41 protein-coding genes and 4 pseudogenes are annotated in these 57,158 nt (G+C 40.2%); 29 read left to right on the top strand and 16 right to left on the bottom strand.

Going from position 1 to position 57,158, the window contains the following annotated elements; genetic code table 11:
• Nucleotides 1-219 precede the first annotated feature (219 nt).
• The 4 genes and pseudogenes from H6G40_RS09785 to H6G40_RS09770 all read right to left on the bottom strand — a co-directional run.
• Nucleotides 220-372 (bottom strand): annotated as a pseudogene (locus H6G40_RS09785) (transposase); the annotation flags it as partial.
• A gap of 138 nt (nucleotides 373-510) precedes the next feature.
• Nucleotides 511-803 (bottom strand): annotated as a pseudogene (gene tnpA / locus H6G40_RS09780) (IS200/IS605 family transposase); the annotation flags it as partial.
• 542 nt (nucleotides 804-1,345) lie between these two features.
• Nucleotides 1,346-2,080, bottom strand: coding sequence for an SDR family oxidoreductase (locus tag H6G40_RS09775; protein ID WP_002738419.1), 735 nt, complete (start codon nucleotides 2,078-2,080; stop codon nucleotides 1,346-1,348).
• Nucleotides 2,081-2,237: 157 nt separating this feature from the next.
• Nucleotides 2,238-3,026: pseudogene (locus H6G40_RS09770) on the bottom strand (class I SAM-dependent methyltransferase).
• Between the two features lie 72 nt (nucleotides 3,027-3,098).
• On the opposite strand from H6G40_RS09770, the pseudogene H6G40_RS23950 reads away from it, so the two are divergent.
• Both H6G40_RS23950 and H6G40_RS09760 read left to right on the top strand, forming a co-directional pair.
• Nucleotides 3,099-3,290: pseudogene (locus tag H6G40_RS23950) on the top strand (MvdC/MvdD family ATP grasp protein); the annotation flags it as partial.
• Between the two features lie 230 nt (nucleotides 3,291-3,520).
• Nucleotides 3,521-3,679 carry a microviridin/marinostatin family tricyclic proteinase inhibitor gene (locus H6G40_RS09760; RefSeq protein WP_002739260.1) on the top strand — a complete coding sequence of 53 codons (159 nt, stop codon included), beginning with the start codon at nucleotides 3,521-3,523 and terminating at the stop codon, nucleotides 3,677-3,679.
• 303 nt (nucleotides 3,680-3,982) lie between these two features.
• Here H6G40_RS09760 and H6G40_RS09755 read toward each other — a convergent pair whose 3' ends face one another.
• Complete coding sequence (locus H6G40_RS09755) at nucleotides 3,983-4,462, bottom strand: hypothetical protein (RefSeq protein ID WP_002739088.1); 480 nt, start codon at nucleotides 4,460-4,462, stop codon at nucleotides 3,983-3,985.
• Between the two features lie 686 nt (nucleotides 4,463-5,148).
• On the opposite strand from H6G40_RS09755, the gene H6G40_RS09750 reads away from it, so the two are divergent.
• From H6G40_RS09750 to H6G40_RS09715, 8 genes are all read left to right on the top strand, one after another.
• Complete coding sequence (locus H6G40_RS09750) at nucleotides 5,149-5,862, top strand: sulfotransferase family 2 domain-containing protein (protein ID WP_002738617.1); 714 nt, start codon at nucleotides 5,149-5,151, stop codon at nucleotides 5,860-5,862.
• 102 nt (nucleotides 5,863-5,964) lie between these two features.
• Entirely contained in the window at nucleotides 5,965-7,731 is a 1,767-nt protein-coding gene (locus H6G40_RS09745; RefSeq protein WP_016515119.1) for a thiamine pyrophosphate-binding protein, read from the top strand.
• Nucleotides 7,732-7,742: 11 nt separating this feature from the next.
• Nucleotides 7,743-8,630, top strand: coding sequence for a sulfotransferase domain-containing protein (locus H6G40_RS09740; protein WP_002739049.1), 888 nt, complete (start codon nucleotides 7,743-7,745; stop codon nucleotides 8,628-8,630).
• 100 nt (nucleotides 8,631-8,730) lie between these two features.
• A complete protein-coding gene (locus H6G40_RS09735) occupies nucleotides 8,731-9,543 on the top strand; it encodes a hypothetical protein (protein ID WP_002738639.1) in 813 nt (270 codons plus the stop codon).
• A 61-nt stretch (nucleotides 9,544-9,604) separates the two neighbouring features.
• Nucleotides 9,605-10,426 (top strand): hypothetical protein, encoded by an 822-nt coding sequence (locus H6G40_RS09730; protein ID WP_042791032.1) that lies wholly within the window; start codon nucleotides 9,605-9,607, stop codon nucleotides 10,424-10,426.
• Nucleotides 10,427-10,503: 77 nt separating this feature from the next.
• Entirely contained in the window at nucleotides 10,504-11,307 is an 804-nt protein-coding gene (locus H6G40_RS09725) for a hypothetical protein (protein ID WP_190537592.1), read from the top strand.
• Nucleotides 11,308-11,369: 62 nt separating this feature from the next.
• Nucleotides 11,370-12,179 (top strand): hypothetical protein, encoded by an 810-nt coding sequence (locus H6G40_RS09720; RefSeq protein WP_069474149.1) that lies wholly within the window; start codon nucleotides 11,370-11,372, stop codon nucleotides 12,177-12,179.
• 7 nt (nucleotides 12,180-12,186) lie between these two features.
• Nucleotides 12,187-13,401, top strand: coding sequence for an SDR family oxidoreductase (locus H6G40_RS09715; RefSeq protein WP_069474150.1), 1,215 nt, complete (start codon nucleotides 12,187-12,189; stop codon nucleotides 13,399-13,401).
• A gap of 19 nt (nucleotides 13,402-13,420) precedes the next feature.
• On the opposite strand, the gene H6G40_RS09710 is transcribed toward H6G40_RS09715, so the two are convergent.
• The 5 genes from H6G40_RS09710 to H6G40_RS09690 all read right to left on the bottom strand — a co-directional run bounded on the left by H6G40_RS09710 (nucleotide 13,421) and on the right by H6G40_RS09690 (nucleotide 21,360).
• Nucleotides 13,421-16,699 carry a non-ribosomal peptide synthetase gene (locus tag H6G40_RS09710; RefSeq protein WP_069474151.1) on the bottom strand — a complete coding sequence of 1,093 codons (3,279 nt, stop codon included), beginning with the start codon at nucleotides 16,697-16,699 and terminating at the stop codon, nucleotides 13,421-13,423.
• A 141-nt stretch (nucleotides 16,700-16,840) separates the two neighbouring features.
• Nucleotides 16,841-18,163 (bottom strand): sulfotransferase family protein, encoded by a 1,323-nt coding sequence (locus tag H6G40_RS09705; protein WP_069474152.1) that lies wholly within the window; start codon nucleotides 18,161-18,163, stop codon nucleotides 16,841-16,843.
• Nucleotides 18,164-18,297: 134 nt separating this feature from the next.
• Entirely contained in the window at nucleotides 18,298-19,611 is a 1,314-nt protein-coding gene (locus H6G40_RS09700) for a coproporphyrinogen-III oxidase family protein (RefSeq protein ID WP_002738346.1), read from the bottom strand.
• A 45-nt stretch (nucleotides 19,612-19,656) separates the two neighbouring features.
• Complete coding sequence (locus tag H6G40_RS09695; RefSeq protein ID WP_002738446.1) at nucleotides 19,657-19,938, bottom strand: acyl carrier protein; 282 nt, start codon at nucleotides 19,936-19,938, stop codon at nucleotides 19,657-19,659.
• 3 nt (nucleotides 19,939-19,941) lie between these two features.
• Nucleotides 19,942-21,360, bottom strand: a complete 1,419-nt coding sequence (locus tag H6G40_RS09690; RefSeq protein WP_190537590.1) for an AMP-binding protein — start codon at nucleotides 21,358-21,360, stop codon at nucleotides 19,942-19,944.
• Between the two features lie 238 nt (nucleotides 21,361-21,598).
• On the opposite strand from H6G40_RS09690, the gene H6G40_RS09685 reads away from it, so the two are divergent.
• From H6G40_RS09685 to H6G40_RS09655, 7 genes are all read left to right on the top strand, one after another.
• Nucleotides 21,599-22,186 carry a hypothetical protein gene (locus H6G40_RS09685; protein WP_081330812.1) on the top strand — a complete coding sequence of 196 codons (588 nt, stop codon included), beginning with the start codon at nucleotides 21,599-21,601 and terminating at the stop codon, nucleotides 22,184-22,186.
• A 115-nt stretch (nucleotides 22,187-22,301) separates the two neighbouring features.
• Nucleotides 22,302-24,857, top strand: coding sequence for a sulfatase-like hydrolase/transferase (locus H6G40_RS09680; RefSeq protein ID WP_069474154.1), 2,556 nt, complete (start codon nucleotides 22,302-22,304; stop codon nucleotides 24,855-24,857).
• 471 nt (nucleotides 24,858-25,328) lie between these two features.
• Nucleotides 25,329-25,901 (top strand): chorismate--pyruvate lyase family protein, encoded by a 573-nt coding sequence (locus H6G40_RS09675; protein WP_008199669.1) that lies wholly within the window; start codon nucleotides 25,329-25,331, stop codon nucleotides 25,899-25,901.
• An 87-nt stretch (nucleotides 25,902-25,988) separates the two neighbouring features.
• Nucleotides 25,989-26,981 (top strand): acetylserotonin O-methyltransferase, encoded by a 993-nt coding sequence (locus tag H6G40_RS09670; RefSeq protein WP_242028736.1) that lies wholly within the window; start codon nucleotides 25,989-25,991, stop codon nucleotides 26,979-26,981.
• A gap of 65 nt (nucleotides 26,982-27,046) precedes the next feature.
• The gene (gene uppS, locus H6G40_RS09665; RefSeq protein ID WP_069474156.1) at nucleotides 27,047-27,739 is read left to right on the top strand and encodes a polyprenyl diphosphate synthase; all 693 of its coding nucleotides are present in this window, start codon (nucleotides 27,047-27,049) and stop codon (nucleotides 27,737-27,739) included.
• 58 nt (nucleotides 27,740-27,797) lie between these two features.
• A complete protein-coding gene (locus tag H6G40_RS09660; protein WP_242028735.1) occupies nucleotides 27,798-32,192 on the top strand; it encodes a non-ribosomal peptide synthetase in 4,395 nt (1,464 codons plus the stop codon).
• The gene (locus H6G40_RS09655; protein WP_081330813.1) at nucleotides 32,189-33,553 is read left to right on the top strand and encodes an aminotransferase family protein; all 1,365 of its coding nucleotides are present in this window, start codon (nucleotides 32,189-32,191) and stop codon (nucleotides 33,551-33,553) included. The genes H6G40_RS09660 and H6G40_RS09655 overlap by 4 nt, the downstream gene beginning before the upstream one ends.
• Nucleotides 33,554-33,634: 81 nt before the next feature.
• Here the strand turns inward: H6G40_RS09655 and H6G40_RS09650 are convergent, their stop codons facing one another.
• The gene (locus H6G40_RS09650; RefSeq protein WP_176721631.1) at nucleotides 33,635-33,835 is read right to left on the bottom strand and encodes a hypothetical protein; all 201 of its coding nucleotides are present in this window, start codon (nucleotides 33,833-33,835) and stop codon (nucleotides 33,635-33,637) included.
• Nucleotides 33,836-33,841: 6 nt separating this feature from the next.
• Between H6G40_RS09650 and H6G40_RS09645 the strand changes: the two genes are divergently transcribed.
• The 6 genes from H6G40_RS09645 to H6G40_RS09620 all read left to right on the top strand — a co-directional run bounded on the left by H6G40_RS09645 (nucleotide 33,842) and on the right by H6G40_RS09620 (nucleotide 42,799).
• Nucleotides 33,842-34,879, top strand: a complete 1,038-nt coding sequence (locus H6G40_RS09645) for a methyltransferase (RefSeq protein ID WP_069474159.1) — start codon at nucleotides 33,842-33,844, stop codon at nucleotides 34,877-34,879.
• Between the two features lie 17 nt (nucleotides 34,880-34,896).
• On the top strand, nucleotides 34,897-36,099 hold the full coding sequence (locus H6G40_RS09640; RefSeq protein WP_069474160.1) for an SDR family oxidoreductase: 1,203 nt from the start codon (nucleotides 34,897-34,899) through the stop codon (nucleotides 36,097-36,099).
• A 56-nt stretch (nucleotides 36,100-36,155) separates the two neighbouring features.
• Nucleotides 36,156-38,168 carry an ABC transporter ATP-binding protein/permease gene (locus H6G40_RS09635; protein WP_002738357.1) on the top strand — a complete coding sequence of 671 codons (2,013 nt, stop codon included), beginning with the start codon at nucleotides 36,156-36,158 and terminating at the stop codon, nucleotides 38,166-38,168.
• A 326-nt stretch (nucleotides 38,169-38,494) separates the two neighbouring features.
• Entirely contained in the window at nucleotides 38,495-40,507 is a 2,013-nt protein-coding gene (locus tag H6G40_RS09630) for a phospholipase effector Tle1 domain-containing protein (protein ID WP_002738669.1), read from the top strand.
• Nucleotides 40,508-40,558: 51 nt separating this feature from the next.
• Entirely contained in the window at nucleotides 40,559-41,026 is a 468-nt protein-coding gene (locus H6G40_RS09625; RefSeq protein WP_002738405.1) for a hypothetical protein, read from the top strand.
• Between the two features lie 111 nt (nucleotides 41,027-41,137).
• A complete protein-coding gene (locus H6G40_RS09620) occupies nucleotides 41,138-42,799 on the top strand; it encodes a GUN4 domain-containing protein (protein ID WP_081330814.1) in 1,662 nt (553 codons plus the stop codon).
• A gap of 137 nt (nucleotides 42,800-42,936) precedes the next feature.
• On the opposite strand, the gene gnd is transcribed toward H6G40_RS09620, so the two are convergent.
• Nucleotides 42,937-44,364: a decarboxylating NADP(+)-dependent phosphogluconate dehydrogenase gene (gnd, locus tag H6G40_RS09615; RefSeq protein ID WP_069474164.1), complete on the bottom strand. Its 1,428-nt coding sequence runs from the start codon at nucleotides 44,362-44,364 to the stop codon at nucleotides 42,937-42,939.
• 408 nt (nucleotides 44,365-44,772) lie between these two features.
• Between gnd and H6G40_RS09610 the strand changes: the two genes are divergently transcribed.
• On the top strand, nucleotides 44,773-45,555 hold the full coding sequence (locus H6G40_RS09610; protein ID WP_069474165.1) for an MBL fold metallo-hydrolase: 783 nt from the start codon (nucleotides 44,773-44,775) through the stop codon (nucleotides 45,553-45,555).
• A 236-nt stretch (nucleotides 45,556-45,791) separates the two neighbouring features.
• Nucleotides 45,792-46,745 carry a DNA-methyltransferase gene (locus H6G40_RS09605; protein ID WP_190537586.1) on the top strand — a complete coding sequence of 318 codons (954 nt, stop codon included), beginning with the start codon at nucleotides 45,792-45,794 and terminating at the stop codon, nucleotides 46,743-46,745.
• Nucleotides 46,746-46,864: 119 nt separating this feature from the next.
• Here the strand turns inward: H6G40_RS09605 and H6G40_RS09600 are convergent, their stop codons facing one another.
• The gene (locus tag H6G40_RS09600) at nucleotides 46,865-47,935 is read right to left on the bottom strand and encodes a glycosyltransferase family 4 protein (RefSeq protein WP_069474167.1); all 1,071 of its coding nucleotides are present in this window, start codon (nucleotides 47,933-47,935) and stop codon (nucleotides 46,865-46,867) included.
• A gap of 183 nt (nucleotides 47,936-48,118) precedes the next feature.
• The gene (locus H6G40_RS09595; RefSeq protein ID WP_069474168.1) at nucleotides 48,119-49,249 is read right to left on the bottom strand and encodes a glycosyltransferase family 4 protein; all 1,131 of its coding nucleotides are present in this window, start codon (nucleotides 49,247-49,249) and stop codon (nucleotides 48,119-48,121) included.
• Between the two features lie 419 nt (nucleotides 49,250-49,668).
• Between H6G40_RS09595 and H6G40_RS09590 the strand changes: the two genes are divergently transcribed.
• The gene (locus H6G40_RS09590) at nucleotides 49,669-50,763 is read left to right on the top strand and encodes a WD40 repeat domain-containing protein (protein ID WP_002750748.1); all 1,095 of its coding nucleotides are present in this window, start codon (nucleotides 49,669-49,671) and stop codon (nucleotides 50,761-50,763) included.
• A gap of 382 nt (nucleotides 50,764-51,145) precedes the next feature.
• Here H6G40_RS09590 and H6G40_RS09585 read toward each other — a convergent pair whose 3' ends face one another.
• Nucleotides 51,146-52,486, bottom strand: a complete 1,341-nt coding sequence (locus tag H6G40_RS09585) for an AAA-like domain-containing protein (RefSeq protein ID WP_069474169.1) — start codon at nucleotides 52,484-52,486, stop codon at nucleotides 51,146-51,148.
• A 144-nt stretch (nucleotides 52,487-52,630) separates the two neighbouring features.
• Here H6G40_RS09585 and H6G40_RS09580 point away from each other — a divergent pair, with 144 nt between their 5' ends.
• A complete protein-coding gene (locus tag H6G40_RS09580) occupies nucleotides 52,631-52,795 on the top strand; it encodes a hypothetical protein (protein WP_002791676.1) in 165 nt (54 codons plus the stop codon).
• Between the two features lie 71 nt (nucleotides 52,796-52,866).
• Here the strand turns inward: H6G40_RS09580 and H6G40_RS09575 are convergent, their stop codons facing one another.
• Nucleotides 52,867-53,409 (bottom strand): peroxiredoxin, encoded by a 543-nt coding sequence (locus H6G40_RS09575; protein WP_190537584.1) that lies wholly within the window; start codon nucleotides 53,407-53,409, stop codon nucleotides 52,867-52,869.
• 218 nt (nucleotides 53,410-53,627) lie between these two features.
• Here H6G40_RS09575 and aroA point away from each other — a divergent pair, with 218 nt between their 5' ends.
• Together aroA and H6G40_RS09565 are read left to right on the top strand one after the other, a co-directional pair.
• The gene (gene aroA, locus H6G40_RS09570) at nucleotides 53,628-54,968 is read left to right on the top strand and encodes a 3-phosphoshikimate 1-carboxyvinyltransferase (protein WP_130756970.1); all 1,341 of its coding nucleotides are present in this window, start codon (nucleotides 53,628-53,630) and stop codon (nucleotides 54,966-54,968) included.
• A 195-nt stretch (nucleotides 54,969-55,163) separates the two neighbouring features.
• The gene (locus H6G40_RS09565) at nucleotides 55,164-56,879 is read left to right on the top strand and encodes an ABC transporter ATP-binding protein (protein ID WP_190537582.1); all 1,716 of its coding nucleotides are present in this window, start codon (nucleotides 55,164-55,166) and stop codon (nucleotides 56,877-56,879) included.
• The last annotated feature ends 279 nt before the right edge of the window (nucleotides 56,880-57,158 follow it).

The following is a 57,158-nucleotide window of genomic DNA, read 5'->3' as shown; positions in this document are numbered from 1 at the left end:
CTCATCAAATTAGTCCCCCCATAGAACCCCCTTGAGCCATCTTGCACACTTTTCTCTTTTTGTCAAATTTTATGTTAAGAAAGATGTGACTAATGGATAGCTTGATAAGGGGGGTGTCTGACAACTTTTAACACCTACCTACTTAATTATTTTAAGGTGGTGATTCGGTAGTAGTGAAAAAAATGAACTACCCCGCCGCAAGCGGACGGGGTATCAGAATCAAAATAGACTCAATTGTAGATTTTGGTGTAGCTGCAGGTATTCTTTATCTTGTTCTTTTACATATCTCGCTATCATACCTTCATCCCCATGCTTTCCTACCGTACTTGCGTAATATCCATCACTCCAAAACTCTCCTCCCCACAACTGCTTTGGCTCTTCTCGGCTTTGTGTGATAAGTTTTGCTTATAGAATCGTGAAATGCTTACTGGACAAGACTTTTAAGACTATTTTGCAGAAGAAACTATCAGTATAGACCTCGTTTCCACACAGAAACCAGAAGAGCCCTGCTTTTTCACTTGAGGACACTTTTTGAAAATTTCTCTCGCCGTTATACTTTTAATCATTGTCACGATCCTTGTCACACTATAAGTCGGTACTGATTGCACCAGAAAATGCACATGATCTTTATCCACTCCAATTTCTACAAACTTGATCTCGTATCGTTTTTCCATCTCTAGACAGACTTCTTTCAACAAGCTATCTACCTGTTCGTCGAAAACGGCTTTACGATATTTGGCTGGGAACACTAAATGATATAGCAAAACACTTACATTATGGCTCTTATGGATGTATTCACTCATTTTTCTATTATACGCCGCGAGCGGCGGGGAATTAGACCCGAAGAGATTAAAAATTATCTCTCTAATATACCGTTTCTCTCTCTATCACTATGAATACGGTCTTATCCATTAGTCACATCTTTCTTAACATTTTAACCCTTTGTAGCACAGGGCTTTCAAGACTCGGTTAACAATCTATAATATTCCTTGTTGACACCCTTACTGACAAAGAAAAAACTGAAATCAAGTCAGGATAAGGGTTAGAATGCTTACTGACAAAATTGTTAAGAAATATCCCTATAAGGGATAGGGTACTTATTAATTTTCCTGCATTTTTCTGCTCACTTTGTTATTTTCGCTCTTCTGCTCGGCTCTTCTCGACTTTGTGTGATAATTTTTGCTTATGGAATCGTGAAATGCTTATCGGGTAACACTTTTAGGACTATTTTGTCGAAGAAACTATCAGTATAGACCTCGTTTCCACACAGAAACCAGAAGAGCCTCTGCTCTGACACCAGATTTTTTGTTCTCGAGGATTTGTCGGTCTTTTTTCACCATTTCTTTTAAAGAGTAACTCCACCGTCCACAGGTAAAACCACACCTGTCATATAGGGGTTGATAATCAAACTCAATACTGCTAGGGCGACTTCTTCGGGTTGCCCTAAATGTTCGACAGGTAGGGCAGAAACCGCCCATTTGCTCAAGTCCGAGCGTTCTGAATCACCTTGACTGCTCCAGATACTTGTATCTTCTATTAATCCGGGGGCAACAACGTTAACGCGAATAGGAGCGATTTCTAGGGCGAGGGCGCGTCCAAATACGGCTACAGCACTATTAGCGGCGGCTATGACGGAAATTCCGCCCATTTTGGAATATTTGAATATAGTGACGCTGGATGTCAGGGTAATAGAACCGTCCTTGGCCAAAGTTTTCAGGGAGCTACGCACGGCTAAAAAGGTTGCCCAGAATTTCTCCATACCTCCCCGGGCCGTTTCTGTGGTCATTTCAGTTAATAAGGCTCGCGGCATATTTCTGTCTCCCAGAGAGGTGACTACTAAATGGTCAAAGTTGCCAATTTCTGCAAAAAAGGTATTAACAGAATCTTCTTGTAAAAAATTAACAGTTTTAGCTTCAATCTCCCCGGAAATTAGGGCAACGGCGGCAGCTAATTTCTCTTGAGAAGCATGGGAAAGCACCACTTTTGCCACTAGGGAGAGCAATTTTTGAGCAATCGCTAGGTCAATCCCGGAGCTTGCGCCAATAATAACGACTTTTTTACCCGATAAGGAATCAAACATTTTTTTGTCTCCAAAAATTCAAGAAAAACTGACAACTAAATCGAAGATAGATGTTGGGTTCGATCTCCCCTTAATCCCCCCTTGGTAAGGGGGATGCCGATCCCCCCTGCTACCTTAATAAAGGGGTGTCTGACAATTTTTAACATCTACCTACTTATTACAGCATATTGACTGGTTTTTGAGCAGCAACTAACCAATAAGTTATGACCGAGGAACTTAGCAAATTATCCAGAGGCTTAATGTTTAAATTATAGATCTCTTCGTCTAATTTTCCTGATTGCAATTCCTCTGTTAACCAAGACTTAAGATGGCGAAAATGTCTGAACCAGCACTCCTCCGTCACCTCGACAAATTGAACATCTTTAAACCCTGCCTGTTGATAAAGATTTTGATACTCTGCCCTATCTTTGACCGTGTTTGCTTGGGGAACTGTCCAATCCCCTAAAAGTTCCGTTGTGGCAAAACTCAGATCTGAGAGAATTAAGGTTCCCCCCGGCTTTAATACTCGCCAAGCTTCTCGGAGGAATTGCTGTCTAGTATTAAAATAAAAAGCCGCTTCTACACAAATAATTTGCTCAAAAGAATGATCGGCAAAATCCATCTCTACCGCGTCCATTAACAGAAATTTACCCTCGGGAAAATTCAAGAGACTTCTGGCAATTTGTGTCGGAGAAATGTTAATCCCCACAATTGCTGTCAATGGATAATATTTGAGAAAATAATGGGTAGTTGCTCCTAAACCTCAGCCAACGTCAAGAATTGTTCCCTGTTTGTTGGGAATAAATTCTAAAAGTTTCTCCATCAGAGTAGAGGATGCTTCCTGTTGATCTTGGGTATGGGAGAGCCAATAACCGACATTAAAAAACTCTCTTTCACCATAAAACTCTCGAATCGAAGGACTACAAATTAAATCATCGAATCTACTAATCCATTCATTTTTATCCATTTTTAAACTCACTTAACTCTTTCGGCAAAAAACTACATTAGTCTAACACGATTGGGCTTAGTAGAGCGGGAAGTGGGTTATAGCAAGGCTTACCCAACTCCTGTTAAGGTGCTAGATATTGACCGCGTGGCTGAGGCGATAGAAAAAAAAGGAGCCGCACCTTTTACCTTAGATACCGATAAATTTCCCTGAGAGGTTCAACTAACAGCCCAATTTAATGGTAAAAAAAGTTTTTATCAATTAACCTATAACCATCAATCTATATTATCATGTCTGGTCAGGGACAGAAGTTATCGCTTTTGAATTAGGAATGGGGAGCGGAGAACAGGGAAGGAAACAGGCGTACCTGATGACTCTGAATACCGCTATAAGTGTCACCGATGGGAGTGCGGGTAAGGTGAGGATTTGACTTGAGTAAGACGGCAATATATGTTACTATCACAGGGTAATCGCAGCTATATTGAAAAAGCTGCTACTCAAAACTAGGAACGACCATGAATTATCCCAATAGCGAACAAAGTAAAGCAATCCCCTTCTTTGCTCGTTTTTTATCTGTAGACCAAGACGAGGCTCCGACTCCTGATTCCCCCCCCGATTCTGAACCCGCTCCCGTTTGGACTTGGAAATGGCCTTCTGACTGGGAAGATAGTTAATTAATTTAAAGATTGCTTTCAGTAATTCACACAGAAAACAACCGCCGCCATAAGTCAAGCAGGAGTAAGATTTATGGCGGTTTTTGTTGTATTTAGGGTTTGCTGAAAAAGTCAATTGGCTCTTCTGGTTTCTGTGTGGAAACGAGGTCTATACTGATAGTTTCTTCGACAAAATAGTCCTAAAAGTGTTACCCGATAAGCATTTCACGATTCCATAAGCAAAAATTATCACACAAAGTCGAGAAGAGCCGTCAATTTGCCGGTGAGGGCAGCGGGGGGAGAAAGTGCTTAGTCAAGTCACAACTACTCTTCAGCAATTTCGACTTCTTTGGGAGCAATGGGTTCTTCGGCAGTAATTTCTACTTCAATAGCCTTTTTCAGGTTAAGTTTTAGAACTTGAGAAATTGGTAAACCTTCCACCTCATTGATGAGATATTCTTGAGTTTCTGTTTCACGACGTTTGAGATAGACCGTTTTAAGCAGTGCCTCAATGCCATAACCCGTCACAATGTCGCCAATAATGGTAGAGAGGCCTAAGACCCCAAGTCCACCAATTAGTCCCAGCGGACCGCCTAACCCAAAAAGTGCGTAAATCATCGGATAGGCAGTACCACCGGATGCGGCAACAGCAATAATGAAAATAATGCCAGGGAGTCCCAGAGAAGCAAGTTTTTGAACAACTTCATCCAGAGAAATTCCCCAGGAGACAAGTTTTTTGTTGATTTCTGTGGGATTAATTCCGAGAAAATCATTGGGAATGGCCGTTTCAGTAGTTTCCGTCATTGATGAGACTCCTAAAATCACTAAGTTGGATTGGTTGGTGGGGATTTCAGTCATATAAAATCCATGGTAAGGCAAAAGAATACAAATCGGCTGTCTAGCAATCAGATGCCTGGCAGCATTCTAAGTAGTCGTGCAAAATTAATTTCCTAGTGAAGATAGGCAAAGGGCAAGAGGCAGGAGGCAAGAGGTGGTTAGATATGTGTAATTAATTTTGCTTAGGTACTTACATCAGTCTTACTGTTCACAGAACTTGTAGAAAATCCTCAGTTCTTAGGGAAATAGCCATTTCTGTGCATTTTCGGGTTAACCCCTAGTAGTCTGTCAAGTTTGAATTGAGGGATAGAGTTTTGGCTCTACCGAATCTGTCATGCAAAACTATTAACAACTCATGCTTGTAAAGCTTGTACAGCAAGGCTTTGAGTTTTTGTTAGATTGATATTTATCAACTTTAGAGCATTGCTGTACAGAGAGGGAGCTTGGGGAATTTTCTACAGTGTAAGTTCGGAAGAACCAGAGTTTTTTTAATTTAATACGAGCATCAGCAGTAGTAGAGCATCTCCCAGAGGGCAGCCAGAATGGACAAGCTGACATTTTAGATACTGTCTCTTTTGTCAAGTTCAATTTATACTAAAATTGATACGCCTACCGATCTCGGGCAGAGCTATTGTTATCACACCGCCAGATCAATGTTAATATCCTACAGTCATCAGTTCATTTTTTTTCATGTCACGAAAGCTGCGGGGACAAGCGTTAAAGCAGTCTTAGAACCTTATGCACAACAACCTGAAAAATTCAAAATTAATCGCCCTCCCAGAATGTTAGGAGAGCAAATCAATCCCCTGTATGAAATGTGGGAATCCTCTCTTTGGCACGCTAAAGCCAGAGATATGCAAAAAGAACTGTCAGAGGAAGTATATAATAATTTTTATAAATTTTCTTTTGTCAGAAATCCTTGGGATTGGCAGGTATCCTATTATCATTTTATTCTTAAGGAGAAAGATCATGTCAGACATGAATTGGTTAAATCTCTGGACGGTTTTGAAGAATACTTGGAATGGGTTATTAGTACCAAAAATCCCTTTCCCAAAGGAGCAACTAAACTACAAAAAGACCTTATTACTGACTTAGAAGGCAAAATAATAGTTGACTTTGTTGGTAGATATGAAACTTTAGAAGCTGATTTTGATCTGGTCTGTCAAAGGCTAAATATTAAAGCTTCTCTGCCCTGTTTAAACAAGTCAAAACATCGTGATTATCGAGAATATTACAACAACAGAACCAGAAAATTAGTAGAAAAACACTTTCAGGATGACATCGCCCTATTTGGCTACACATTTGATAGTTATCAATCCCAAATTGCATCGGAAAAATTTTTCCTCACAGCTGCCGGGGGTTATTGAGAGTTTACAAAAATTTAGCTAAACCAATTTTCTGCCCAGGGGTTTAAAAGCAGCGTCTATGTGAGATATTCTAACAATAGTCCATTGACAAGACAAAATCTAATGATTTCACAAGCCTCTTCTCCCATTACCTTGACAGAGCCAGAACAAATCCAGCCAAGAAATATGAGTGACCTAATTGTCGATTATTTAGAGCAATTAGGGGTAGAATACGTTTTTGGCATCCCGGGAGGACATAATAGTGCCTTCTACGAAGCCTTAGCACGCAGCGAAAGACGCGGGGGGGTTCGTGCCGTTTTGACTTGTCACGAAACCGGCGCCGCTTTTATGGCTGATGGTTATGCTCGTGAAACCGGAAAAATCGGGGTTTGCTGCGGCACAACTGGACCCGGTAGCACCAATTTCATTACAGGATTAGCCTCAGCTTATGCTGAAGGGATACCTCTACTTGTTATCACCGCACAAACTGCCCTACCTCATTTTAGCTGGAGTGCCTTTCAAGAATCATCGCCTGATACCATTGATACAGTGGCCATGTTTAAGCACTGTACCCGTTATAATACCCTCGTTACCCACCCTAATCAATTAGAAAGAAAATTGGCAGCGGCATTAACAACAGTTTTACATTCACCTTTTGGACCGGCTCATCTTAGTATTCCTGTGAATATTTTCCGGGTTGAGTCTCCCTCATCCCTTGCTTATCCCCAGGTAACGACTCAAGCTGCTGCATTAGTTGATTTAAAAGCCTTAGATGAGCTTGATAGTACCATAAACAATATCTTAGACCAAGGTCAAACCATCGCCATCTGGGTTGGTCAAGATTGTAGGGAAGCCACCCCAGAAATTATGGCATTAGCCGAATTAATTAACGCTTCTATTGTCACAACTCAAGGTGGTAAAACCTGTGTTAATCCTTATCATCCTTTAGTAAAAGGTGTCTTTGGTTTCGCTGGACATCAAACGGCTCGTCAAGCTTTAACCGATGATTCTGTTGCTTTAATTTTAGCGGCTGGGATGAACTTAGGGCAATGGGAAACCTCGGCTTGGGATCAGGCATTGTTAACTAAAAAAATAGTTCATATTCATCACGCAAGGGACTATTTTAAAAGTTCTCCGATGGCCAGTTTACACATTCAAGGTACAATCAAAACCACCTTGGCAGAATTACTAAAAAGATTACAGAAAACTCGGCAAAGGGGACAATTAAAACCAGAGTTATCAGCGAGCTTATTCCCTGAAATTTCCCCGCCTTATCAACCCGCTCAAATTACCGTTAAACAACCGGATAGCTATCGACTTTCAGAGGATAATTCCCCCGTTAAACCCCAGCAATTAATCGGTGAACTCCTACAACATTTGCCTCCAGAAACCCGCTATTTAGTGGATGTAGGTAATTGGTTAGCTTGGACAATTCACTATTTCTTCCCACCCCGTCCGGAAAATTTCCGTTTAGCTGTGGCCACTGCCCCCATGGGTTGGGGAATTGGCAGTGCGATTGGAACAGCTATGGGGGCAAAAAATACCCCGGTTGTTTGTCTGACGGGTGATGGATGTTTCCTAATGCACGGCAACGAACTTGCTGTTGCTGTTGCTGAAAAATTACCGATTATTTTTATCATTCTTAATGATCAATCTTTTGGTATGGTTAAACACCGACATCTTCAAACGGGAGTAGAACCCCTAGAGTTTGCTTTACCGTCAGTAGATTTTAGTCAAATTGCTCGAGGAATGGGAGCGAATGGTTATATTATTCGTAATAGTCAAGACTTGCAGGGATTAGATTATGAGGCAATTTATCGGGATGGCAAACCTACCGTCTTAGATGTGCGAATTGATTCGGAATATGTTCCCCCCATAGGAATGTTTTAAAGCCACGAACAATGATCAATACCTTTAACTCAAAAGCGATGTCCTATACCGAGTTACCCGCCAAGCGATTACTAATTAATTCTTTGCCTAAAAGTGGCACTCATTTGTTGGCTAAGTCCGTTGAAATTCTGGGCTATAGAGAGCATTTTGAGGATCAAGAAATTCAAGAAGTGCCTCTATTTTTTAACTATCGAGAAGTTAAAAAAAGAATCGAGCATCAAACTCAATTTAGCCAACAACAGATTAGCATAGGGGCCTTAACCCCCTACTATGTAGATTTGGCGATTGTTCGACATTGGTTAACTCTGATTGCCCAAAAGCAATACATTTTAGGTCATATTCCTTGGACACCTCTGTTAACCCCAATTCTTCAGGAATTGAATTATCAGCATATCTTCATTATTCGTGATCCTCGTGCTGTTATAGCTTCCTCAATTCCCTTTGTTTTAGATACGGGAAAAATGCCAGCAAGACACTTTCTAGAAGAGGATTTTAAGTCCATGTCTCCTAGCCAAAGATTAGATTTTATTTTAGTGGGAGGCTATGGGGCAAAAGCGGGAGTAGAAATCAGAAATTTTGCTGAAGTGTTCCGTTCTATGTTAGCTTGGTCTCAAGAGCAAAATTGTTTATTTATCCGTTTTGAGGATCTGGTGGGAGAACAGGGAGGTGGCAAGTCGGAAAAACAAAGGGAGACGATGGAAAAAATTTGCCACCATTTGGATATTCCTTTTAGTGAAACTATTGCTTCTCAGTTGGGGGAGATTTATAACCCTTCTGCTAGAACATTTAGAATGGGTAAAATAGACGGATGGAAAGACTCAATAGAGCCGGCAGATATCGAAAAATTAAACACCTATTGTCAACCATTATGTCAAGAGGCGGGTTATGAAATGTCTTGAGTTATACCTAGGATTAGTCTGATAAATTCCCAGTTTATTGGTGATTATTTTCCTAGATATGGTACGATCCTTCCACGACTTAAAATAAGGAAACACAAAAATGGACTTACAAGCAAATCTTGAGAGATTTAAAAGCAAACACCCCATCAGTCGCAATCATTATATTTCCTATCGTAGTATATACAAAGCTACTCCCATTCTCAAATTCATATTCAAGCATTATTGCCCGATTTATCATATTTCACTAGATGAGTTTTTTGAATATTATCCCCTTTTAGCATTTATTGAATACCTTGTCTATGAAACTGATGCGGAGATCGAAAGCAATCAAAAGGATAGCAACCCATCAAGTCAGTCTTCTCTGTGGGATTCTAAAAAAATCATCATTCGATCTCTTTTAAAAGAATTTGATTTAGAAGATCCTACAATCTTAAAGCACATAGAGAATTTGGGTCAGTATTTTGAATTAGAAAGTCAGCTAGTCACCTCTGAAAAAATCACATTAGAAGATGTAATTCGTGCTTCTGAATTGCGGTCTTCTGACGAGTTAATTCTCCACTGTACCTTGATTGCTATGTCAGGTAAACCTTATAGAGATGAAATTTTTGAGATTATGTCACCTATACATATTCTGCTAGAATTTCATGATGATTTTCGTTCCTATCAAGAGGATAGGGCAGCCGGTAATTATAATACCTACTGGATGTTTCAGAAATTGTATGGAGAGGAAGCACACCATTATTTAAAAGCAGAAATAGACCGTTACAGTAAGCTATTTGAAGCAACTCTTGAACAATTATCTGAACAAGAACAAGAAGTTTATTCAGCAAAATGGTCTCGTTTATGGCAAAATGTATTTCCCTATTTCTCTAGTGCTGAACTTCTTCGTCAAGCTGTTTTAGAAGGGGTTTAAACCTGATTATTTGACCGCATAAACTTATTTGCTTAAAAATTCAAAACAAGGAGAAAACCAAATGACCCCATTGATATCCATTGAGCGGCTTAAGAGCAAACAAACTATTAGTCGAATCCCTTACATTTCCTATCATAGTCTATTCAAAGCTATTTCTGTAATCCACGTTTCTTTAAGGCTATATTGTCCGATTTATAATATTTCTGATGATGAGTTTTTTGAATTTTCTCCACTCTTAGCACTTGTGGAATCTCTGATCTATGAAACTGATATGGAGTTAGAGAGCAATCCCAAGGATAGCACCCCATTAACTCAACGTTCTCTATGGAATTCCAAAAAAATAATCATTCAATCTTTTTTAAAAGAATTTGATTTAGAAAACCCTATGATTTTAAATCACATGGAGAATCTAGGTGAATACATTGAATTAGAAAGTCAGCTAGTAGCTTCTGAAAAAATAACATTAGAGGATGTAATCCGTGCTTCCGAATTGCGTTCATCTGATTTGAGGATTATCCACACTATTCTAGTTCAGATGTCAGGTAAATCCTACAGAGCGGAAATTTTTGAAATTCTCTCACCGACAGAAATCTTGAGTGAATTTCAGGATGATTTTTGTTCCTATAAAAGGGATGTGGCAGCAGGTAATTACAATACTTACTGGATGTTTCAGAAATTGTATGGAGAAGAAGCACACCATTATTTAAAAGCAGAAATAGACCGTTATAAAAATCTATTTGAAGAGAAACTCAAGCTATTTCCTGAAGAAGAACAAGAAAGATATACAAAAAAATGGTCTCGTTTCTGGAAAAGATATTCTTATCTCTCTAGTGCTGAACTTATTCGTCAAGTAGCTCTGGAAGGGGTCGAAAATAATGAATAATTAGCCATCCCATAGCCTGCTATTATTAAAATCTGCATCACTATTCATTGGAAAATTCAAAATTAGGAGCATCAAAAATGAATATACAGGACTTAGAGATTTTGTATGAGAGTCTTAAAAGCAAACAACCAAGCAGTCAAACCCGTTACATCTCTTATCATAGTCTATACAAAACTGCTTTTATGTTTAAATCTATTTTTAAGCAATATAATATGATTGATGACGTTTCTCTTGATGAGTTTCTTTTATGTTATCCAGTTTTAGCATTGATTGAATCTTTAATCCACGAAGTCAATATTGATCTAGGAAGCAATCAACAGAATAACTTATCATGGGATGCTAGAAAGAAAATTATTCAATCTTTTTTAAAGGAATTTAACTTAGAACATCCTACTATCCTAAATGCTATGGAGAACTTAGGAGAATTTTTTCACCTTGGCAGTCAGTTAGTGACTTCTGAAACAATAACTCATCAAGAGGTGATTCGTGCTTCTGAATTGCAGTCTTCCGATATTAATATGCTTTACTTTACTTTAATTTCAATACTAGGTAAACCTTACAAAACTGAAGTTTTTGAGCTTATGTCACCGATCAACATTTTGCTAGAATTTCATGATGATTTTCGTTCCTATCAAGAGGATAGAGCAGCTGGTAACTATAACACCTACTGGATGTTTCAGAAATTGTATGGAGAGGAAGCACACCATTATTTAAAAGCAGAAATAGACCGTTACAGTAATCTATTTGAGGCAACCCTGAAAGGATTATCTGAACAAGAACAAGAAGTTTATTCAGCAAAATGGTCTCGTTTATGGCAAGATGTATTTACCTATTTCTCTAGTGGTGAACTTCTTCGTCAAGCTGTTTTAGAAGGGGTTTAAACCTGTTATTTGACTGTACAAACTAACTTATTTGTTTAAAAATTCAAAAAGGAGAAACTAAAATGAACCCGCCAATGTCCCCTGGGATGATTGAAAGAAAAAAAACCGTTAGTCAAATGCCTTATATTTCCTATTATAGTATCTATAAAGCTACTGCATTTTTAAAGCCTTTTTCCAAAATATATTGTCCAATTTATAATATTTGTGATGATGAATTTTTTGTTTATTATCCATTACTCCTATTTATTGAAGCTGTGATCTATGAAGCCGATATGGAAGTAGAGAGTAATCAAAAAGATGGTTCACTATTAACTCAAACTTCTCCCTGGGATTCTAGAAAGAGAATCATTCAGTCTTTTTTAAAAGAACACAACTTAGAACATAATACAATCGTCAATAAGCTAGAAAAGGTGACAGAATTTGTTAAACTAGAAAATAAGCTAGTCACTTCTGAAAAAGTAACTCATGAAGACGTGATTCGCGCTTCTGAATTACGGTCTTGTGATTTTAGGGTTGTACATTCTGCTTTAGTTCAGATTTCAGATAAACCCTACAGAAGTGAAATTTTTGACCTGATGGAACCTAGGGAAGTTTTAATAGAATTTAATGATGATCTTATTTCCTACAAAAAGGATATGGCAGCTGGTAATTACAATACCTACTGGATGTTTCAGAAATTGTATGGAGAGGAAGCGCATCATTATTTAAAAGCAGAAATAGACCGTTATAAAAATCTATTTGAGGAGAAACTTAAGCGATTTCCTCAAGAAGAACAAGAGATATATTTAGTAACATGGTCTCGTTTTTGGCAAAGATTTCCCTATCTCTCCGATGCCGAACTTATTCATCAGGTTGCTCTAGAAGGGATTTAAAAAACACATGACTAAACCTGTGACTCAACAGTTAGACCTGAAAGCGGAAGTAAATTTGGATTCCTCGATTCAATTTGAGCAATCGCTTTCCAAGAATGTACTAGAGCCAAAAGCTATCTTATTGACAGGAGCAACTGGTTTTCTTGGTGCTTATTTACTCGAAGAACTTCTCCAGAAAACCAGCGCAGATATTTATTGTTTAGTTCGCTGTTCTAATATAGAAGAGGGTAAAAATCGTCTTCAAAAAAACTTAGAGTTTTATTCTCTTTGGCAAGATGGTTTTAATTCTCGTATTATTCCTATTGTTGGAGATTTAGGGAAACATTTATTCGGTCTTTCTCAACTAGCATTTAATGAATTAGCAGTAATAATTGATATTATTTATCACAATGGAGCTTGGGTTAACTCTGCTCGTCCCTACTCCACCTTAAAACCGGTAAATGTCTTGGGGACGCAGGAAGTGCTAAGGTTAGCTAGTAGGGAGCAAACTAAACCCGTTCATTTTGTCTCGACTCTTGGGGTTTTTCTCGGTGATAATCAGGAGGAAATTGGCAGAATCACTGAAATGGATAGCCCTAATTTTGTTAATCTGCAAGGAGGTTATCGCCAAAGTAAATGGGTGGCAGAACAATTAATGATGGTCGCACAAAAAAGAGGATTACCTGCTTGTATTTATCGTCCTTCAAGAATCATCGGGAATAGTAAAACGGGGATTAACGGTAATTTCCAAGATTTCCTGTGTATTTTGCTAAAGGGTTGTATTCAATTAAAAAAATTCCCCGATTTAAACACACAAATAGATATCGTTCCCGTTGATTATGTCAGTGGGGCAATTGTCGGTTTATCCCAGCAAAAAAACCATGCTGGCAAAGTATTTCATTTAATTAATTCTCAGCTAATTTCCTGGGAAACTTTCTTTAATTCTCTTCAACTTTTAGGCTATTCCTTAGAAAAAGTTGATTATGATAATTTTTATGCCGAATTAAAATATCAATTGTCCCAGTCTCCCAAGAATACACTATATTCATCTTTATTACTGCTTTTGAAACTGTCAAAACTATTTTCCCCTGATAAGCTAGAATTTGACGCAACTCGAACATTGATAGAATTAACAGAGCTATCTATCTCCTGTCCCGTTATTGATGAAAAATTGCTCAGTTTATATTTTTCTTACTTTCAGAAAGTTGGCTATTTTCCCCCTATTCTAGACCATAATTTATAGGAAAAATCTTCAATTCTTGCTATACATTTTTAAGATTTTGGAAGATAGTAACTGGCTGATGAGGATTCGTAACAATTTCCGACCATATCTGCATGAAATCTCGGTTAATTTGAGTCATTGAATCAAGCTCAAAATAATCTTTTTTATATTGCCACCAACCCTTAAGAGAGGGTTTTGGGGAAGTTTTATTTTCCCAGAGTATTAACTCTAAGTCGGGCCTAACTTCAAACTCTTCCATTTCCCAAGATGTCACCTCTAACCCAGGTAGTTTCAATTCTTCTTCGGGGGACTCTGACAAAACCGTAATAACTGCTTTAAAACTAGAATTATCAAGGCGATATTCTGGTTTGATGACTTTGGCTAAATGCTCAAAGGGAACATCTTGATACTCTAAAGCTTCTAATACTACCCTTCTCACTTGCGTTAGTAACTCTTTAACAGTAGGATTACCACTTAAATTAACTCGGAGCAACATTATATTACTAATTAAACCGATTAGAGGCTTCAGGTGTGGATGATTACGAGCGTCACGGGGAGCGCGGATGATAATATCTTCACAGCCACTATAGCTATAGAGTAAAACAGCAAAGGCTGTTAGTGCAGTCATAAATAAAGTGATTCTTTGCTCTTGACAGAGAATGTTTAATTTCTCTGTGAAATCCCTAGGAATTTCAAAATCAAAATTAGTCCCTAGACTTGAAACCGATGAATCGGATAATTTATCACTAGATTTAGACGGCGAAATCAGGTGTGGGGGAATTTTTAAGGTTGGTGACTCTCCCGCTTCTAAAATACGTTTATAGTGGTTAATTTTCGGCTCAATTAGTTGAGAACTAAAGGATTTTAGTTGCCATTGAACATAATCAACATACTGGATAGGTAAGGGAGGTAAAGGGGAGGAATCACCTAAGACAAAAGCCTGATAAAGTAGCTCCAATTCTTTAAAAAAGAGCGTCAATGATGAATTGTCTATAATAATATCGTGGATGTGAGTGAGGAGAATGTGCTCCTTCTCATCCAAACGAATTAATATCAGTCTGATTAAGGGGCCATTAATCAAGTCGAAGGGTTGATTAATAATCTCTTGTAATAATCTTGCTAATTCCTCACTTTTCTGGTTCTCTGGCCAGGGTTGTAAATCAATTATGGGTAGGTTTTTTTCGGTGTAGGGGTTAATTAACTGAACGGGGGAACCGTTGACTTCTCGAAAGGTGACACGCAATATTTGATGGCGATAGATAATCTCATTCAAGCTGGCTGTTAAAACTGCTAAATTGAGGTCTCCTTTAAGGTAGTGTCGTCTAAAATTACCTGAAAAATGGATGACTGTGTTGGATTTTTCATAGGACCATCTTTTCTGTTGAGTCAAAGATAAGGGAAAATAAGGACAGCCAGATAAGGAATCAATCTCCAGGGAAGAATCGGCAATAAAATCCTCGTCTATGATTAAGGGATTGATTACCTCATTAAATTTTATCTTGTCAATTTTTTCGATTAGTTCTGGATGATTTTTCCGTAAATATTCGGCAAATTCAGCCACCGTTGCGGCATCAAGAATAGTTTCTACAGCAAACTTTTTTTCAAAATAAGACTCTAGCCTCTTACAGAGGGCAATAACTTTGAGGGAATGTCCCCCCAATTCAAAAAAGTTCTCATCAATTCCTACTTTTTCTAATTCCAAAACCTCCGCCCAAATTGCGGTTAATAGTTCTTCCTCTGGGTTTCGTGGCGGTGTAACCAGACGAGAAGTGTCATAATTTAGAGGCAATTTAGCTAAAGCTACACGGTCAACTTTATCATTGGGGGTCAAAGGCATCTTTTCTAAAATTACTAATGCCCGGGGAATCATATAATGGGGTAACTTTTCTTTGAGATAGTCGCGCCATTGAGCGAGGACTTGCTCGACTTTAACGGTGGGGTTAATAACAGCATAAGCGATTAATTGAGGATCATTTAACTGCTCTTGACGGACAATGACTACCGCTTGGTGAATGGCGGTATTTTCGTTTAAGATGCCTTCAATTTCCCCTAATTCAATTCTTAAACCACGAATTTTAACTTGAAAGTCTATACGCCCTAACCATTCAATATTACCATCGGGAAGATAACGGGCTAAATCGCCGGTTTTGTATAACTTCGCCGATGGATTATCATCAAAAGGATGGGGAATAAATTTTGCCGCAGTTAATTCGGGACGATTGAGATATCCCCTAGCTAAACCTACTCCCCCAATATGTAATTCTCCCGCAACCCCCACAGCCACTTTTTTGAGAGACTGGTCGAGGATATAAGCTTGCGTATTGGCAAGAGGACGACCGATGGTTAAGGGACTATCAGGGCTACATTCTGCTATGGTGGCATCAACGGTGGCCTCGGTGGGTCCATAGGCATTAAAAAAGCGTCTTCCCACTGACCACTGGGCCATCAAGGCAGGGGGACAAGCTTCTCCGCCGACAATTAATACCTGTAGGTGTTTTAAGGGTGCTTGAGGGAGGACGGCTAATACTGATGGGGGAATTTGTGCATGGGTAATAGCTTTTTTTTGCAGAAAATTAAGCAAGTTATCCCCCGGAAGTAAGGAGTTAGAATTTCCTAGACAAAGTTGCGCTCCCGAAGAAATAGCGGTGAAGATTTCCGAAACGGAAGCATCAAAATTTAAGGAAGCAAATTGCAGAACACGACTTGAGGTATCTAAATTAAATAGTTTAATTTCTGTTTGAACTAAATTAACTACTCCTTTATGAGTAATTAAAACCCCCTTAGGTAGCCCGGTGGAGCCAGAAGTATAGAGAATATAGGTTAAGTTGTCCGAGTTTACAGTAGTTTTAGGGTTTTCTTGACTTTGTTGAACTAGGGACTGATCTTTATTGAGAAAAATTACTTTTATCTGGTCAAGGGGTAAATTTATAAGGGGTTTTTCCTGTGTCAATAAGATAGATATACCGGCATCTTCTAGGATGAATTTTAGCCGTTCTTGGGGGTAAGCAGGATCCAGGGGTACATAACCCCCTCCCGCTTTGAGAACACCTAAAACCCCGATGATCATTTCTAGGGAACGCTCAACACAGATTCCTATTAATTGTTCTGGTTTTACTCCTAATTCAATTAAATAATGGGCGATTTGGTTGGCGCGGTCATTTAACTGCTTATAGGTTAAGCAGCAATCTTCAAAACTTACCGCAATCTGATTAGGGGTCTTCTCCACCTGGGTTTCAAATAATTGATGAATTGTGGTGGAATAAGAATAATTTTCTCCCCTAAAATTCTCCTCAATTGGCTGTAATTGTACTTCAATCATGATTTAAGTAGCTGGTTATAATTAAATTAAAAATGGATTTTAGGTTCGATCCCCCCTTAGTCCCCCCTTAATAAGGGGGGTGCCGATCCTCCCTTAGTCCCCCCTTAATAAGGGGGGCATCTGAAAGTTTTCAATACCTACCTACTTAAGATACTGCAAAAAATCAATTATGTTTTCTAAGTCTGGTAACACTGTGGCCAATTCCCGTTCATGTTTGCGCCATTTTTCTTGTCTAGGAGCAGATAGGGTTCTTTGAGCGATGGGTAAGGGTTGAGAGAGAATTTGCTCGATTTGTTTGTCTTGATGCAGTTGGGCAAATTGGGCAATATGATTAATGGTTTGCCCGGGATGTTCAATTAAATCGCGATAATTGACCGAACACCAACAGGAAGGGTTGAGGGACTGAAGGTCTTCTATTAGGTAGGAATTAGCCATTTTCCACTGATAGGCGGCAATTTCTACCAGAGAAGATTCCTGGAGAGATGACCAACCGGGTACGAGCAGAAAACTCCACTGACTATGCTCCCAACCGGGTAAGGGTTGATAGCTAATAAAACGTTGCGATCGCCATCCTTCTAATAAACTACTAATATTTTCCCTAGCATCTCGATAAAGATAGATAAAGAGAGCATCGGGAAATAAAGCCATTAGGAAAGGAACTCTTAGGGCGTTTTTGGGCGTTTTTTCTAAAAAACGAATTTTGTTAGGACGCTCATTTTCAGCAATGTTTAAATATTTTACCTCCTCCCGATTTTGTAATTGTTGGGTAAAACCTTTTCTTAGAGTTGCGCTAATTTCTGGGGTAGCATCGCCTTCATCCAAGCGGTTAGAGCTAAAATTGCGTGCAGCTGGATGTAAAGCGGGTATTCCTTCGATAATTTCGTGACTTTCATCTCCAATCGTCCATAAATCGGGGAATTTAGCCAGGGTTTCAAACAATAAACTACTTCCTGCTCTGGGTGCAGAAACAATAAAAATCGGCTTTTCAAACTCTGGGATTGAGAGGTTTTTATCTTCTACTTCTAGCTGAGATTGGTGCTTTTTTTTGACAATTAACAAACGCTTTCTCTGCATCAGAGAAAGCATCTCGCCATCTTTTCCCCTCAGGGGTGGGGAAGGCGATAGGGTTGAAAGCATGGAAGTAATAGGATTAATTATTTCTTGGATTGCCACCGATGAAGATAGCCATTTTTGTAATAATGGTGCAATTTTTCGGCTAAATTCCCCGATTAAATCTCGATAGGCTAATTCTCCTCGATAGTTCTGTCCAAATTTGGCAAAAACCGCTTGCCATTGGCTTTGAAATTCTGCCAGTTTTTCGGTCAGTTGCTCTAGTTGTCCCTGGGGAAGCGAGCAATTTTCGAGAAGACCATAAATAGCGGCTACTTGCTCCTCAATTTCCGTAGCAGTAAGCACGGGTAAATCGTTAAGTGGGACCTGAGCTAAACTGTTTGTTCTGCACATCTCATCTGGGTCATTTTCAACAATGAACAATTATTAGTTAGCGATTATCCAGTTTCTAGATTTTAACTGAGTAAGGAGTTCTGACCCCCCTTACTCAGGGGGGAAACTGACAATTTTTAACACCCACCTACTTACTAACTTTTGAGTTTTTTGAGAGATGCTGCTAAAGTTTCGCCCACATAGTCCCCATAAAGAATCCCCTTAGCGGTTAATTCAATTTCTTGGGTAGATACGGTGACAAAACCATCTCTTTCAAGTGTGGACAAAGTTTCCGCGCAAAGGGATTGTAATTTAAACCCATGTCTTTGCTGAAATGCAATTAAATCAAAACGTAATGTCTTGATTCCTAGTAAAACTTCCCGCACCATCTGGTCCAAGCTAGTCAGCTTATAACCGCGAGATAAGGGTAGTTCTCCTTGGGCCAGAAGGGTCGCATATTTTTCCATATCGCTAGTATTTTGTAACAGAGAATCCCCTAAACAGCCAAAAGCAGAGACTCCCAGACCATAAAACTCCATTCCGTGCCAAATATTAAAAATGTATTCACTGCGATATTGTTTGATACTTGTGGCCAAATCGCTGTCATTTTTAACATAGGTAAAATGACTCCAAGGATTATAATTTGCTTGGGCAAAGCGCTCCATGGCCAACTGCATAAACTGCATTTCTAGCTCTGCTGATGGCAATTCTATAATTTCTTGGCGAACCCCTTGATCAAATACTTGGGTATTGGCAAAAGCTTCCATTTTATAAACGGTGATGCTTTCTACTCCGGTTTTCAGAGCGCATTCTAAGCTTTCTTGCCAAGTTTCTACAGTTTCTCCGGCTAGTCCACTCAATAGGTCAATATTAATTGACCATTGCCCCTCGCCAGCTTTTTGAGCTACATCGATCGCTCGATAAGCTTGTTTTTCGTCATGACCTCTGCCACTCAGTTTGATGATTTGATCATTAAAAGATTGAACACCTAAACTTAGGCGATTTACCCCTAATTCTTTGAGTACCCTCATTTTTGATGGGGAAACACTCAAGGGTTCTGCTTCTACGGAAAACTGTTTCTTTTCTTCAAAGTAGGAGAAATTTTCGCGTAAATTCTCGACAACTTGGACTAACTGGTTTCCGGTTAAGGTAGTGGGAGTTCCTCCGCCAAAATAAACCGCCTGAATCCGTCGGTTTTTCAAATTGAATCTTTCGGAAACGAGTTTAATTTCTTGGCAAAGCGTATCTACATAGGCCTGTACTTGGCTCTCTTTTAGGTCAACGGTTTTGTAATAACAAAAAGCACAGCGTTGAGTACAAAAGGGGATATGAACATAGAGACAGACTGGCTGTTCTTCTAGTTTTTCGGCGATTACCCCTGCTTTCCACTGGCGAAAGGGGGGATAGTTAGGATTTAAGGGTAAACGTTGCGGCGTTTGGGTTTTCGGAAGTTCGATGGTTAAAGTCATGGTTTTTGACTGAGATATTGTTATTGAGGTTGCATTAACTCTAGATCAAGCTGTGACCGTTAATTGTTCACTTGCCGGCATTTTCTGGGCAATACAACTAGCTAAAACGTTAAGATTGCTAAAGGATTCTAGATTTAAATCCGATTCCGCAAACTCAACCTCGAAATGCTGTTCTGTCAAAGCAATTAATTCAACTACTGCGATGGAATCCAATCCTAACCCGTCTTCAAATAGGGAGGCGGTTTCGTCAATTTCCTCGATTTTGAGATTGACATCCAGTTGTTCGGCAATAATTGTCTTGAGTTGATTTAAAATATTTGTCGCCATTTTCTAAGCTTTGGGTAAAAAACTGACTAATTGCTGATGGTCGATCTTCCCGTTGGGTAACATCGGTAAGGTTTTCAAAGTGACAATGCGGTCTGGAATCGCTCTTTTCGGTAGTATATCAAAGCACAATTCTCTGATTTCATTCTCAGACAGATGACTCCCTTTTGTCAAGACACAAAAAGCGACTATACCTTTGCCTCTTTGACTCTCTCCATGGCATTGAACCGCAACCGCTTCAATTTCCCCTAAGGTTTCCATATTTTTCTCGATGTCAGAAAACAAGACCAATAGACCATCCCGGTTAATACTGCGATCGCATCTTCCCCAAACTTCTAGATGACCGTCTAAATGTAGCTTACCTAAGTCTTTAGTAGGGAACCAATCATCGGAATTTGTTGACATCAGCGGCACTCCTGCCGGATCAACATAACCATCAAAACCTAGGGGATGCTGACAGCAAATTTCCCCAACTTCTGACATTTCCGAGTTTAAAGATTTATTAAGACGCAATCGCACACTTGGCATAGGTAAACCGACTGTTTGACAACGGAGGGATAATTCTTCTTGGGGATTACCTGCGGCAATTACCCCCATTTCTGTACTGCCATATAACTTAACCAGGGGGCCGAAATTCTCTTCATATTTAATAAAAGTGTTTTCTTTGATCAGATCTCCCGCCACCACTGTTAATTTATACTCTCTGGCTGATTTTCTGCCTTTAACTAAGGTTTCACAAAAGCTAGGAGTCATAAAAGCAACATTAGGATTAAAGTCTTTTTCTCTCTGAAGATAGCGTAAAAGGTTAGCACCTTTCTGTAAATCAATAGAGGCTCCAACAGCCACACTAGGAAGAAAAGCAGCCCCTAAACCATAGAGATGATAAATCGGGACTGGAATCGCCACTCTCGCCTCTGAATTTAATCTCAATCTTTCCACACAGTTAAGCACATTTTCTAGCAATTTAGTCTGAGAATGAACCACTATTTTGGGTGTTCCTGTACTCCCAGAAGTCCTCATATACAGCCTTTTACCTTTATCATCAATGGTTTTGTATTGATGATTTTCGGTAATTTTTAGCCAATTGCTAATCTGATCTAAATTGTCAGTTTTTTCTAGTTTGGGAGTGAGGCAATAGCGACAAAACTCAGGAATAATAGAGGGCGAGTTTGACTGAGGCTGCAAAAAGAAACTATAGCCCTTTTCTAACAAAAATAACAGGGTTAAAGCACTGGGAAGAGAATTTTCACATTCCAGGGCCAAGCAGTCTGCTAGATCGATTTTTTCTTGCCTGAAAAAGCTTGACAAATTGTCAAATATTTCCCCAACATCTTGCCAAGAATAGGTTAAACATCCATCGGTAAGCACGTTGGACTGATACGAGTCTAGAGAGGGGATGCGGGCTATAAATAAGCTGTTCAACATTTACATTGGTATGGAAGGTTACATGGGGAGTGGCGTAGTGGCAGGAGAAATCAGGGCAAACCCAGCTCAAACGCTATTGATAATTGGTCAATTTTGTCGGCCGTTGGTCTGCTGTCTAGGCATTTCAAATGCTACCAGTCAATCAGAATATTTACGAATTGTCAAGGATTTTTAAAATAGGTTTATCCCTCGGTAAAAGTGTGTTAGACTCCGGGAGATTGATTTTTAGGAGTTTCTCATGGACGAAGTTAACGAACAGGCTGGCGCTGATGAATCTTCATCCCAGAATGTTAACGAACAGGCTGGCGCTGATGAATCTTCATCCCAGAATGTCAACGAACAAGCTGCCGCTTCGGAATTTTCTTGGGAGGAAATCAGCAAAAAACTAAAGGCTGCCCCGGGTGAAATCAGCAAAAAACTGGCATCCTGGGGGGTTTCTTTAGACGAAGTAGCCAAGAGAATTGGTTCTTTGGGACTCCCAGGCGTAATTCTCGTGGTCACGGTATCCACCTCGGGAGCTACCACTTATCCCATTGCCTTCGCTTTGGCAGCTTTAGGGGGTCCCCTTGGCGTTCTCGGCGGATTAGGACTGCTTGGCCTAACCACTGTTGTGGGAGATGCCTTGACGAACTATGGAATTGAAGCGGTTCTTGCCGCTATCTATAAAGATCGTCGTAAACAGGAAGCTCAGGAAGACTTAATCAAAGAAGTTGAAGGTTTACCGATTACCCAAGCACTGAAACTGAAGCTCAAGCAGCAAATAGAGTCGGTAGAAGTTGTGTCTGAGGATGTTGGTTCCCCAAGAAAAATTGAAATTGTAGAGTAATGACTTCAAGTCATGCCTTGTTTTTTACTCTGATTTCGTCTTCGTCTTTGATGACATCAACTAAGTTGGTTGCCTTGAATTGAATTAACCCCTAAGTAAAGAAAGGATCAGTTTTATGTCCGCTCAACAAAGTGTTGTGTCCAATGTTTTGTTCTTTGATGGTAAAGGAGATTATGTAGAGATACCTAATTATCCTAACCCAACTGAATCTATGACCATTTCTGTTTGGGCTAAGAGCAATACTCCCACTTGGAACCAGACTGGATGTTTAGTCAGTAAACGGGATGCCTTCGTATTATATCCCGTTGCTGGTGGTAAATCAATCAGGTTCTGCATCCCTTCCCAGGGTTGGCAAGAAACAGCAGTTGACCCGAAAATAGACATCACTCAATGGCATCATTATGCAGGAACCTTTGACGGTAAGAGTATCCGTTTGTATATTGATGGAGAAGAAGTAGCCCGAAAAGACTATGTGGGAAAAATTCAAGCAGATAACGGCTCCTTGTTTATCGGTTGGGATGATGGAATAGGGGGACGGTATTTTAATGGACAAATAACAGAAGTGTGTCTATGGAACATTGCCCGAAGGGAACAGGATATCAAAGGGGATATGTACCGGCGACTAAAGGGCAATGAACCAGGCCTGGTGGGCTATTGGCCCCTTAATGAAGGTTCAGGTAATATCGTCACTGACAAAACCGGTAAGGGCAGTAATGGCACAATTAACGGGGCAACATGGCAGCAAGAACAACTCCCCTTAACTGCCAAAGCCTCTAAACCCAATATTGTCGTTTTCCTCACTGACCAAGACAGTGCCGCCGTTGCTGAACGCTGGCCGCAAAGCTTTGAAGATGAGCATCTACCGGCCCTGAAACGACTGAAAAAGAACGGGCTGACCTTCAACAAAATGTTCACGGTAACGGTGGCCTGCTCTCCCAGTCGGGCTACTCTGCTCACCAGTACCTATCCCAACCAACACGGTGTCATCAACACCATTGCCGAGCCTTTTTCCGATATTATCAACCGCTATGAGGATAGCTACGGACAATCCCTAGAACAAAAGCTTCTTAGTCCCACCCAGGTGAACCTAGCTCGGGTTCTGAAAGCGGCTGGTTATAAGGTCTATTGGAAAGGCAAATGGCACTTGAGCGTTCCCAAGAGTGACACCGATAAGTGGTCAAGCGAAGACATCGAATACATGAAACAGTCCTACGGTTTCGATGGCTGGACTCCGCTTGATGCGGGAGTTGCCCGCAATGATTTAACCAAGTTTGGCAAAGGAATTTTTTACAATGATGAACGCTATCTACGGGGTGTAGAAGGGGTCAAAAAAGTCATTGAGCAAGATGCCAAGGAAGGACGCGGAGCTTTTAGTGGACTTTCCCCGGAGAAAAAGGAAGAGAAAAAGCAAAAGATCTTGGATAGAATTGACAAGGCCATTCCCCGGGAAGAACAAGGGGTTCTCGAATTTATTGAAAATTACAAATCCGAGGACGGTCCTTTTTGCTTGGTGGTGTCTTTGGTCAATCCCCATGATATTCATGTGGCTCCTACCTTTGAGAAAGATGCTGGCTATTCCCTAGAGGACTTTAAAGATTTTAATCTTCCCATTCCCGAAACTGTCTTCGAGGATCTATCCTTTAAACCAAGCGTCCAAGAAATTTTTAAACAAGGCTGTCAAGTCAAGGAAGATCAACGCTTAAAACGGATCAAGGAAGCGCGACGCTTAGAACTGAGCGACGAAAAGGTGTGGTATGAAGATTTACCAGAACTAAAAGATGGTCAATTCGCTACCAATAGTCAGCAAGTTCAGCAGATGTTTGTTAACTTCTACGGCTATCTGAAAAAACTGGCAGATAACCAAATCAATGAAGTGCTGAATGCCCTTGAAGCTAAGGGATTAATTGACGATACCTTAATCGTGCGGACTTCCGACCATGGGGAAATGTGCCTGGCCCACGACCGTCAGCGAGAAAAGCCTTTCAATGCCTACGAGGAAGTGCTTCGGGTTCCTCTGATTATTTCTAACCCGAATCTGTTCCCCAACGCCGTTAGTACCGATTCCTTTGCCACGACCTTGGATATAGTGCCAACTCTGGCTAAATTTGCTGGGGTATATGATCTGTTCCAGTTTGCCTTTCAGGGTTGTGACCTAACGCCTTTATTCACCAATCCCCATCAGGAAGTCCGCGATGCCATTCATTTTACTTTTGATGATGGTACGCTGCCTCCCCGGTTTTTCAAAACCATTCCCCGACGTATCCGTACTATCCGCACCAAAGAGTGGAAATATTCTGTTTACTTTAACGACGAGGGGACTAATTACGAGTACGAAATGTACGACCTAGTCAATGACCCTCTGGAAAAAACCAATGTTGCGGGTAAACCAGAATATTTAGAAAAATTCCGGCAACTACACGCGCAATTGATCACCCAGATGGTTAAGTTAAAAACTGTTCCGGGTCGTTTTTCTATCTATACAGAAGAGATGAAGCAACAGAATTTTATTCCTCCTCTGTATTGGCCGACGGAAGACGAGGCCGAATATGAAGCCATCATGGATTATGCGGCTAACCAAGCTCAGTCTTCCTACCGGCACCGAGATCACAAGGAGGTGATCAAAGCCCAGGCAAAAGATGTTGATCCCGATATGTGGTGGTTGGGAATCTAATCAAAGCGCCGCGGCAAAACAACTAAGTAGGTGGGTGCCATTGATTTGCACCCACCTGTAATGGGAGCATACCGCCCACACTGGGTCTTACATTCAATGAGACCAACCTACTTAGGGCTTGCTGAATAAATCTAAAAACCTTGTTGGATAAGGCTTTTAGACTTTTTTGACCTCAAAAAGTGCCGACCATTGGAGGGATCGGGGGTAAAATTCAGGTACTTTTTCCCTGAAAATTAGGTAACTGACTACCTCAAAATCGGTAAAACCCTACACCCCACCTGCCCCCCCGATGTCGGGGGGGTTGGGGGGGCCACACCCTGCCCCCACCAACAAACTTTTTCAGCAGACCCTACTTAGTAGATTGTCCAGCTTAAGGTTGTGTTTACCCAGTTATAACAAGATGCCCAGAGAGCGCTTAGGCACATCGATCGGCTAACTTTAAATCTATCCAGCAAATTAAGGAATTGTGCCATGATGCCAGCGAAACTACCGAATCGGTGTAAAATCGAGTTGCTAAAAAATAGTTTTAGCAAAACCCCTCTTAATCTTTCGGAGTTAAGCACACTCCAGCGAATCATTTTAATAACCGATGGGACTCTGACCGACATTTTAGAGATTTATTTGTTGGAAAAAATGTCAATTGTTAAACTGTCTGAAGAAGCGGTATATTTAGAGGAAGACTTGCCGGTTTTAGATCTTGAAAAAGGTAGCAAAATTATCAAAAGAAAAATATTTCTTTGCAGTACAGTCAGCCAAAAAAAATTAGTTTATGCCGAGTCTATTATTGTTATTGATAGACTAGACACCAAGTTTCAAGACGAATTAATCAATTCAGGAAAACCCATCGGTAAGCTTTGGTTAGAAAATCGGATGGAAACCTTTAAGGAAATCGTTGATTTATCTCAAGAACCTGCGGGGGATTTGGCTGAGGATTTTAAAATCAGTCCAGAAGAAAAACTTTTTTCTCGTACCTATCGTGTTTTCTCTCAGAAGCAAGCGATTATGATGATTACAGAAAAATTTCCCGAGAGTTATTTCGTCTAAAAATATCTCTGGAGTCATTCCATTAACAACCATCTCAACTTTGCTCATTCAATCATGTTTAATCTTCAGCGAGAAAATCCCGGGCAAATGTCTGATAGAGACACTGTCTTGCAGATGGTAAGGGGTTTTCAGATTAGCCAATGTATTTATGCGGCCGCCAAATTAGGAATTGTTGATCTGTTGGCAGATGGAACAAAATCTTATCAAGAGTTAGCCACTGAAACCAATACTCATGCTGATTTACTTTATCGTTTTTTGCGGACGTTAACCAGTCTGGGGATTTTAGAAGAAACCCAACCCAACTATTTCCAAAACACTGCTTTAGCAACTTATTTAAGAGATAAGCAACAGGGAACTGTTCGCAATTTTCTGATGGCCGAAATAGAAGAAAGTTATGCTAGTTGGGGAAATCTTACTCAAAGTTTAACCACAGGTCAAGGTGCTTTTGAGTCTATGTATGGTGTCAATATTGAAGAGTTTCATCAACAAAATTCCGATCAAGCTGAAGTTTTTGATCAAGCAATGGTTGATATAACTGCAATTCAAAACCCCCTGATTTTGGCCGCTTATGATTTTTCTGTCGGGGAAATTGTCGCAGACATTGGTGGAGGATATGGAAAATTTCTGGCTGCTATTTTACAAAAATATCCCCAGATTCAAGGGGTGCTATTTGAACAACCCTATTGTATTGAGCAGGGGAAATATCTACTAACACAAGAGGGAGTGATCGACCGTTGTAGTTTGATTTCTGGGAGCTTTTTTGACCCCATTTTCCTTAAAGCAGACATTTATTTATTGAAGAAAATTCTGCTCAATTGGGATGATCAAAAAGCCCTTGAAATTCTCAAAAACTGTCGTCAGGCTATGGACCCATCCTCTCGATTGTTAATCGTGGATCGAATTTTGCACAAAAATCGTTGGAAGGATAATTTAGCTGATCTCAATTTATGGATGCTAGGTTCAGGAAAAATTCGATCGGAATCTGAATTTAGGGTATTATTAGAAACGGCTGGCTTTCAAATAACTAAAATTATTGACACTCAGTCTATAGAGAGTTTAATTGAAGCTACTCCACTCTAAACCAGAAACTTAAATACCGCTCTGTTTGCCAAACTACTCAATTCAACCTTATTAGGAAAAATTTTATGACTAACAACATCTCTACTAAACCTCTCAAGCATATTGCCATCATTCCAGACGGTAACAGAAGATGGGCAAAAAATCAGGGCTTATCTCCCCAAGAAGGTCACAGAAAAGCATTTATAGAGGTGGCACCTTCCCTATTAAAAACGCTTTGGGATAAGGAAATTTACGCTGCGACATTGTGGCTGTTCTCCACCGAAAACTGGAAGCGTTCCGATAGCGAAGTTGACAACTTAATGGATGTTTTTAGTCAGTTTCTCAGCAATTTATTGCCTTTATCGGGTAAATACTCAGTACAGTTGCGACATTTAGGTAGAAAAGATCGCCTTCCTGAAAATCTCTTGTCTATGGTTGAGGAGGTAGAGCATAGCACCAAAGGAATGACCGGTCACATCTTCAATTTTGCCCTAGACTACGGTGGTGAAGATGAGATAATCCGCGCAGTCCGCCGCCTAGTAGAAAAGGGGGTTAAACCGGAAGAGATCGAACCTCATCAGCTAATGGATCAATTTTGTCCGCCGCCAGATCTGATTATTCGGACCTCTGGAGAATGTCGGTTATCTGGATTTATGCCCCTACAGAGTTGTTATAGTGAACTCTACTTTACAAATACCTTCTTTCCCGATCTAACTCCGGCAGATATTGAAGAAGCTATCCACTGGTTTCAAAATCGCGAGCGTCGCTTTGGAAAATAGGATCAAGCAAATTAAACCAACTATAGCACCTGAGTTAAATCAAATTACTTTAGTTCCCATGACTCAATCTATTCATCAATTATTGGAACAGCAGGTACAACGCACCCCTGAAGCGATAGCTCTGATTGGGGAAAACTGGCAAATTAGCTATGAAAGCTTAAATCAAAAAGCCAATCAACTGGCCTATTATTTACAAAAATATGGGCTAAAACCGGAAAGTCTCGTCGGTTTATCTGTGGAACGTTCCCCGGAAATGGTGATGGCCCTTTTGGCTATTCTAAAAGCCGGATGTGCCTATGTTCCCCTCGACCCCGACTATCCCCCGGAGCGCTTGGATTATATGATACAAGATGCTCAATTATCTCTCATAATCACCAACAGTTATTTAATCGGTAAATTCGGGGACAATCAGACAGTTAAAATTCTGAAATTGGATGAAGATTGGGGGCTAATTGCCCTGGAAAAGCCAGAAAATCCCGATATTGAAGTTAACCCCGAAAACCTCGCTTATATTATCTATACATCAGGTTCCACCGGAAAACCCAAGGGCGTGATGATTGAACATCGCTCTGTGGTTAATTTTATTGAAGTGGTTAAGACTACTGCTAATCTCAGTCAAAGCGATCGAATTTTACAATTTGCCTCGATTAGTTTTGATGTTGCCGTCGAGGAAATTTATCCTTGCTTAACTGTTGGTGGCACGGTTGTTTTGCGAACTGAGGCGATGTTAAGCTCATTTTCTAGCTTTATCCAAAAGTGTCGAGAATGGCAACTGACAATCTTAGATTTACCCACAGCTTTTTGGCAGGCTTTAATTACCGAATTAGCACGAACTAAGGAACTCTTCCCCGAATCGGTGCGATTATTATTTGTGGGTGGAGAAAGTTTATTACCCGAAAAACTCAAACTATGGCAGCAATATATAGAAGAAATGTTACAAACCGGGAAACTCCGCCGAGTACCCCAATTAATTAACGCTTATGGACCGACAGAAACCACCGTCGAAGCAACCTATTGTGATTTATCTGATTATAAATTAACAGAAAACTGTACCTCTGTCCCTATTGGTCGTCCCATCAATCAGACACAAATCTATATTCTTGATCAGAATTTACAGCCTGTCCCCCAAGGAACTCAAGGGGAATTATATATTGCTGGTATTAGTTTAGCGAGAGGTTATCTCAATCAGCTAGAATTAACCCAAGAAAACTTTATCAATAACCCTTTCAATCCCTCCGAACGGCTTTATAAAACTGGAGATTTGGGTCGCTATTTAGCCGATGGTGACATTGAATACTTAGGACGCATTGACAATCAAATTAAGATTAGAGGTTTTCGGGTAGAACTAGGAGAAATTGAGAACGTATTGATTCAACACTCGGCGATTGAGTCGGCGGCGGTTATCCTCAGCCAAGATCAATTAGGGGATAAACAGTTAATCGCTTATGTCGTTCCTCATCTAACTTCTGAGGATTCCTTAGAACAGGAAAAAACTCAACAAGAATATCTGGCTCTTTGGAAAACTGTTAATCAGCAAACTGACAGTCAAACCCCTATTCAAAGTGATCTTACTTTTAATATTATTGGTTGGGATAGTAGTTATGACGGACAGCCAATTCCCAAAGAAGAAATGCACGAATGGGTGGATAAAACCGTTGAAAGCATTCAAGAGTTACACCCAGAAAAAGTTTTAGAAGTTGGCTGCGGTACGGGATTATTATTAACTCGAGTTGCCCCCGATTGTTCCGAGTATGTAGGTCTTGATTTTTCTCGTCCTGCTTTAGATCATATTCGGAAAATTCAGCAAACAATAGGCGGTTTAGATCATGTAACTTTGTGGGAAAGAAGCGCCGATGACTTAGCGGGATTGGAGTCAGAAAGTTTTGATACTATTATCATCAACTCTGTGCTGCAATATTTCCCCAGTACCGCCTACCTACTGCAAGTTTTAGAAGGGTTGATTAAACGGGTTAAAAAAGGAGGTCATATTCTTGTTGGAGATATTCGTAATTTAGCCCTTTTGCCAACCTATTGTACTTCGGTAGAAGCTTATCGAGCTAATGATCATGTTCTTGCCTGCCAATTGCGAGAAAGAATTACCCGCAAACAACAAGCAGAAGAAGAGTTGTTATTACATCCCTTTTTCTTCCTAGCACTTCAACAACAATTTCCTGAAATTACTCATGTGCAAATAAAACCCAAAACTGGGGTTTATGATAATGAATTAACTCGCTTTCGTTACGAGGCGATTTTATCTATCAATAGTTCCGTTGAACCGTTGACAGAGATTGATTGGTTAGACTGGCAAAAAGAACAACTGAACTTAGCCGAAGTTAAACGTATTTTAACTGAAGATCAACCGAAAAATTTAGGTATTTCTCGTATTCCTAATGCTCGTTTGAGTAAGGAAGTTAAGGTTCAACAATGGTTAGAAGAAGCTGATCAAAGCGACTCACTTAAGCAACTAAACCAGTGGCTAGGTCAGCAGCCGAAGCATGGGGTAGAAATTGATCGGATAATGGCTCTTGTGGAGGACTTACCTTATCACCTAGAGATTAGCTGGATTAACACCGATGCCAGAGGATATTATGATCTAGTTTTTAGCCATAAATCCGCACCATTCCAACCAGCAATTTTTCCCATTAGTTCTCCTATTGAAGATATATTTACCTATGCCAATAATCCAATCGAGATTAAATTTAAGCAGCAATTAATATTAGAACTCGGTCAATTTCTTAAAAGCAAATTGCCAGAATATATGAGGCCAAATGCCATCAGTATTTTAGACAAATTGCCCCTTACGCCTAATGATAAAATAGACCGTCTAGCCTTGTCAAAACTGGCAAAACCGAGTTATATATTAACCAGTAATAAAGCTAATTTTGTAGCTCCTCGTAATCGAGAAGAAGAAATATTAGCGAACTTGTGGTCTGAAGTTTTGCAACTAGAGCAAATCGGTATTAATGATAACTTCTTTGAGTTAGGCGGCAATTCTCTCAAGGTCATTATTTTATTGAATAGAATCCAAGAAAGGTTGAATAAAAACTTGCAGATGCTTGACCTATTTCAGTCACCCACCATTGCTGAATTAGTAACTTGTCTGTCAGAAAAATCATCAACATTTAACAGAATTGAAGCAACAAATCTCCAACCCGCCGACGAAATTCGTTATTATCCGCCCTCTTTTGCTCAAGAGCGATTTTGGGATTATCGTCATTTAGGTAGCTTTTATTATCTACCTAACTACTTCCATCTGGAAGGAAAGCTTAATATAGCTGTTTTGGAAAAAAGTCTTAATGAGATTATTCGTCGCCATGAAATTCTAAGAACAAAATTAGAAAAAATCAATGGTTCTTTAAGGCAGGTTGTCTATCCCAATACAAAGATAGCTCTTGAAATTATTGATCTGCGAAACCGCTCAGAAGTAGAACAACAGCAAGAAATAGAAAGAATAACCGCAGAAAAAATCAAAAAACAAGTTTTTCTGGACAAAGATCCTTGGTTGTTCGTTAATCTACTACAATTGTCAGAAACATCTCATATTTTGCTGATCGGTTTACACATGATGCTGGCCAATGAACAATCTTCGGAAATATTAATGCCAGAATTGAGCCTTCTCTACGATACTTTCCTCTCTGATAACCCTTCTCCTTTGCCCGAATTACCCCTACAGTATGGCGATTATGTGATTGCCGAACGTCAATCTCTTACAGAAGAAGGACTAAAAATAAGGCGCGACTATTGGCAACAGTGGTTAAGTCAAGAACCCCAGCCTTTAAATCTTCCCACTGACAGACCGCTACCAGAGGTGCAAAGCTTCCAGGCAGTCACCCTAGAAACAGAGATTTCTCCTGAACTGACTACTCAGTTAGAAATTTTGAGTCAGAAACAAAAAGTGACTTTTTTTACCACCATCGCCACTACCTTTGGACTTTTACTCCATCAGTACGCTCCGAAGGAAAGTCTCGTTATCGGCGTTCCAGCGATTGATAGCAATCAGCAGCAATTTGCATCTGTAATGGGAGATTTTGGTAAGCACTTGCTTTTAAGACTTGATTTTGGCGAAAATGACCACTTTTTCCAGCTATTAAAACGGGTTCAACAGGAGATGCTTGCTGTCATCACTCACCAAGATGTCCCTTTTGAGCAAATCGCCAAAACCTTTGACCCGCCGATAGAGCGAAATAAACGCTTTTTTAGAGTGTATTTAGACTTTTTGCAAAAAGCTCCCACAGAGCATTTAGAATTATCGGGTTTGAATGTCACCCCCATACCGCTTAAATTATCAATGGCAAGAGTAGATTTAGGAGTATTGTTCTGGAAAAAAAATACCCCTTCCGGAACTGTTATTAAGCTATGGTGGAAGTATAAAAAAGATTTGTTTGAAGCGGATACCATCGCTAGGATAGCGTCAAATTTTGAAAATTTATTAGAGGTAATCGTCAATCAATGAAAACCGATCAATCCCACGTTTTCAATACAACTCGTTGGCATAATACCTGTTTAATGGCAGAATCGGGAAAAGGTATTTATGTTTATGATTCAGAGGGAAAAACCTATCTAGATGCCATCGGGGGGACTCATGTTATTTCCATCGGTCATGGTGTCACAGAAGTGGCCGATGCCATGGCAGAACAAGCTCGTCAACTGTGTTTTATTCATAAGGCTCAATTTACCAGTGAACCCCAAGAAAAGTTAGCTAATGTGGTGACAACAATGGCTCCCGAAGGTATGGATAGAGTCGGTTTTGTCACCAGTGGTTCAACCGCTAATGAAATGGCTTTTCAAATAGCTCTTTATTACCATAAACTACGAGGCAAAGCCAGCAAATACAAAATTATTTCTCGTTGGCATAGCTATCACGGACATACAATTGCCACTCTCGCCATGACTGGTAGTAGGTTTGTGCGAGAAAGTTTATCACCCTTTGACCTCTTAAATTTTCCCCATATTCAAGCACCTCACTGTTATCAATGTCCCTATAAACTTACCTATCCCAGTTGTGAATTAACTTGTGCTAATGAACTAGCAAGAATAATCGAACAAGAAGGAGCAGATACCATAGCAGCTTTCGTGGCTGAACCGATTATTGGCGGTGCCGGGAGTGCCATTGTTCCGCCTCCTGGCTATTATGAAAAAGTGCGAGAAATTTGTGATTTCTATGATATTCTTTGGATTTCTGAGGAAGTTATCACAGGTTTTGGTCGAACGGGTAAAAACTTTGGGGTTGACCATTGGGCGGCAATTCCCGATATAATTACAGCCACGAAAGCCTTAAGCAGCGGGTACGCTCCCATTGGTGCAGTTATTGTTCATCAACGGGTTCGGGAAGTATTTGACAATGCAACTAAAAATATACCCCTGTCATTGTTTACCTATGCCGGTCATCCTATTAGTTGCGCTGCGGCTTTAGCTGTGCAGAACTATATGGCTAAACATAATTTAATAGAACGATGTGCAGTGATGGGTAAATACCTCAAACATCAATTAGAAAAACTGGCTGAACGGGAGCCAATCATAGGCGATGTTCGGGGGGAAGGATTATTAATAGGAATTGAATTTGTTAAAAATCGAGACAATCATCAACCTTTTTCTCGTTCCCTGGGTATTACTGAAAAAATTATGCAAGTAGGCTTAGAAAATGGATTAATCCTCAGAGGGAGGTTTGGTACTGGTGTCGGAGTTGATGGAGACCATATCTTAATTTCGCCACCCTTTATTATCACAGAAAGTCAATGTGATGAATTGGTGGAAAAGTTAGAGTTAACTTTCAAGCAGGTAAAACAGTCTTTAAAATTGGTTGAGGTGTGTTAAAGATGATCGCTCAAAACAGTCTGCTACAAACAGCTAAATCCTATCGGACTCTGGCGGCGGTTACTATTTCCAAAGGCGCGGCTAATTCAGTAAGTCACCCTGACCAAAGAATTGATCAAGAAGCTCTCGTTTTTGCTGTTTCTGGTCAAACTGAGGGAATAATACAGTTAAGCCTAAAATTGTTGAGAAGTAAGGTAAAATCGTTAATAATTTAGCCAAGGATTTATTCTTAGCAAAAAATACCCTTTTTAGGGAATCCGTAAGCTCAATCAAAAAGGTCATTAAATTATGTTTAATCTTCCTGGGGAAAACCCAAATCAAATATCTCCCAGAGACACCGTTTTACTGATGATTAGGGGGTTTCAGATCAGTCAATGTATTTATGCTGCTGTAAAATTAGGAATTCTTAATCTGTTAGGAGATGGCTCAAAACACTATCAAGAATTAGCGACGGAAACTAACACTCATGCTGATTCTCTCTATCGTCTTTTACGAACTTTGGTCAGTTTAGAAATTTTACAAGAAAATCAACCGGATTATTTTCAAAATACTCCCTTAGCGGCTTATCTAAGGGATGATCAAGTGGGAACTTTACGCAACTGGCTAATTACCGAGATAGAAGAAAGTTATGCTTGTTGGGGCAATTTTACCCAAAGTTTAACCACTGGAGAAGGAGCTTTTAAAGCCATGTATGGTCTTGATATTGAGGAGTACCATCGAGAGAATCCTAGCCTCAATAAAGTTTATGATCAATCAATGAATGATATAACCACCTTTCAAATAGCTAAAATATTAGAAGCTTATGACTTTTCCTCCGTAGAAGTATTGGCAGATATTGGTGGCGGTCAGGGAAAACTGATTGCTGCTATCTTAAAACGTTACCCTCAAATAAAAGGGATACTTTTTGAACAGTCATACTCCCTTGAAAAAGCCAAAAATTTATTGAAACAGGAAGGGGTAAGCGAACGCTGTGAGTTGATAAGTGGAGATTTTTTTGAATCGGTTCCCGTCGTAGCGGATGTTTATTTACTCAAGCAAGTTTTGCTCAGTTGGAATGATCGACAAGTTGTTGATATTCTCAAAAACTGTCGCCAGTATATGCCTTCCACATCTCGATTATTAATTTCAGAAAGAATTATCCGCAAAATTTATTGGAGAGACAATTTAGCTGATCTACAGTTATGGATGCTTCATTCAGGAAAAATTCGCTCAGAAAATGAATTAAAAGTCCTATTAACAAGTGCTGGATTTCAAATAGATAGAATTATTGACACTATGCCTGTGCAGAGTTTGATTGAAGCAAGTCCACTCCCTAAATTAAATTAGATATGTCCTAGCAAAGCATGAGCAATCAAGAATGTATTCCAGATTTAAAAACAGAAGCTATTCTTAATCCTGATATCAGTTTTGACAGTCCTCTCAAGGACAATTTTGACGAGCCAAAATCAATTTTTTTAACTGGTGCCACTGGATTTTTAGGGGCTTATTTGCTCAGGGAACTGCTCGATCAAACCACCGCTAATATCTATTGTTTAATTCGTTGTCATACTGTAGAAACTGGTAAACAGCGACTAAAAGAAAACCTCCAATCTTACCAACTTTGGCAGCAACATTTTGATGCTCGTATTATCCCAATGCTTGGCGATTTGGCTCAACCATTGTTAGGTCTTTCTGAGAAAGAGTTTTGTCAATTAGCCAACGAGATTGATGTTATTTATCATAACGGATCACAAAATGACCTGATCCCCCCTTACTATCAAATGAAAGCGGTTAATGTTTTGGGAACTCAAGAAATTCTTAAGTTAGCCGGACTAAGAAAAACTAAACCAGTTCATTTTATCTCGACACTGGCCATTTTTTTTAGTCAGGCTCATAGACAAGATACACCCATTAGAGAGACAGAATTTCCTCGATTTTCTCCCAGTTTAAATACGGGCTATAAACAAAGCAAATGGGTTGCTGAAAAATTAATACACCTAGCTCAAAAAAGAGGTTTTCCCGTCTCTATTTATCGACCCACAAGAATTATGGGTGACAGCAAAACTGGAATTTATAGAAAATCGAATAATTTCTTTTTTCGGTTTATTCAAATATGTATTAAATTAGAAAAATTTCCCACTTTTGATGTGGATATCAATATTATTCCCATTGACTATGCCAGTAAAGCTATTGTTTATCTCTCAAGGCAAAAGCAACTTTTAGGAAAAACCTTTCATTTAGTTAATCCTGAATTAATTCCATGGCAGAGATTTTTTGAATTAATTAATGCCTGTGGTTATGCCACTGAAGCGGTATCCGATAAAAATTGGTTAGTAATGGTTGAAAATTACCTTTTTGAGCAGGGAGGAGAAAAAGCCGTTAGTTCTTGGTTCCCAATTATTTTAAAATCAGCTAAAATGATTAGTCAGACAAAGCCTTGCTTCGATGCTTGTCAAACTATCGAGGGATTAGCCCATAGCTCCATCGTTTGTCATCCTCTCGATTTATCCCTGATCTATACTTATTTACTTGCTTGGAAAAAATATGAGACAAAAATGTTAAACTAGCAGAGGCTCAACTGCTGCCCGACTACCAATAGCGTCAACCCCTTTTTTTTGGAAATATGTCAACCCAAGTTGCTGAAAATAAAAATGCACTTGCTTCTTTTAACCAATTTTTGAAAGATGTCAAGGCGATCACTCAACCTTACTGGTATCCCACCGAACCAGGAGCAAGAAGCTTTCCCGAGGTAATTCGTGGCTGGGGAATGCTATTTTTGCTAATTTTTCTAATCCTCGGTCTAGTAGTCGTAACGCTTTTTAATAGTTTTGCTATTCGTCGCTTGATTGACGCAATTGTACAACAGGGAGACTATGCCAGATTTAATCAGGAATTGATCGCCTATGTGATTGGACTGATCTTGGTGACACTGCTAGTCGGTTACAGTAAAAATATTTCCAAAAAAATTGCTTTGGATTGGTATGAATGGCTAAATGGTCAGGTTTTAACTAAATATTTCCATAAGCGTGCCTATTATAAAATTAATTTCAAATCTGATATTGATAATCCCGATCAACGCATTGCTCAAGAAATTGAACCGATCACCAGTAATGCTCTTAGCTTTTTCTCATCTTTCCTAGAAAAAAGCCTGAAGATGCTTGTCTTTTTAGTGGTGATTTGGACGATTTCTGAGCGGATTGCTATTCCGCTACTTATTTATACAGTCATCGGTAATTTTATCGCCCTTTATTTAAATCAAGAATTAATCAAGATCAATGAAAAGCAATTAGCTTCAAAAGCTGATTATAATTATGCGTTAACTCACGTTCGCAATCATGCTGAATCTATCGCTTTTTTTCGGGGAGAGAAAGAAGAATTAAATATCATTCAGCGAAGATTTAAAAAGGTATTAGAAGATACTCTCGATAAAATTGATTGGGAAAGAGGGAACGAACTGTTTGCTAGGGGCTATCAAGCTGCTATTCAAGTATTTCCCTTCTTAATTCTGGGACCTTTGTATATTAGAGGTGAGATCGATTATGGACAGGTGGAACAAGCTTCCACAGCCTGTTATATATTCGCTACTTCTTTGGGCGACCTGATCACTGAATTTGGCATTTCGGGACGATTTTCTAGTTATGTTGAACGTTTAAATGAATTTGCGACTGCCCTAGAAACCGTCACTCAACAACCGGAGAATATCAGCACGATCAAAACTATAGAAGAAAATCATTTTGCCTTTGAGAAAGTTACTTTACAAACTCCCGACTATGAGCAGGTAATTGTCGAAGATCTATCTCTTTCTGTTCAACCCGGTGAAGGATTACTGATTGTTGGCCCTAGTGGCCGCGGCAAAAGTTCCCTCCTACGAGCGATCGCGGGTTTATGGAATTCCGGTACCGGACGTTTAATACGGCCACCCCTTGAAGAAATTCTCTTTTTACCCCAACGTCCCTACATTATCTTAGGAACCTTACGCGAACAACTGCTCTATCCTCAGACTGATCGTCAGATAACTAATAGCGAAATTCAAGCAGTATTACAACAAGTCAATTTACAAAACGCCCTAAGTCGGGTGGATGAATTTGACTCTGAAAAACCCTGGGAAAACATTCTCTCCCTAGGAGAACAACAACGTCTAGCCTTTGCTCGGCTCTTAGTTAATCCCCCCAGTTTTATCATTTTAGATGAAGCAACCAGCGCCCTAGATTTAGTCAACGAAAGGATTCTATATGAGCAATTAAAAGCTCGTAAAACAACTTTTATTAGTGTCGGTCATCGAGAAAGTCTCTTTAATTACCATCAATGGGTTCTAGAACTCTCGGCCGACTCTAGTTGGGAACTCTTGACTGTTGAAAATTATCGCCTTAAGAAAGCGCAAGAAATGTTTACTAAGACCCCTAATGGCAATTCTGTAAAACCCGATATTACCATTAATCATGAGTCAGAATCCCCAGAAACACATCAGTCTCTTGAGGGACTTTCTCATCAAGAGATAAAACTATTAACCGACTTATCGATCTCTAGTGTTCGTAGTAAAGCTAGTCGCGGAAATTTGATCGTAGCCAACGATGGTTTTACCTATCGTTATGACAAAAATCCTCAAATCTTAAAGTGGCTTAAAATCTCACCTTAAGCTCTCTGGCTGGAAAAGATTGATATAATCAGGCCAATAGCCGGACCTCGAATCGACCCCAGAACCTGGACAAACCCGCCGGCTGTCTAACGATGCCAGCAATTTAACTGCCAGTTTCTACCAACAACAATTGACCGAGAATATGGGATGAGAGGCTATTGAAGCTAAATTTTGTGAAAACTTCTCACTTATATCGCTAGATAACTAAAATGTGGTAAACTAGGTGGTAACGTTCACAAAGACCGCGACAGATATGACAGTCTCTTATTAGTCAGAGTCCCTGAACCCCTGATTACCTCTTTCTCCCCTAGGTGATTACAAAACCAATGGCTGAACAACGCTCTGTACTAAAATTTAATGGCATTGATGATCAGATGGAGCTATCCCGGGGATTTCTTGACATCGATCAGAGTATTACCATTACATTTTGGGCAAAAGGAGAAAATAATTTATCCACAGAAACCACTCTTTTAGAAGCTGTTAATCGCGAGAATAACCGCGTCCTACATATTACTTTGCCCTGGGGCGATCCTGTGAAACCTGCAATTTTTTGGGATGCGGGAAATGAAGAAGGTTTCGATCGAATTGAAAAAAAAGTCAAGCTTAAGGATTATAGTGATTGGACTCATTGGGCCTTTGTCAAAAATGCGACCACAGGCCGAATGTTGATCTATCGTAATGGGATCATTTGGCATCGTGGCAACGGTCATAACCGTGCCTTAACGGGGATTGAAAAAATCATCTTGGGAGCCTCTGTTAATCTCTCCCATTATTGGCAAGGTTGTCTCGCCGAATTTTCTCTTTGGAATCAAGCGCGTAGCCAAGAAGAAATACAAAAAACGATGTATCAATCTCCCTTAGTTGATGACCTTGGCCTAGTCACTTATTTATCACTCAATGGCAATGCCGAGGATCAAACAAGTTATAGCAATCATGGTATTCTTTATGGGACAACCTGGCAACTAGATAGTCTTCCCTCTAAACCGACCTCGATCCCTAAATCAAAAACTCAGACTAGCAGTAAAGCTAGAAGGAGTGCGAAAAGGATAACAATGGTCAACGAAATTTTTAACTCCCTTGAAGAAGAAGAAGTGGTTGAACAGGATGCTCCAGCAGAAAATCAAGAACCTTCCCGGGAAGATAATTCAGAATCAATTATAATTGCCGCAGAAGCTGCTCTTGCCAGTAATGAAATTGAGGAGATTACTAAAACGGCAATTTCTCAACCGGATATACTGACTTATTCAAACCAGAAAAAACGGTTAATTATTTGTTGTGATGGTTCTTGGGAAAACTCTGGCAGTGCTTACCCCACCAACGTGGTTAAATTCGCCGAATCTATTAAGTATATTGCCGAGGATCAAACCCCTCAAATCGTCTTTTTGTCAGGTTCTGGCAGCGCCGAAGATAACGAATTTATTAAAAGTTTAGGGAATGAAACTTTTGGCTGGGGACTCGATCGGATGATTCAAGATGCCTATCGTTTTCTTGTCCTTAACTACAATCCCAAAAGCGAGGATGAAATTTATTTGTTAGGTTTTAGTCGCGGAGCATATATCGTTCGTTGTTTGGCTAGTTTTATCGATAAATGTGGAATCCTAAAACGATCTAAGATTAAAGAAATTCCCCTAGCTTATCAACTCTATCGAGACCACAACGTTAGTTTCGATAGTGCCAAAGCTCAACAATTTCGTGCCGCTAATGCTAAAAAAATTGAGACAGAAAAGGAAGATTTTCAAGATCGTATTCCAATCAAGATGTTAGGTTGTTGGGATACAGTTGGTCATTTTGGTATTCCTGATTTAACTCCTTGGTTTCCCCTAGCTAAGTTTTATCATAAAAAATATGAATTTAGTAACACAAAATTAAGTCCGATTATCCAAAATGCTTTTCATGCTGTTGCCATTGATGAAAAACGGAAAAACTTCCCTTCCACTCCGATCAAAGCCAACCCCGAAAATCCTGAACAAGTTGTCAAAGAAGTTTTATTTGTCGGTGAACATACCTGTCTAGGTGGTGGCAAAAAAGAATATCAAGGACTTTCCGACTACCCCTTACAATGGATGATTAATCAAGCCAAAAAATTGGGATTAGAGTTTGACTCAACCACCTCTGAATTTGAGGAATTCCCAATTAAACTAGACCCCACCATCAAGTTCGATAATACCCTTAAGGGATTGTCGGCCTTGGGAGGTGAGCAATGGCGATATTTCAATACAAAAGTTGTCACTGTTCATCACAGTGTGGTAAAACGATTAAAGGCTTTTTCCGATTATCGTCCCAAAAGTCTTGAACCTTTTCTTCAAGCTTTACTTGACGGCGATCAACAGATAGATTAACCTTGCTTTAGAATTAAACTAATCCTTCGCTAGAAATTTGAGGTGATTTTTATGGAACTCGATAACATTATCAAAAAAGTGGCAGGTGCTTATTTAGCTTCGGCTGTTATTGCTGTCATCGTGCTAATTCTAACCCTCGGACAACCCTTTGTAGTTTTTATGGGTATTGGAGCGATGGGGTTGGTTACTGTCCTAGGAGATGCGATCGCTCAGTACGGAATTGAAGCGGTTCTGAATGCTTTTTACACTGAGCGAAGTAAAAAAGAATCCCTGGAAACACTTTTGGCTGAAATTGATGCTTTACCTCTGACTGATGACCTGAAATTAAAAACCAAAAAACACTTGACTGACCATCAAGAACAGACAGTAAAGCAGCAAGAAACGGTAACTGAGCCAACTCCTGAAAGTCCTCAAACAGTTGTTATTGAAAAGGAACCAGTTATTGAAAATGAACCAGTTGTTGAAAATGAACCAGTTGTTGAAAATGAACCAGTTGTTGTTGAAGTTGAGAATGTTTAATTAGGTATTGCTCCCTCTTGTAATAGCTGGGAGCAGCGGATGATTATTGCTAAGTACTGAGGAATTTTTTGGTCTAAGATAGCTATGCTAAATAGGAACTCTCCACATCTGATGACCTATAAAAAAATTGCCATTTATGAGCAAAGCTATCAAATTCCTGTTTTTAAAAATAGATACTTAAAGAATTTTCAGAAAATCATCAAGGAACGTCGGAAATTAATTCAAGAAGGAGTTCGCTACCATTACTATTTTGGTAAGATTATTAAACGAAAAGAAAAAATTACTCAACAAGAAATCTTGATTGAGACTCAGTTATTAATTAAAGACTATAATTTATTAATTAACGGGCTAGAAATCTATCAAGACGGATATTATCGTTTTTTACTCCAACTCAGTGACAATCTCAAAATTTTATTTTCCCAAAAATATCAAGAATTAAAAATCTTAGACTACGAGAGAATAAAGTTAGAGATTAAAAATAATAATAATCAAAATATTCTCAATCAACTCAAGCTAGAAAAACAGGAAAATTTTCGGGCAATTTTGCTACTGGGAAAAACATCTTTTTTGATGTTGAGAAAAACTAAATTACTAGGGGAAGGAGTTCAGAAATTAGCCGAGGATACTCAAAAGCAGAAAAAAATTGTGCAAGCAATTATTCAAGAACTCAAAATTTATGAGGAATTAAATCATTATCAACTCAAATCTCAACGAGTTCGCCAAGAAATTGCTGATCTTGCCCAAAATGCGATTAATTTTGAAAACTACCTACAGGACTATTTTGCTCCTTTTCAATTATTAATAGAAGAAGTCATTAAGGTGGACGAAGAATTTTATGCAACGGTTGGAGAAATTAAGTATTTGGTAGACAATATTTTTCAACCTCAGCCTGATCTCTTAGAAACGTCAGATTCCAGCATAAGTTCTGAGTTTTTGCTAAATTTTCTAGCGACTGGTTACGAGAAAGAAGCAAGGTTAAAAGAGGCTTTTTCCTCTGATCAATTTAATGATTACTTATTCAATGAAAGTGAATGGTCAGCACAATTCATTTCCCTAGAAAAAACCATCAATAAATTATCTGATCATTTAGCAGAACAAGAGGCTTGTCAAAAAGACGCTATCCCAAAAACTCCCCTAGCAATAGTTGTCTCTCAATTCACTCAAAACAATCTTGACAAATCTTCTAGTTCTAAAAATCCCCCGACTTCCCCAAATATCTTAACTCAAGAATCGGCCGATCTTGATTATAATCAATTACAAGATTTGCTAATAAAGCAACAGTGGCAAGCGGCTGATCGCCAAACAACCAAACTACTATTAAAAATTTTGGGTAGAACCTACTGGAATGAGGTTTATCCTCAAGATATTGCTCAATTACCTTGTTCGGAACTGAAAAAAATTGATCAACTTTGGCTGCATTATAGTAATGGTCATTTCGGGTTTAGTATTCAGCAGGCCATTTTCTCTAGTCTCGGTGGTTTAGTGGATTATGAAACCCAAAAGAAACTTGGCGATCGCCTAGGTTGGCGGAAGGAAGGTAAATGGCTCAATTATGAGCAACTAAACTTTCAATTAGAGCCGAATTCTCCCCTCGGTCATTTACCGGTTCATTGGTTGATTTTTGAGGAAAATCTTGGTGATCCATCTGCCGAGGTTTCTGATCATCAAAACTCCGTGGCTTTCTGGAGAGTTGGCAATTGGTTATTGTGGCAACTTCACCTCGTTTTCAGCAAAATTCAAGCCTGTGGAATTATTCCTCTGTCTGACTTTTAAAGCCATTATCCCATTAAAAACTGATTTGGTATCCCTACCAATTTCTTGACCGATAGTTAACTCTTAATCAGAAAAATATCGCAAAAAAATCTCCCCTTTTTACTGGAAATAAAAAGGGGAGAAAATATTAGATAGCTTTAGGATTCAGTCATCCATTCCGTATGGAAAAACTCACCTCTGGGTTTATCGGTACGTTCATAGGTATGAGCGCCAAAATAATCCCGTTGTGCTTGGGTGAGATTTTGCGGTAAATTGGCCCGACGATAACTATCAAAATAGTCCAAAGAAGAACTAAAAGCCGGGACGGGAATCCCCAACTTATTAGCCAAGACTAACACCTCACGCCATGCTTCTTGGCGATCAAGGATACTTTGCTTAAATTCCGGCGCTAACAACAAATTCGGCAGGCCCGGATTTTCCGCAAAAGCCTTGCGAATTTTATCCAAGAAACTGGCCCGAATAATACAGCCGCCCTTCCATATCCGGGCCGATTCCGGCAGACTGATATTATAGTTAAACTCCTGAGAAGCTTTAGCGATTAAAGCCATACCTTGGGCATAGGAACACATTTTCGAGCAGTAAAGAGCATCACGCACCTTATCCACAAATAGTGCCGCATCCCCCGGATAGGTTTCCCCAGGTCCGGGTAACTCTTTTGCGGCTGCCACCCGTTCATCCTTATAAGCGGACATCACGCGAGCATTAACCGCAGCATAAATGGTCGGAATTGGCACCCCCAACTCTAAGGAACTTAACACAGTCCAGCGTCCGGTTCCCTTTTGTCCCGCCGAATCCAAGATTAAATCTACCAGATGATGACCGGTTTCTGGGTCAACACACTTAAAGATATCGGCGGTAATTTCAATTAAATAAGAATTAAGCTCATCGGTGCGGTTCCACTCGGCGAAAGTTTCCTGTAACTGCTGATTGCTTAGTCCTAGACCATTTTTCAGCACATCGTAGGCTTCCGCAATTAACTGCATATCGCCGTACTCGATGCCATTGTGAACCATTTTCACATAATGGCCTGCCCCCCCGGCCCCCACATAAGTGACACAGGGACCATCATCAACTTGGGCGGCAATTTTGGTTAAAATCGGCTCTAATTCCCGATAGGCGAACTCTGTACCCCCCGGCATCAGGGAAGGACCGTGCAGAGCGCCTTCTTCGCCACCACTGACCCCCATACCGACAAAACCCAGTTTAGTGGTCGATTCTAGGTCCCGGGTGCGTCTTTCCGTGTCCTCGTAGAGGGAGTTACCGCCATCGATAATCATATCCCCTTCTTCGAGAAGGGGTTTTAATTGTTCGATCACGGCATCCACCGGCGGGCCAGCTTTGACCATGACCAGAATTTTGCGGGGACGCTCTAAAATTTGGACGAATTCTTCTAAACTATAGGCCGCCTTGACATCTTTGCCGACGGCGCGAGTTTCCATAAATTCTTGAGTTTTGCTGGCGGTGCGATTGTAAACAGCGATGGGAAAACCCCGACTCTCCACATTGAGAGCGAGATTTTCTCCCATGACAGCTAGTCCGATAACACCGAAGGTACGTTTAGTCATAGAAATTCAGTCTCGGCTGATGCGTTCTTCTTCCCCTTTTAGCGCCTACTTTCCCTAAGATAGCTAAACTTTCCCTATTTCTTAAGCCTTGACTAATCAGTGATCAGTAATCAGTAATCAGTAATCAGTGATCAGATTTGGGTTTTCAGTGACCGGCATTGAGTGAGGAGTGTGACAGCGTTTCTCCTCAAGATGAAGTGTAACCTAATTTGGTATCACCCCCTGACGACTGGCTACTGTTGCCCGTTCCCTAAAACCAGAGACTTCCTACCTCACCATTAAGATAACTGCTATAAATGGCATTAACAGTGCTGTGTTTTCACTGATGACTGAAAAACCCCCAAGCGCAGAAAAGTTAATGCTAATGTTAAATTAAATTAAGAAAATCCCCATTATTCCTCGGCTTATATGCAGTTAACTTGGCTTGATAGTAATTCTTGGTTAATCGAAATCGGGGCAAAACGCCTGCTTCTCGATCCTTGGTTGGTAGGTTCCCTGACTTTTGGTAATTTAACTTGGCTATTTGAGGGCAAAAAAACCGCTAATCATGCCATTCCCGAAAATATCGATCTGATTCTTCTCTCCCAAGGTTTGGAAGATCACGCTCATCCTCCCACTTTACAGGTACTCGATCGCCAAATTCCCGTGGTAGCTTCTCCAAATGCCGAAAAAGTCGTTCGAGCGCTTAATTATACCCATCGCATTTCTTTAACCCACGGCTCTAGTTATATCTTTGACAATGCGATCAAAATTACTGCTGTCCCCGGTTCTCCAGTCGGGCCGACTCTGGTGGAAAATGGTTATGTTATCAAGGAATTAGCGACAAATCAGAGTATCTACTACGAACCCCACGGTTATCATTCTCCTAGCCTCGATTCTCTCGGTAAAATTGATGTTATTATCACTCCTTTGATTGACTTAAAAATACCTTTCCTCGGACCGGTAATCAAAGGACAAGAAAGCGCCTTGGCAGTCTGTCAACGCTTGCAGCCCGAATATATTATTTCTACGGCTGCCGGTGGTGATATCGAGTTTAAAGGATTATTAATGGCGGTGTTAAGTGCGGAGGGTAGTCCCGAATCTTTTCAAGAATTATTAACATCCCATGATTTACCGACAAAAGTAATTGATCCTCGTCCTTGGCAACCTTTTACAGTGGAATTAGGCGAGTGCGTTTCTGGTTTGAGCTAATCTAAGTTAAGGGAAGAATAGAAAAAAGTCAAAACTTTCTTCCCGATTTTTATCTAAAAAAGTAGAATTTTTGTTATATCTTTGCTGGCTACAGATAACATTAATTGTTTTAAAAAACTGGCTCTCTTGAATATTGGATGTAAAATGGGTAAAACCCCACACCCCACACCCTGCCCCCAGGAAAAACTTTTTCAGCAAACCCTAATTAAAAGTGGCTCTTCTCTGCTAAATTTTCTATGAATCAATTGCCCTTATTTTCTCAGTCAAAATCAGTGCGAGACTTTTATCAACCTGATGCCGAAATAATTCTTTATCAAGGAGATAGCAATAATTTTATCAAGACTATACCAGATAATTCTGTGAGCTTGATTATTACTTCTCCTCCCTACAATTTAGGAAAAGACTACGAAAAAAAAATCTCTTTGGATACTTATCTGGAAACCCAAACCAAAATTATGCGAGAATTCTCTAGAATCTTGCAAGATAATGGCAGTATTTGCTGGCAGGTGGGAAATTTCGTTCAAGAGGGAGAAGTTTATCCTTTAGATATTTTTTATTATCAGCTATTTAAACAAATGGGTTTCTTTTTAAGAAATAGAATTGTCTGGCATTTTGGCCATGGATTACATACCTCTAAAAGATTTTCTGGCAGGTATGAAACTATTTTGTGGTTGACAAAAACCGATAAATATATCTTTAATCTTGATCCAGTGAGAATCCCCGCTAAATACCCTGGTAAGCGCCATTTTAAAGGTAAAAATATCGGTAAACCCTCTGGTAATCCTTTAGGAAAAAATCCCAGCGATGTTTGGGAGTTTTTAGCACAAGAATGGGATGAGTTACTATGGGATATTCCTAACGTTAAATCTAATCATCCAGAGAAAACTATCCATCCTTGTCAATATCCGATCGAATTAGTAGAAAGATGTGTTTTAGCCTTGACAAATGAGGGGGATTGGGTTTTTGATCCCTTTGCTGGGGTTGGAACTTCTCTGATTGCTAGTATTATGCACAATCGTCGAGTGATGGGGAGTGAAAAAGAAGCAGAATATGTGAAAATTGCCAAGGAAAGAATCGCCGCTTATTTGCAAGGAAATCTCAAAATTCGTCCTTTAGGAAAACCTATTCATCAGCCTAATGGTAAGGAAAAAGTTGCTCAAATTCCCGAAGAATGGCACAATAATATATAGGAATTAACACTGAATCTCCCCAGCAGATTACAGGTTTTTGCTTTCATATACTTGGGTTTTAATGCTTAGTGCCGTCTAAGCCATCCTGCAATAATCGATAAGTTTTTTTGTCACCATTTTTAGAGAAAACTTTGCAGAATTGTGGCGGTTTCTTGTCCCGTTTTTTCCCAACTAAAAAGCTCGGCGCGTTGACGACTGAGGGACTTTAATTTTAGGCGTAATTGTTCATCAGTAGCGATTTGCTGCATTGCCTCTCTCATCTCATCGATACTATAGGGATTAATTAAAATTGCCGCATCTCCTGTGACTTCCGGGAGAGAGGAAAGATTAGAAGTAATCACAGGAGTTCCACAGGCGATCGCTTCTAGTACAGGTAATCCGAAACCTTCCCAAAGGGAAGGATAAACTAAAGCAGTTGCTTGGTTTAAAAGTTGCGGCAATTCTTCATAAGAAACATAGTTTAAAAATTGCACCCGTTGAGAGATTGATAATGCTTCTACCTGTTGCTGTAGAGCAGGGGTAAAACGGGGGTCAAATTGACCGACAATTAATAATTGATATTCGGGATCGATTTGGGAAAAAGCAGTAATTAAACGACCGAGATTTTTATGAGGATCATAACGACCAAGATAGAGAAAATAGGGACGAGTCGCCAGATTTAGCGGACGAAAATTATGAGAATCATATCCAGAAAGAATCACGGTTATTTTGTCAAGAGGTATGTTAAAAAACTTATTAATATCGGCGGCAGTTGCTTGGGAAACAGCGATAATATGTGTGGCTTTTTTCAGGACTTGAGGTAAATAGTATTTATTATAAAAAGTTAGGGGAGAAAATTTCGGAAATCGCAGGGGAATTAAATCATGAACTGTGACAATATAGCGGCAATTTCGATAAATAGGTGCTTCTGGAATAGGGGTAAATAGCAGAGAGGATTTCAATTGTTGATAGGTTTGATAGAGTTGGGTTTCTGTCCAAATTAAGCGCCTAATATTGTCTTTGGTTCCCTGCTCTTGGGTGAGGTTTGCCGACACAGGATAGGTGTTAAAATCTGGGTAACTATTAGAAGTGATTAGGGTAGGATTTAAGTTAGCTAATTGAGGAATGAGATTTTTAGTATAGGTAGTCAATCCAGTATATTTAGTACCTAAAAAAGCGAGATTGATTAATAATTGATGGTTTTTATTCATAGATATTAGCTAGTTAAGCAGGTAGGTGTTAAAAGTTGTCAGACACCACCCTTATCAAGGGAAGATTAAGGGGTGATCAGCACCCCCCTTATCAAGGGAAGATTAAGGGGGGATCAGCACCCCCCTTATCAAGGGGGGATTAAGGGGGGATCCATCTTCAATTTAATTATAACTACTTACTTATTATAAAAGAGAAAGATAAGCTTTTATAGTAGCTTGTGCGGTTTTTTGCCAAGAGAATTTTGCCGCTTGTTTTTTTCCTTTAGTGATTAATTCTTGACGGAGAGAGGTATCACTAATAACTTGATAGATTGCTGCGGCAATTTCTAGGGGATTATCGGGATTAATTAATATTGCCGAGTCTCCGGTGACTTCGGGTAAGGATGCAGTATTAGCAGTTACCACGGGACAACCTAAAGTCATCGCTTCTAAAACTGGTAATCCAAAACCTTCATAAAAGGAAGGATAGACAAAAACATCGGCTTTTTGATAATAATCCGCAACTAAGTCATCGGTAAGATAATCAAGATGTTGGATACTATCTCGAAAGGGAGACTGAGATATTTTCTCAAAAATTGGTTCATACTTCCATCCTTTTTTGCCAATCAGAATCAGATTATGGTCTAATTTATACCTGTCCTTAAGATAGTTAAAAGCATCGATAAGATTAATAATATTTTTTCGTGGTTCTAGGGTACTAACAAAGAGTAAATAGGGTTTAGTGATAGTTAGAGATGAGGGAGGATTGGGGAGGGAAGAATAACGACTTGCGAGGGGAGTAACAAAAATTTTCTCTGGGTTCACATCTAAATATTCAATAATATCTCGTTTGGTACTTGCGGAGTTAGCAATAACTAAATCTGTCCATTGTAGAGATTGTTTAATGCGTTGGGTGTAGGTTTTGACAATCCCCGTGACAAACTCAGGATATTTAATAAAAGTAACATCATGAATAGTCATAACTTTGCGACTCTGACGACAAGGATACACCACATGATCCAATCCGTGGAGAATATCGGGAGAATCAAGAAAGTTTTCTAGATAGGGAATTAGAGGATTAGGAAATCTCGTTAAGATATTGCTAAGACTGACGGGAATTGGTAAACATTTAACCTCTGGATAGGATTGCAGTTTTTCGGGAATAGAAAGATTACCCCGCAGCCAGTTTTTTACCGATGGTTGAAAACAGAGGGACAGGGAAAAGTTTTCTTGGTTTTGTAATTTAGCTAATTCGGCAATCAGGTGATAAGCATATAATCCAATTCCACTAGGATTTTGTCTTATCGGTGTACCATCAACTAAAATTTTAAGCATTTGTGGTTAGATGAGATTGACGGGATAGATATTTTAAAAATTACAGATTCAATTGTCAATTTTGCTCGCTTAGGACAAGATTAAAATCGGCAATAAACTCCACCCTAATAGTTAATCTTACCCTATAGCACCCCTAAATAGCAGCCTTTTTGGGCTAGGTTACGGTCAATACTTAATTTATCGGGCAATTTTTTCGATTATTGTCCCACCCTACGACTAGGATTGTCAACGGGTACTTATCAGCTATGAATCTCCTTGACGAAAAACACTGTAATTAGTTATAATCATGGAAGAATGGCTTCCTCGTACTTGTGGTGATCGGAGATTTCTCAAAAGTTATCTCAGGGATGGCTTAGTCCCCTACAGAACAAGCAAGATCGGGTAATGCCGAAAAATCTTGATTAACTAATGTTTTCACTATGTTTAATCGCTTAGTATCTTTTAAATTCTTAGAAGGCCATGAAGGTGAGGTTAAATGTCTAACTTTTTCCCAAGATGGTAAACTTTTGGCTAGTGCCGGAGATGATGGGAATATTCTAATCTGGGAATGGAGAAAAAATCAGAAGTTTTCTTTAACTAAAAAAATTGATGAAGTTTTTGAAGATGATATCAATAAAATATTTGGAGATCTAGAGGAGGGGATTAGCAATATATTTGGAAATAAGGGTGGAATCGCTATACCTAAAATTAATGATATGTTCTCAAAACCACCTCAAGTAAAGGTTTTGGAGATTGATGATATATTTCCAAGACATAGACATAAAAGAATCAACTCTGTTGCTTTTAGTCCCTGTCAAGGATTTTTGGTCAGTGGAGGAGATGATCAAACCCTAAGAATTTGGTCACTAGAAACTAAAAAATTAATCTCTACCTTAACAGGACACCAAGACAAAGTTACAGCAGTAGCTGTTCATCCCGATGGGGAAATTATTGCTAGTGGTAGTGAAGATAAAACGGTGAAAATATGGTCAGTAAAAACTGGAGAAATTCTAGCCACTTTACAAGGTCATAGCGATAAAGTCCTAACAGTTAAATTTAGTCAAAATGGTCAACTTTTAGCCAGTGGTGGCGGCGAAAATGACAAAACGGTAATTATTTGGAATCTGGGAGAAAAGAGCAGTATTACCTTAAAAGGTCATTCCGATTGGTTTGGAGGTATTTTATCGGTAGATTTCGGCAGTAATAACAAATTTTTAGCCAGTGGCAGCAAAGACAAAACTATTAAAATCTGGGATATTAAAAGAGGTACAGAGGTAAAAACTCTCAGCGAACATAGTGATCATATCAATTCAGTTAGTGTTAGTCCTAATAATCAACTATTAGCCAGTGGTGGTGATGATAAAAGCTTAAAATTATGGGATTTAAAAGCAGGAAAAGCGATTATTTCTATTCCCCATCCCCAGAAAATCTATTCCGTTTGTTTTAGTCCCGATGGTAATTATATCGCCACGGCCTGCCAAGATAAAATCGTGAGAGTTTATGGCACTTCCGAACTACAATCTTTAGCAAGTTGAGCAATCTTTGAGCGGGTGCATCTCATTTTTGTAAATCTACTAAGTTGGAATTTTTAAAGGGAAACTATCTGCCAAAATTGATCGTTACTTCCGATTTTATTACTCAATCCAAGCTTTTGGGGGGTTCTACCCCCCAAACCCCCCGTCGGGGGACGAAGCGCCTCCCCCGAACCCCCTGCGCATGAGCTTTTCGGTGGGATGCTTACACGCGGCTGCTGATATATTTGTAATAATTTAAGAGTCACTGATAATTGCTGATTGTCGATATTTCTGCAAATGTGATACTAAATCCGGTTATTAAAAACTGATTATTTATTCCCCTTTGCATGAGTGCCTGTCCTGATATGTAGCCTGTACTCAACGGATTTAGTATAATTATCTACTAGAGATCGCTGCCGGTCTGTTCCTCTCGGAAGTAAAGCTGATATAATTGACAGCTAGGCTGGGCTAGATCGCCTTTTAACTGAATTAAACCCATACTTTCCAGTTTATAGGCAGTAATCGGTTCTAATCGCGCTCCCTTATCGGAAGAATTAACCACTTCCCCCATCGCTGTCAATAATTCCGGCTGTTTTTGCAGACTATCCCAGTGATGACGCAGGTGTGCCGCATAAATTCCCCCTTGGGTAGCAGCATTAGGGAGAATATTTTTTTCCCCGCGCACCCGCGCTTCCAGGGCCAAACGGCTAAGATAGGGATGACCAGCGACTAGAGCAATTAAATCGCTAAGAAAACGCTGATTATCTTCATTTTTAGGCAATCCGTAGCTACTAGCCAAGTTTTCCAGTTGTTCGAGGCTAAAACCGGGTAATTTAATCGCGCGACCGACATTAAAGGGAGATTGATTAGCGTCCAATTGAATATAGATTTCCGTGGAATTAGCAATCGCTAACCGCAAATTCTGCCAGATTTCTAAATTATTAGCCTCTTCGTGCCAACAGCGCAAAAGCGGCAGAAAATCCCTAGCGATGTCGGGATACTCGAAAATTCTGTCTAAATTATCTAGGGCCAAAAAGAGCGGCCCGTTAATCTGTTCCAAAAGATAGGACTGAAAATAGGTTTGACAACTGATTAAACTGCCAAATAGTTCCTCATCCCAATATTCATCTAATTGAGGCTTTAAACCCAATTCTCGGCTAACATTGGCCGAAAACCAGCGACAAAATCGGTCTAAACTGGCAAACATCGCCTTTTCTGCCACTTGACAATTGATATAAACTGTGCTATGTCCCCAACTATCTGCCTGAGCGAGCAGATGTTTAAGCAGAGAAGTTTTACCGGTCTTTTCAGGGGATTTAATGCGAATGAGTGACCCTGGACGATTAATTTCTTGATAACAGTCGCTTTCGACGGGAGGGCGGCTAATATAAGTATCTATAACTGATTTTTCTGCTAGTATCGGGGTGGGGTGATTTTTCCATTGAGGATATTTGATATCTTTGAACCATTCTCGGAGGATTTGGAACTTACCCGGCCCTTTACTACCTAATTCTAGTTCGGGACAGCCATTATCTTTATCTGCCGAGAAATAGCTATAGATTTTAGTCATTTGTTTTTTATAGGTTTCATGGCTGGCAGCCTCAGCCATTTCCCAAATTTCCTCATCCGGTTTGCGCCAATTTTCGTAGGCAAAACGAACTAAAAAAATCTCCTTTAATTTGCCTTGAACACCGTATTCTCTAGCTAGATGTTTGAGAAACTCGTCCCATCCCTGTGGTTTCATCCCGTTCTACTTTATTCTACTTATATTCCCTTTTTTTCCATGTTAACCCCTTTTTCCCTCTTGGCAATGGGACTGACATCCGAGAAGGAAGGCCTTATGGTAAAAGTAGGTCAATTACCTGATGGTGTCTAAGGGAGTAAAACCATGAAAATCTCGTTAACCTTTTTTGTTGTGGCCTCCTTGCTGTTAGGTTCAATTCCTCACACTTTAGCGGTTAATAGTCAGGATAACCATTTTGACCGTTCCTCTTGGCCGCTAATTTTACAAAACCGTGACTGTAAGGGTGATAAGGACGATAATTGCAATTAGTCCTGATTATCTCGGTTAAGGTTGTTAATCTATATCCCCCACCGATAAAAAAATCGTGGTCGGGATTTTTTTTATGAACTCGCCTGTAATTCCTCTAAACGCGCTAAAACTTCGGCACTGTGAATGGCAGGATTTACCCCTAAATAAATCTCTTTTAAAATCCCCTGCGGATCGATAAGATAGGTATGACGCAGGGAAACATAACCCATCCAAGAACCATAGGCTTTACTAACATCTCCGGTAGTATCTGCCAGTAAGGGAAATTTTAAACCCTCCGAGTCACAAAATTCCGCATGAGAATCGACATCATCGGCACTTACCCCTAAAACTTGCGTATTTTTAGCCATATATTTCGGCAAATCCTGCTGAAAACGCCGCGCTTCTAGGGTACAGCCGGGGGTAAAATCCTTGGGATAAAAATACAAAACTACCCACTTACCCCGATAATCCGATAGGGAAATATTCCCTTCTCCCGTGTTAGTCGGTAGGCTAAAATCGGGTGCCGGTTGATTTAAAGGGGGTTGGGGGCCACCTAAAGCGTTAGCATCGGGAATAAAGGCAAAAAATGCCAAAATTACTGCAATTAAAAAACTCAACAGTTGACGACGAGACATAATCAGTTATCAGTTATCAGTTATCAGTTATCAGTTTCTTGGTGTGATAAGTTTAACCTAATACGGGAGCGATCGATCTTTGTGTCCTTTCCCTCGTTCCTGTCACACTGGGAAAATCAACTGTCACTCTAGCTTAATATTCTTTACATAACTTGACAAGGAAAGGGCGAGGTAAAGGGGGAAAATAGATCGAGCTTGTCTTCATCTGCCTAACGATCATGTCTATTGTCACCCTTAACCCCCTTCAATCCCATCAAGATTTAGTCATCGATCCAGCCAAAATCACGGGATTACGCGGAAAAATCACTATCCCTGGCGATAAATCCATATCCCATCGTTCCCTGATGTTAGGAGCGATCGCCGAAGGAGAAACTGTTATTCATGGGTTATTATTGGGCGAAGATCCCCGCAGTACCGCTAGTTGTTTTCGTGCCATGGGTGTGGAAATTTCCCAACTCAACAGCGAGAAAGTGATCGTCAAAGGTAGGGGTTTAGGCAATCTTGAGGAACCCTTAGAAATCCTCGACGCGGGCAATTCCGGCACGACGATCCGCTTAATGTTAGGATTATTGGCCGGTCATCAGGACCGTTTTTTTGTCGTTACCGGTGATGCTTCCCTGCGATCGCGTCCCATGTCCAGGGTGGTGAAACCCCTCAAAGAAATGGGGGCGCAAATTTGGGGCAGAAAAGCTAATTCTTTGGCTCCTTTAGCCGTTTCTGGGGAATCTCTGCAACCGATCCACTACTATTCTCCCGTTGCTTCTGCACAGGTGAAATCCTGTCTTCTCCTCGCTGGACTGTTAACGGAGGGGAAAACCACAATCACGGAACCCGCTTTATCTCGCGATCACAGTGAACGGATGCTGCGCGCTTTTGGGGCAAATATTGAGGTGGATGGGGAGACTAATAGCGTCACGGTGACGGGTTATCCCACTTTAACCGGACAAACGGTGATTGTACCCGGGGATATCAGTTCGGCAGCTTTTTGGTTGGTAGCGGGGGCAATTGTGCCTAATTCCGAGTTATTAATCGAAAATGTGGGAATAAACCCGACTAGAACCGGAGTTTTACAGGTTTTACAGGCAATGGGAGCAGATATCACCCTCGAAAATCAACGGGTGGTGACGGGGGAACCGGTGGCGGATCTGCGGGTGAAATCCAGTCAACTACAGGCAACCACGATCGCTGGTGAGATTATACCCCGTCTGATCGATGAAATTCCGATTTTGGCAGTAGCGGCGGTTTTTGCCCAAGGAACGACAATTATCAAGGATGCCGAGGAATTACGGGTGAAGGAAAGCGATCGCCTGACGGTGATGGCCACCCAACTCGATCGCCTAGGGGCAAAAGTAACGGAATTACCCGATGGTTTAGAGATTACCGGCGGTACAGGCCTATTCGGCACGGAAGTGGACAGTTTTACCGATCATCGCATTGCTATGAGTCTAGCGATCGCTGCCCTCAATTCCCGTCAACCCACCACTATCCATCGCGCTGAAGCGGCCGGCATTTCCTACCCCGATTTTTTTAGCACCTTACAGCAAATTTGTCAAGAGTAGAAATATTAAGTTTTTATGCGAACGGGCGAGGGGTAACTGATAAAATTGCGGGATAAATCACAGAGTAGTAGGCCACCTGTGTGATAATCAAGTTCATCGATCGAAATAGCGGAAAATAGAAGCGTCCCTCATTCAAATTTCCCTGAAAAATATCTCCCTATCTACTCCACTCCCGTCTTCTATTCCCCACCGATAATGGAAATCATCGCCCAATTAGAGAAAGTTTCCTATATTTATCCCGAATCCTCCAATCTAGTGCTTAAAAATATCTCTTTAGCAATTCATCGAGGCGAATTTTTAGGTATTATCGGGCCCACAGGTGCGGGAAAAACTACTCTCTGTTTAACTCTTAACGGTATTGTCCCCCAATTCTACGGAGGGCGTTTTTTTGGTTATGCAACAGTAGCCGGTTTAGACACTTTAACCCATCCCGTTAGCACCTTGGCCCGCTATGTGGGGGCAGTATTTGAAGATCCCGAAACGCAACTTTTAGCCACTTCGATAGAAAATGAAATCGCTTTTACCTTAGAAAATTTACGGCTACCGCGAGAGGAAATTAAAGCGCGTATTCCCAAAGTTTTAGCGGCAGTCCGGTTAGAGGGAATGGAAAAAAAATCGCCGGGGGAATTATCAGGAGGACAAAAACAACGATTAGCGATCGCCGCTGCCCTTGCAGTTCAGCCCGCTTTGTTAATTCTCGATGAACCCACCTCCCAACTGGATCCGGTAGGCTCCCAGGAAGTTTTCGCCACCATTAAGGAATTAAATCGCCATCTCGGTGTCACCATTGTGATGGTCTCCCACGCAGCCGAGGAAATGGCCGAATATGCCGATCGCCTGGTACTATTAAGGGAGGGTGCGATCGAAGCCATGGGAACCCCAGCAGAGATCTACTCCCAAGTACAACTTTTACAGGAAAATGCTCTGCGTCCCCCGCAAGTGGCCACTACTTTTGCCTTGATCGAGCAGAAAATCGGGGCGATTGAGTCCATTCCTGTCACCCTAGACCGCGGTTTTGCCCGTTTAAACGAGCTTAAATCCTTTTATCATCTTGTCACCCCAACCCCTCCCTTATCGTCGGTTTCTGACCCCTTAAACCCCATACTGAGGGTAAAAAATCTCTGCCATACCTACCCCGATGGTACTACCGCTTTGCGGGATGTGTCCCTCGATATTGCCGAAGGGGAATATCTGCTGATTATCGGTCAAAATGGCGCAGGAAAAAGCACTTTAGTCAAGCATTTTCTCAATCTTCTCTCGGCAACCACTGGTCAAGTTATGATTGACGGACGTTCGACCGGTAGCTTTTCTGTCAGTGATTTAGCTCGCTCGATCGGTTATGTAGCCCAAAATCCCGATAATCAGATTTTTAACACCACTGTCGAGAAAGAAGTATCATTTGCCCTGACTAATCTCGGTTATCCTCCAGAAATCGTCACCCAACGCACGGAAGCAAGTCTAGAAGCCATGGGATTGCTAGAATATCGCTCCTATCATCCTCTCTCCTTACCAAAAGGCGATCGAGCGCGGGTAGTGATTGCGGCAATTTTAGCCATGGAACCGCGTATAGTGGTCTTTGATGAACCCACCACCGGCCAAGATTACCAAGGGGCTAAGGCAATTTTAGAGGTGAGCCGTCAATTACACCAGATGGGCAAAACGGTTATTGTGATTACCCATCACCTCTATTTAATGCCAGAATACGCCGAAAGAGTAATTATCATGGGTCAAGGAACTATCCTTTTAGATGCCCCAATCCGGCAAGCTTATCATCAAACCGATCTCTTAGCCAAAACCTATCTAACTCCACCCCAAGCAGTTTTATTGGCACAAAAATTAGGACAACTTTCTGGTTATCCTAATTCTCTTTTAACTCCCCAGGAAATTGCCGATTGTTTTCAGAGGATTTAGCCTTGAGGCTATTTAGGGTTTGCGGCAAAAAGTTATTCGTGGGGACAGGGTGTGGGGTGTGGGGTGTGGGGTGTAGGGTTTTACCGATTTTCACCTGGTCAATTACCTAATTTTCAGGGAAAAAGTCCCTGAATTTTCCCCCCGATCACTCCCATCTCTGGTACTTTTTGATTGATAACTGAACTTCCCCCATACATATATACTATAATAGCCGAAAACCCTTATCCATCAATGGATACGCCCCTTAACTTTTCTTAATGTACCCATGTAATTTGTAAC

Source organism: Microcystis viridis FACHB-1342, assembly GCF_014698335.1.
In the GTDB taxonomy this organism is placed as follows: Bacteria; Cyanobacteriota; Cyanobacteriia; order Cyanobacteriales; family Microcystaceae; genus Microcystis; species Microcystis ichthyoblabe_A.
Note: the sequence above shows the minus strand (reverse complement) of the source record. Positions and strands in the feature narration are given on the sequence as shown.

What these genes read in the sequence shown, in the direction of transcription:
- H6G40_RS09775 (WP_002738419.1), bottom strand. Translation starts at nt 2,080, where the DNA reads ATGTTTGATTCCTTATCGGGTAAAAAAGTCGTTATTATTGGCGCAAGC.
- H6G40_RS09760 (WP_002739260.1), top strand. Translation starts at nt 3,521, where the DNA reads ATGAATTATCCCAATAGCGAACAAAGTAAAGCAATCCCCTTCTTTGCT.
- H6G40_RS09755 (WP_002739088.1), bottom strand. Translation starts at nt 4,462, where the DNA reads ATGACGGAAACTACTGAAACGGCCATTCCCAATGATTTTCTCGGAATT.
- H6G40_RS09750 (WP_002738617.1), top strand. Translation starts at nt 5,149, where the DNA reads ATGTTAATATCCTACAGTCATCAGTTCATTTTTTTTCATGTCACGAAA.
- H6G40_RS09745 (WP_016515119.1), top strand. Translation starts at nt 5,965, where the DNA reads ATGATTTCACAAGCCTCTTCTCCCATTACCTTGACAGAGCCAGAACAA.
- H6G40_RS09740 (WP_002739049.1), top strand. Translation starts at nt 7,743, where the DNA reads ATGATCAATACCTTTAACTCAAAAGCGATGTCCTATACCGAGTTACCC.
- H6G40_RS09735 (WP_002738639.1), top strand. Translation starts at nt 8,731, where the DNA reads ATGGACTTACAAGCAAATCTTGAGAGATTTAAAAGCAAACACCCCATC.
- H6G40_RS09730 (WP_042791032.1), top strand. Translation starts at nt 9,605, where the DNA reads ATGACCCCATTGATATCCATTGAGCGGCTTAAGAGCAAACAAACTATT.
- H6G40_RS09725 (WP_190537592.1), top strand. Translation starts at nt 10,504, where the DNA reads ATGAATATACAGGACTTAGAGATTTTGTATGAGAGTCTTAAAAGCAAA.
- H6G40_RS09720 (WP_069474149.1), top strand. Translation starts at nt 11,370, where the DNA reads ATGAACCCGCCAATGTCCCCTGGGATGATTGAAAGAAAAAAAACCGTT.
- H6G40_RS09715 (WP_069474150.1), top strand. Translation starts at nt 12,187, where the DNA reads ATGACTAAACCTGTGACTCAACAGTTAGACCTGAAAGCGGAAGTAAAT.
- H6G40_RS09710 (WP_069474151.1), bottom strand. Translation starts at nt 16,699, where the DNA reads ATGATTGAAGTACAATTACAGCCAATTGAGGAGAATTTTAGGGGAGAA.
- H6G40_RS09705 (WP_069474152.1), bottom strand. Translation starts at nt 18,163, where the DNA reads ATGTGCAGAACAAACAGTTTAGCTCAGGTCCCACTTAACGATTTACCC.
- H6G40_RS09700 (WP_002738346.1), bottom strand. Translation starts at nt 19,611, where the DNA reads ATGACTTTAACCATCGAACTTCCGAAAACCCAAACGCCGCAACGTTTA.
- H6G40_RS09695 (WP_002738446.1), bottom strand. Translation starts at nt 19,938, where the DNA reads ATGGCGACAAATATTTTAAATCAACTCAAGACAATTATTGCCGAACAA.
- H6G40_RS09690 (WP_190537590.1), bottom strand. Translation starts at nt 21,360, where the DNA reads ATGTTGAACAGCTTATTTATAGCCCGCATCCCCTCTCTAGACTCGTAT.
- H6G40_RS09685 (WP_081330812.1), top strand. Translation starts at nt 21,599, where the DNA reads ATGGACGAAGTTAACGAACAGGCTGGCGCTGATGAATCTTCATCCCAG.
- H6G40_RS09680 (WP_069474154.1), top strand. Translation starts at nt 22,302, where the DNA reads ATGTCCGCTCAACAAAGTGTTGTGTCCAATGTTTTGTTCTTTGATGGT.
- H6G40_RS09675 (WP_008199669.1), top strand. Translation starts at nt 25,329, where the DNA reads ATGATGCCAGCGAAACTACCGAATCGGTGTAAAATCGAGTTGCTAAAA.
- H6G40_RS09670 (WP_242028736.1), top strand. Translation starts at nt 25,989, where the DNA reads ATGTCTGATAGAGACACTGTCTTGCAGATGGTAAGGGGTTTTCAGATT.
- uppS (WP_069474156.1), top strand. Translation starts at nt 27,047, where the DNA reads ATGACTAACAACATCTCTACTAAACCTCTCAAGCATATTGCCATCATT.
- H6G40_RS09660 (WP_242028735.1), top strand. Translation starts at nt 27,798, where the DNA reads ATGACTCAATCTATTCATCAATTATTGGAACAGCAGGTACAACGCACC.
- H6G40_RS09655 (WP_081330813.1), top strand. Translation starts at nt 32,189, where the DNA reads ATGAAAACCGATCAATCCCACGTTTTCAATACAACTCGTTGGCATAAT.
- H6G40_RS09650 (WP_176721631.1), bottom strand. Translation starts at nt 33,835, where the DNA reads ATGACCTTTTTGATTGAGCTTACGGATTCCCTAAAAAGGGTATTTTTT.
- H6G40_RS09645 (WP_069474159.1), top strand. Translation starts at nt 33,842, where the DNA reads ATGTTTAATCTTCCTGGGGAAAACCCAAATCAAATATCTCCCAGAGAC.
- H6G40_RS09640 (WP_069474160.1), top strand. Translation starts at nt 34,897, where the DNA reads ATGAGCAATCAAGAATGTATTCCAGATTTAAAAACAGAAGCTATTCTT.
- H6G40_RS09635 (WP_002738357.1), top strand. Translation starts at nt 36,156, where the DNA reads ATGTCAACCCAAGTTGCTGAAAATAAAAATGCACTTGCTTCTTTTAAC.
- H6G40_RS09630 (WP_002738669.1), top strand. Translation starts at nt 38,495, where the DNA reads ATGGCTGAACAACGCTCTGTACTAAAATTTAATGGCATTGATGATCAG.
- H6G40_RS09625 (WP_002738405.1), top strand. Translation starts at nt 40,559, where the DNA reads ATGGAACTCGATAACATTATCAAAAAAGTGGCAGGTGCTTATTTAGCT.
- H6G40_RS09620 (WP_081330814.1), top strand. Translation starts at nt 41,138, where the DNA reads ATGACCTATAAAAAAATTGCCATTTATGAGCAAAGCTATCAAATTCCT.
- gnd (WP_069474164.1), bottom strand. Translation starts at nt 44,364, where the DNA reads ATGACTAAACGTACCTTCGGTGTTATCGGACTAGCTGTCATGGGAGAA.
- H6G40_RS09610 (WP_069474165.1), top strand. Translation starts at nt 44,773, where the DNA reads ATGCAGTTAACTTGGCTTGATAGTAATTCTTGGTTAATCGAAATCGGG.
- H6G40_RS09605 (WP_190537586.1), top strand. Translation starts at nt 45,792, where the DNA reads ATGAATCAATTGCCCTTATTTTCTCAGTCAAAATCAGTGCGAGACTTT.
- H6G40_RS09600 (WP_069474167.1), bottom strand. Translation starts at nt 47,935, where the DNA reads ATGAATAAAAACCATCAATTATTAATCAATCTCGCTTTTTTAGGTACT.
- H6G40_RS09595 (WP_069474168.1), bottom strand. Translation starts at nt 49,249, where the DNA reads ATGCTTAAAATTTTAGTTGATGGTACACCGATAAGACAAAATCCTAGT.
- H6G40_RS09590 (WP_002750748.1), top strand. Translation starts at nt 49,669, where the DNA reads ATGTTTAATCGCTTAGTATCTTTTAAATTCTTAGAAGGCCATGAAGGT.
- H6G40_RS09585 (WP_069474169.1), bottom strand. Translation starts at nt 52,486, where the DNA reads ATGAAACCACAGGGATGGGACGAGTTTCTCAAACATCTAGCTAGAGAA.
- H6G40_RS09580 (WP_002791676.1), top strand. Translation starts at nt 52,631, where the DNA reads ATGAAAATCTCGTTAACCTTTTTTGTTGTGGCCTCCTTGCTGTTAGGT.
- H6G40_RS09575 (WP_190537584.1), bottom strand. Translation starts at nt 53,409, where the DNA reads ATGTCTCGTCGTCAACTGTTGAGTTTTTTAATTGCAGTAATTTTGGCA.
- aroA (WP_130756970.1), top strand. Translation starts at nt 53,628, where the DNA reads ATGTCTATTGTCACCCTTAACCCCCTTCAATCCCATCAAGATTTAGTC.
- H6G40_RS09565 (WP_190537582.1), top strand. Translation starts at nt 55,164, where the DNA reads ATGGAAATCATCGCCCAATTAGAGAAAGTTTCCTATATTTATCCCGAA.